At 66.6% G+C, this 55,757-nt stretch carries 51 protein-coding genes and 1 tRNA gene (1 of these 52 running past the window's edge); 26 read left to right on the forward strand and 26 right to left on the reverse strand.

Features of this window, described 5'->3' with window-relative positions; all coding sequences use genetic code 11:
* Nucleotides 1-394: 394 nt before the first annotated feature.
* The 5 genes from BS38_RS0105430 (at nt 395) to BS38_RS0105450 (ending at nt 6,069) form a co-directional block, all read left to right on the forward strand.
* Complete coding sequence (locus BS38_RS0105430; protein ID WP_028269873.1) at nt 395-1,963, forward strand: NCS1 family nucleobase:cation symporter-1; 1,569 nt, start codon at nt 395-397, stop codon at nt 1,961-1,963.
* Nucleotides 1,964-2,024: 61 nt separating this feature from the next.
* Nucleotides 2,025-2,768: an aspartate/glutamate racemase family protein gene (locus BS38_RS0105435; protein WP_028269874.1), complete on the forward strand. Its 744-nt coding sequence runs from the start codon at nt 2,025-2,027 to the stop codon at nt 2,766-2,768.
* Between the two features lie 42 nt (nt 2,769-2,810).
* Nucleotides 2,811-3,590: an SDR family oxidoreductase gene (locus BS38_RS0105440; protein ID WP_028269875.1), complete on the forward strand. Its 780-nt coding sequence runs from the start codon at nt 2,811-2,813 to the stop codon at nt 3,588-3,590.
* A 219-nt stretch (nt 3,591-3,809) separates the two neighbouring features.
* Nucleotides 3,810-5,318, forward strand: a complete 1,509-nt coding sequence (locus tag BS38_RS0105445) for a cation:dicarboxylate symporter family transporter (RefSeq protein ID WP_028269876.1) — start codon at nt 3,810-3,812, stop codon at nt 5,316-5,318.
* 100 nt (nt 5,319-5,418) lie between these two features.
* Nucleotides 5,419-6,069, forward strand: a complete 651-nt coding sequence (locus BS38_RS0105450) for a Pr6Pr family membrane protein (RefSeq protein ID WP_028269877.1) — start codon at nt 5,419-5,421, stop codon at nt 6,067-6,069.
* Nucleotides 6,070-6,084: 15 nt separating this feature from the next.
* On the opposite strand, the gene BS38_RS0105455 is transcribed toward BS38_RS0105450, so the two are convergent.
* From BS38_RS0105455 to BS38_RS0105465, 3 genes are all read right to left on the reverse strand, one after another.
* A complete protein-coding gene (locus tag BS38_RS0105455) occupies nt 6,085-6,456 on the reverse strand; it encodes a sterol carrier family protein (protein ID WP_028269878.1) in 372 nt (123 codons plus the stop codon).
* Between the two features lies 1 nt (nt 6,457).
* A complete protein-coding gene (locus BS38_RS0105460; protein WP_028269879.1) occupies nt 6,458-7,474 on the reverse strand; it encodes an asparaginase in 1,017 nt (338 codons plus the stop codon).
* A 90-nt stretch (nt 7,475-7,564) separates the two neighbouring features.
* Nucleotides 7,565-9,142, reverse strand: a complete 1,578-nt coding sequence (locus BS38_RS0105465; RefSeq protein ID WP_028269880.1) for a molybdopterin-dependent oxidoreductase — start codon at nt 9,140-9,142, stop codon at nt 7,565-7,567.
* 91 nt (nt 9,143-9,233) lie between these two features.
* Between BS38_RS0105465 and purD the strand changes: the two genes are divergently transcribed.
* Together purD and BS38_RS0105475 are read left to right on the forward strand one after the other, a co-directional pair.
* A complete protein-coding gene (gene purD, locus BS38_RS0105470) occupies nt 9,234-10,550 on the forward strand; it encodes a phosphoribosylamine--glycine ligase (protein ID WP_028269881.1) in 1,317 nt (438 codons plus the stop codon).
* Nucleotide 10,551: 1 nt separating this feature from the next.
* Nucleotides 10,552-11,505, forward strand: coding sequence for a phosphoribosylaminoimidazolesuccinocarboxamide synthase (locus tag BS38_RS0105475; protein ID WP_028269882.1), 954 nt, complete (start codon nt 10,552-10,554; stop codon nt 11,503-11,505).
* On the opposite strand, the gene BS38_RS0105480 is transcribed toward BS38_RS0105475, so the two are convergent.
* On the reverse strand, nt 11,502-12,776 hold the full coding sequence (locus tag BS38_RS0105480; RefSeq protein ID WP_028269883.1) for a helix-turn-helix domain-containing protein: 1,275 nt from the start codon (nt 12,774-12,776) through the stop codon (nt 11,502-11,504). The genes BS38_RS0105475 and BS38_RS0105480 overlap by 4 nt on opposite strands.
* A gap of 131 nt (nt 12,777-12,907) precedes the next feature.
* Between BS38_RS0105480 and BS38_RS0105485 the strand changes: the two genes are divergently transcribed.
* Complete coding sequence (locus tag BS38_RS0105485; protein ID WP_028269884.1) at nt 12,908-13,138, forward strand: hypothetical protein; 231 nt, start codon at nt 12,908-12,910, stop codon at nt 13,136-13,138.
* A 99-nt stretch (nt 13,139-13,237) separates the two neighbouring features.
* Nucleotides 13,238-13,582: a hypothetical protein gene (locus tag BS38_RS0105490; protein ID WP_156037072.1), complete on the forward strand. Its 345-nt coding sequence runs from the start codon at nt 13,238-13,240 to the stop codon at nt 13,580-13,582.
* Nucleotides 13,583-13,679: 97 nt separating this feature from the next.
* Here the strand turns inward: BS38_RS0105490 and BS38_RS0105495 are convergent.
* The 5 genes from BS38_RS0105495 to BS38_RS0105515 form a co-directional block, all read right to left on the reverse strand.
* Nucleotides 13,680-13,756, reverse strand: a tRNA-Pro gene (locus tag BS38_RS0105495).
* Between the two features lie 82 nt (nt 13,757-13,838).
* Nucleotides 13,839-15,671, reverse strand: coding sequence for an ABC transporter ATP-binding protein (locus tag BS38_RS0105500; protein WP_028269886.1), 1,833 nt, complete (start codon nt 15,669-15,671; stop codon nt 13,839-13,841).
* Nucleotides 15,668-17,485, reverse strand: a complete 1,818-nt coding sequence (locus BS38_RS0105505) for an ABC transporter ATP-binding protein (RefSeq protein WP_028269887.1) — start codon at nt 17,483-17,485, stop codon at nt 15,668-15,670. The genes BS38_RS0105500 and BS38_RS0105505 overlap by 4 nt, the downstream gene beginning before the upstream one ends.
* Nucleotides 17,486-17,645: 160 nt before the next feature.
* The gene (locus tag BS38_RS0105510) at nt 17,646-18,590 is read right to left on the reverse strand and encodes a metallophosphoesterase (protein WP_028269888.1); all 945 of its coding nucleotides are present in this window, start codon (nt 18,588-18,590) and stop codon (nt 17,646-17,648) included.
* Between the two features lie 7 nt (nt 18,591-18,597).
* Entirely contained in the window at nt 18,598-20,889 is a 2,292-nt protein-coding gene (locus tag BS38_RS0105515) for a transglycosylase domain-containing protein (protein ID WP_028269889.1), read from the reverse strand.
* 37 nt (nt 20,890-20,926) lie between these two features.
* Between BS38_RS0105515 and BS38_RS27040 the strand changes: the two genes are divergently transcribed.
* The 3 genes from BS38_RS27040 to BS38_RS0105530 are packed head-to-tail and all read left to right on the forward strand — an operon-like array spanning nt 20,927 to nt 22,581.
* Nucleotides 20,927-21,082, forward strand: coding sequence for a DUF4177 domain-containing protein (locus BS38_RS27040; RefSeq protein ID WP_011693223.1), 156 nt, complete (start codon nt 20,927-20,929; stop codon nt 21,080-21,082).
* 2 nt (nt 21,083-21,084) lie between these two features.
* Nucleotides 21,085-21,654, forward strand: a complete 570-nt coding sequence (locus BS38_RS0105525) for a RidA family protein (RefSeq protein ID WP_028269890.1) — start codon at nt 21,085-21,087, stop codon at nt 21,652-21,654.
* 15 nt (nt 21,655-21,669) lie between these two features.
* Complete coding sequence (locus BS38_RS0105530) at nt 21,670-22,581, forward strand: NUDIX hydrolase (RefSeq protein ID WP_028269891.1); 912 nt, start codon at nt 21,670-21,672, stop codon at nt 22,579-22,581.
* Nucleotides 22,582-22,752: 171 nt separating this feature from the next.
* On the opposite strand, the gene BS38_RS0105535 is transcribed toward BS38_RS0105530, so the two are convergent.
* Nucleotides 22,753-23,430: a Crp/Fnr family transcriptional regulator gene (locus tag BS38_RS0105535; RefSeq protein WP_011693220.1), complete on the reverse strand. Its 678-nt coding sequence runs from the start codon at nt 23,428-23,430 to the stop codon at nt 22,753-22,755.
* Nucleotides 23,431-23,703: 273 nt separating this feature from the next.
* Here BS38_RS0105535 and BS38_RS0105540 point away from each other — a divergent pair, with 273 nt between their 5' ends.
* A complete protein-coding gene (locus tag BS38_RS0105540) occupies nt 23,704-24,888 on the forward strand; it encodes a MarP family serine protease (RefSeq protein WP_028269892.1) in 1,185 nt (394 codons plus the stop codon).
* 35 nt (nt 24,889-24,923) lie between these two features.
* Here the strand turns inward: BS38_RS0105540 and BS38_RS0105545 are convergent, their stop codons facing one another.
* From BS38_RS0105545 to BS38_RS0105560, 4 genes are read right to left on the reverse strand one after another with little or no spacing between them, the layout of a single operon-like run.
* Nucleotides 24,924-25,958, reverse strand: coding sequence for a DUF2332 domain-containing protein (locus BS38_RS0105545; RefSeq protein ID WP_028269893.1), 1,035 nt, complete (start codon nt 25,956-25,958; stop codon nt 24,924-24,926).
* A gap of 2 nt (nt 25,959-25,960) precedes the next feature.
* Complete coding sequence (gene aroQ / locus BS38_RS0105550; protein ID WP_028269894.1) at nt 25,961-26,437, reverse strand: type II 3-dehydroquinate dehydratase; 477 nt, start codon at nt 26,435-26,437, stop codon at nt 25,961-25,963.
* Nucleotides 26,438-26,478: 41 nt separating this feature from the next.
* On the reverse strand, nt 26,479-26,880 hold the full coding sequence (locus tag BS38_RS0105555) for an SRPBCC family protein (protein WP_028269895.1): 402 nt from the start codon (nt 26,878-26,880) through the stop codon (nt 26,479-26,481).
* Between the two features lie 5 nt (nt 26,881-26,885).
* Complete coding sequence (locus BS38_RS0105560) at nt 26,886-28,187, reverse strand: NAD(P)/FAD-dependent oxidoreductase (RefSeq protein ID WP_043437819.1); 1,302 nt, start codon at nt 28,185-28,187, stop codon at nt 26,886-26,888.
* Between the two features lie 169 nt (nt 28,188-28,356).
* On the opposite strand from BS38_RS0105560, the gene BS38_RS0105565 reads away from it, so the two are divergent.
* The gene (locus BS38_RS0105565) at nt 28,357-29,286 is read left to right on the forward strand and encodes a hypothetical protein (RefSeq protein ID WP_028269897.1); all 930 of its coding nucleotides are present in this window, start codon (nt 28,357-28,359) and stop codon (nt 29,284-29,286) included.
* A 124-nt stretch (nt 29,287-29,410) separates the two neighbouring features.
* Here BS38_RS0105565 and BS38_RS0105570 read toward each other — a convergent pair whose 3' ends face one another.
* From BS38_RS0105570 to BS38_RS0105585, 4 genes are all read right to left on the reverse strand, one after another.
* Nucleotides 29,411-31,630 carry an alpha-galactosidase gene (locus BS38_RS0105570; RefSeq protein WP_028269898.1) on the reverse strand — a complete coding sequence of 740 codons (2,220 nt, stop codon included), beginning with the start codon at nt 31,628-31,630 and terminating at the stop codon, nt 29,411-29,413.
* Between the two features lie 161 nt (nt 31,631-31,791).
* Nucleotides 31,792-33,132 (reverse strand): ABC transporter substrate-binding protein, encoded by a 1,341-nt coding sequence (locus BS38_RS0105575; RefSeq protein ID WP_028269899.1) that lies wholly within the window; start codon nt 33,130-33,132, stop codon nt 31,792-31,794.
* A gap of 63 nt (nt 33,133-33,195) precedes the next feature.
* Nucleotides 33,196-34,125: a carbohydrate ABC transporter permease gene (locus tag BS38_RS0105580; RefSeq protein ID WP_028269900.1), complete on the reverse strand. Its 930-nt coding sequence runs from the start codon at nt 34,123-34,125 to the stop codon at nt 33,196-33,198.
* Nucleotides 34,126-34,137: 12 nt separating this feature from the next.
* Nucleotides 34,138-35,094 (reverse strand): carbohydrate ABC transporter permease, encoded by a 957-nt coding sequence (locus BS38_RS0105585; protein ID WP_028269901.1) that lies wholly within the window; start codon nt 35,092-35,094, stop codon nt 34,138-34,140.
* Between the two features lie 216 nt (nt 35,095-35,310).
* Here BS38_RS0105585 and BS38_RS0105590 point away from each other — a divergent pair, with 216 nt between their 5' ends.
* Both BS38_RS0105590 and BS38_RS0105595 read left to right on the forward strand, forming a co-directional pair.
* Nucleotides 35,311-36,513: a Gfo/Idh/MocA family protein gene (locus BS38_RS0105590; RefSeq protein WP_028269902.1), complete on the forward strand. Its 1,203-nt coding sequence runs from the start codon at nt 35,311-35,313 to the stop codon at nt 36,511-36,513.
* A 14-nt stretch (nt 36,514-36,527) separates the two neighbouring features.
* Entirely contained in the window at nt 36,528-37,547 is a 1,020-nt protein-coding gene (locus tag BS38_RS0105595) for a LacI family DNA-binding transcriptional regulator (RefSeq protein ID WP_028269903.1), read from the forward strand.
* Nucleotides 37,548-37,565: 18 nt separating this feature from the next.
* On the opposite strand, the gene BS38_RS0105600 is transcribed toward BS38_RS0105595, so the two are convergent.
* The 5 genes from BS38_RS0105600 to acs all read right to left on the reverse strand — a co-directional run bounded on the left by BS38_RS0105600 (nt 37,566) and on the right by acs (nt 43,982).
* Nucleotides 37,566-38,357 carry a DeoR/GlpR family DNA-binding transcription regulator gene (locus BS38_RS0105600; protein ID WP_028269904.1) on the reverse strand — a complete coding sequence of 264 codons (792 nt, stop codon included), beginning with the start codon at nt 38,355-38,357 and terminating at the stop codon, nt 37,566-37,568.
* 58 nt (nt 38,358-38,415) lie between these two features.
* Entirely contained in the window at nt 38,416-39,339 is a 924-nt protein-coding gene (locus BS38_RS0105605) for a carbohydrate ABC transporter permease (protein WP_028269905.1), read from the reverse strand.
* Complete coding sequence (locus BS38_RS0105610; protein WP_028269906.1) at nt 39,336-40,313, reverse strand: carbohydrate ABC transporter permease; 978 nt, start codon at nt 40,311-40,313, stop codon at nt 39,336-39,338. Before BS38_RS0105610 ends, BS38_RS0105605 begins: the two co-directional genes overlap by 4 nt.
* A gap of 15 nt (nt 40,314-40,328) precedes the next feature.
* On the reverse strand, nt 40,329-41,639 hold the full coding sequence (locus tag BS38_RS0105615) for an ABC transporter substrate-binding protein (RefSeq protein WP_051628756.1): 1,311 nt from the start codon (nt 41,637-41,639) through the stop codon (nt 40,329-40,331).
* Between the two features lie 222 nt (nt 41,640-41,861).
* Nucleotides 41,862-43,982: an acetate--CoA ligase gene (gene acs, locus BS38_RS0105620; RefSeq protein ID WP_028269908.1), complete on the reverse strand. Its 2,121-nt coding sequence runs from the start codon at nt 43,980-43,982 to the stop codon at nt 41,862-41,864.
* A 491-nt stretch (nt 43,983-44,473) separates the two neighbouring features.
* Between acs and BS38_RS0105625 the strand changes: the two genes are divergently transcribed.
* Genes BS38_RS0105625 through BS38_RS0105635 form a run of 3 tightly spaced genes read left to right on the forward strand, consistent with a single transcriptional unit; the run spans nt 44,474 to nt 47,535 of the window.
* The gene (locus BS38_RS0105625; RefSeq protein ID WP_028269909.1) at nt 44,474-46,018 is read left to right on the forward strand and encodes an MFS transporter; all 1,545 of its coding nucleotides are present in this window, start codon (nt 44,474-44,476) and stop codon (nt 46,016-46,018) included.
* Between the two features lie 9 nt (nt 46,019-46,027).
* Nucleotides 46,028-46,861, forward strand: a complete 834-nt coding sequence (gene nth / locus BS38_RS0105630; protein WP_051628748.1) for an endonuclease III — start codon at nt 46,028-46,030, stop codon at nt 46,859-46,861.
* On the forward strand, nt 46,858-47,535 hold the full coding sequence (locus tag BS38_RS0105635) for an NUDIX hydrolase (RefSeq protein WP_028269911.1): 678 nt from the start codon (nt 46,858-46,860) through the stop codon (nt 47,533-47,535). The genes nth and BS38_RS0105635 overlap by 4 nt, the downstream gene beginning before the upstream one ends.
* Before the next feature lie 75 nt (nt 47,536-47,610).
* On the opposite strand, the gene BS38_RS0105640 is transcribed toward BS38_RS0105635, so the two are convergent.
* Together BS38_RS0105640 and BS38_RS0105645 are read right to left on the reverse strand one after the other, a co-directional pair.
* A complete protein-coding gene (locus BS38_RS0105640) occupies nt 47,611-47,811 on the reverse strand; it encodes a YegP family protein (RefSeq protein ID WP_028269912.1) in 201 nt (66 codons plus the stop codon).
* A gap of 160 nt (nt 47,812-47,971) precedes the next feature.
* Entirely contained in the window at nt 47,972-49,678 is a 1,707-nt protein-coding gene (locus BS38_RS0105645; protein WP_028269913.1) for a bifunctional 3'-5' exonuclease/DNA polymerase, read from the reverse strand.
* Between the two features lie 520 nt (nt 49,679-50,198).
* On the opposite strand from BS38_RS0105645, the gene ssd reads away from it, so the two are divergent.
* From ssd to BS38_RS0105680, 7 genes are all read left to right on the forward strand, one after another.
* Complete coding sequence (ssd, locus tag BS38_RS24480) at nt 50,199-51,218, forward strand: septum site-determining protein Ssd (RefSeq protein ID WP_043437821.1); 1,020 nt, start codon at nt 50,199-50,201, stop codon at nt 51,216-51,218.
* Entirely contained in the window at nt 51,215-52,495 is a 1,281-nt protein-coding gene (locus tag BS38_RS24485; RefSeq protein WP_051628749.1) for a TadA family conjugal transfer-associated ATPase, read from the forward strand. Before ssd ends, BS38_RS24485 begins: the two co-directional genes overlap by 4 nt.
* On the forward strand, nt 52,495-53,271 hold the full coding sequence (locus BS38_RS0105660) for a hypothetical protein (RefSeq protein ID WP_081818823.1): 777 nt from the start codon (nt 52,495-52,497) through the stop codon (nt 53,269-53,271). The genes BS38_RS24485 and BS38_RS0105660 overlap by 1 nt, the downstream gene beginning before the upstream one ends.
* Nucleotides 53,268-53,885 (forward strand): type II secretion system F family protein, encoded by a 618-nt coding sequence (locus BS38_RS0105665; protein ID WP_028269915.1) that lies wholly within the window; start codon nt 53,268-53,270, stop codon nt 53,883-53,885. Before BS38_RS0105660 ends, BS38_RS0105665 begins: the two co-directional genes overlap by 4 nt.
* Nucleotides 53,886-54,050: 165 nt before the next feature.
* Nucleotides 54,051-54,344, forward strand: coding sequence for a DUF4244 domain-containing protein (locus BS38_RS0105670; RefSeq protein WP_028269916.1), 294 nt, complete (start codon nt 54,051-54,053; stop codon nt 54,342-54,344).
* 29 nt (nt 54,345-54,373) lie between these two features.
* Entirely contained in the window at nt 54,374-54,823 is a 450-nt protein-coding gene (locus BS38_RS24490; protein WP_081818824.1) for a TadE family type IV pilus minor pilin, read from the forward strand.
* Complete coding sequence (locus BS38_RS0105680; RefSeq protein ID WP_231511101.1) at nt 54,820-55,245, forward strand: Rv3654c family TadE-like protein; 426 nt, start codon at nt 54,820-54,822, stop codon at nt 55,243-55,245. Before BS38_RS24490 ends, BS38_RS0105680 begins: the two co-directional genes overlap by 4 nt.
* 90 nt (nt 55,246-55,335) lie before the next feature.
* Here BS38_RS0105680 and BS38_RS0105685 read toward each other — a convergent pair whose 3' ends face one another.
* Nucleotides 55,336-55,757 carry the end of a DEAD/DEAH box helicase gene (locus BS38_RS0105685; protein WP_028269918.1) on the reverse strand. The gene runs 1,993 nt beyond the window's last position, so only the last 422 of its 2,415 coding nucleotides appear in the window; its start codon lies beyond the right edge, outside the window; the stop codon is at nt 55,336-55,338.

Genomic DNA, 55,757 nt, shown 5'->3' on the forward strand with positions numbered 1-55,757 from the left:
ACTCAATCCATTCGGCGGTCTCTTCCGGATCACGATCAGGCAGCTGGTTAGTCAACCCGCTGAGGATATGGGAGGTATCTTCTCCTGCAGCCACGGCAGCCTCTTTTCATCTTTGAATGTCTGGGCTCTGAGTTTTCATATTGTGAGAAAACATTCTTGCCATTCGAGATTATGCAGGAGCGGGCAGGCGGTCAAGGTGGAGAGGCCGCGCGGCGTACCCGGATGGCCCGAAGGATGCTTGCGGACCGATTGTGACAGTGTGGCCTCCTTGACCGCGGCGTGACGCAGGTCATAAAGTTATTCCACTCCACAAAACCAATTTTCCATAATGTGGAACGAAGCTTCGGGGGCGCAGACTTCCGCCTCCAACCCATCCCTAGAACTGGAGATCCAGATGCAGACGACCCCATCAGTCGGCGTCGAAACGGCTCCTGTCCCGACAGAGTCGTCGGGACAGCCGGTCCATCACGCACAGGGCATCGAGGCCCTGTGCGAATCAGCAAGCGCCACATCCGGGCGCACCATCAGCCCCACCCTCTACAACACCGACCTTGCCCCGACGAAGCGGCAGGGCCGGCGCTGGACGAGCTACAGCATCTTCACCCTCTGGGCCAACGACGTGCACAGCCTCGGCAACTATGGCTTCGCCATCGGGCTGTTCGCGCTCGGGCTCGGCGGCTGGCAGATCCTCCTCGCCCTTGGTATCGGCGCGGTCCTGCTGTTTGCGCTGCTCAGCTTTTCCGGCTTCATGGGCGTCAAGACCGGCGTCCCGTTCCCCGTCATGAGCCGGATCAGCTTCGGCATCCGGGGCGCCCAGATCGCCAGCCTTCTGCGCGGAGCCGTGGCCGTGGCCTGGTTCGGCATCCAGACGTACCTTGCGTCAGTAGTGCTTCGCGTCATGCTTGTGGCCATGGTCCCTTCGCTCCACGAACTGGACACCAACTCCATCCTCGGCCTCTCGACGCTCGGCTGGGCCGCGTTTGCTTTCCTCTGGATCGTCCAGCTGGTCATCGTCAGCTTCGGCATGGAAATGATCCGGAAGTACGAGGCCTTCGCCGGCCCCATCATCCTGGTGACCATGGCCGCCCTCGCCATCTGGATCTTCGTGGAGGCCGGCGGCTCCATCGCCTGGGCTTCGGATAACGCCCTCGAAGGCGCGGACATGTGGCGCACCATTTTCGCCGGTGGCGCCCTCTGGGTGGCCATCTACGGAACCTTTGTGCTGAACTTCTGCGACTTCACCCGCTCGGCCGTTTCCAAGAAGGCTGTGGTGCGCGGCAACTTCTGGGGAATCCCCATCAACATGCTCCTCTTCGGCGCCATCGTGGTGGTCATGGCAGGCGGCCAGTTCAAAATCAACGGCACGGTGATCCAGAGCCCGTCGGACATTGTCCAGACCATCCCCAACACCCTGTTCCTGGTCCTGGCCTGCCTCGCGCTCCTCATCCTGACCATCGCCGTGAATCTGATGGCCAACTTCGTGGCTCCCGTCTACGCCCTGACCAACCTGTTCCCGAAGCACCTGAACTTCCGCAAAGCGGCCTGGGTCAGCGGCTCCATCGGGCTCATCATCCTGCCGTGGAACCTGTACAACAATCCGCTCGTGATCGTGTACTTCCTGGGCGGCCTCGGAGCACTGCTCGGCCCGCTGTTCGGCGTTGTGATGGCCGACTACTGGCTGCTGCGCCGCGGCCGGGTCAACGTCCCCGAGCTCTATACGGATGACCCCGCCGGAGCCTATTACTACAAGAAGGGCGTCAACCCCCGGGCAATCATTGCCCTGGTCCCGGCCGCCGCCGTCGCGCTCCTGATCGCGTTCGTTCCCGCGCTGGAGGGCGCGGCGCCGTTCGCCTGGTTCTTTGCCGCCGGCATCGCTGCAGTGGTGTACTACTTCATCGCGGACCGCTCGCAGCAACTGGAAGACGTCGACGGCGAGTCCATCGCCGTGGCGAGCACGCACTGACACCGCGGCGCGGAAAAGTTCGGCACGGAAAAGTTCAGCACGGAAAACGGAAGAGACAGACATGCGCATTCTTGTCGCAAACGTAAACACAACGCAGTCCATGACCGACTCCATTGCCGCCCAGGCGCGGTCCGTCGCGGCGCCCGGGACGGAGATCGTCGGGATCACGCCGCGGTTCGGCGCGGACTCCTGTGAGGGAAACTTCGAAAGCTACCTCGCCGCGATCGCCGTCATGGACGCCGTGGTCAATTACCCGGAGCCGTTCGACGCCGTCATCCAGGCCGGCTACGGCGAGCACGGGCGGGAGGGGCTGCAGGAGCTCCTGGACGTCCCCGTGGTCGACATCACCGAGGCTGCAGCCTCCACGGCGATGTTCCTGGGGCACAAGTATTCAGTGGTCACCACCCTTGACCGGGCGGTTCCGCTGATCGAGGACCGGCTGAAGCTGGCCGGCCTCGATGCCCGGTGCGCCTCCGTGCGGGCCAGTGGCATGGCTGTCCTCGAGCTGGAGGAGGAGCCGGAGCGGGCCGTGGAAGCGATCATCGAACAGGCCCTGGTTGCCGTCCGCGATGACAAGGCCGAGGTCATTGTCCTGGGCTGCGGCGGCATGGCCGGGCTGGACGAGGAGATCCGCCGGCGTGCCGGGGTTCCGGTGGTGGACGGCGTGGCGGCGGCCGTCACTATCGCGGAGTCCCTGGTGCGGCTGGGGTTGTCCACGTCCAAAGTCCGGACCTACGCCACCCCGCGGCCCAAGACGGTCATAGGCTGGCCCGTAACGGCAGCGGAAGTGCCTGCTGCGCGGTAGGCCGGGCCTCGGAAGCCCGGCCCTCAAACCAAGGAGCGATGAATGACTGCAACCCACAGGCCCGTTCCACCCCACCGGCCGGGGCCGGTTGCCGTCGTGACCGGAGCAGGTTCCGGGATCGGCCGGGCGGTGGCGCGGCTCATGCTGGCCGAGGGGTACCGCGTGGTGCTGGCCGGCCGCCGCGAGGCTCCGCTGCTGGAGTCCGCGGCCGGCCACCGCCAGTCCCTGACGGTGCCGTGCGACGTGACAGTGCCCGACGACGTCGAGCGCCTTTTCGCTGCGGCCCTCCAGAAGTGGGGGAGGGTGGACGTCCTGTTCAACAACGCAGGTGTGTTCGGCCCGGCCGCGTCAGTGGACGAGATCAGCGTGGCCGACTGGGACGCGGTGGTGGCGGTGAACCTCACCGGTTCGATGCTGTGCGCTGCCGCTGCGGTGCGGGCGATGAAAGCCCAGGAGCCGCAGGGCGGCCGGATCATCAACAACGGCTCCATTTCCGCGCATTCGCCGCGGCCCCGGACCGTGGCCTATGCGGTGACCAAGCACGCCATGACAGGCCTGACCAAGAGCATCGAGCTGGACGGCCGGGAATTCGGCATCACGTGCGGCCAGATCGACATCGGCAACACGGCCACGGACATCATGGGCACCATCGGCGTGGACTCCGGCGCCCTCCAGGCTGACGGCAGCCGCAGGGTGGAGCCCACGTTCCCGGTGCAGGACGCCGCACGTGCGGTGCTCCTGATGGCCGGCATGCCGCCGTCGGCCAGTGTTGGCTCGGTGGTGATTACAGCCGCCGGCATGCCGTTCATCGGCCGCGGCTGACAGCCGGGGACTCCGCTACTTTCCGCCACGGCTTCGGACATCCGCACCCCATGATCCAGGGTGCGGGTGTCCGAAGCCGTGGCTTTTTCGTGCCCGCAAAGTGCCAACTAATTCCGTATTGTGAAAACTCAATTTCCCCTTGCGGAATAATGTGAGCGGGGTTACTTTGGAAACAGACCCCGATTTCCGGGGCTGTTCCCGATTGATAGGTACAGATCAATGAAGATCCCAGATTCCGCGGCGCTGAAGGCGAGTTCGGCGCCGTCGAAGAAGAAGCCCCTGTATAGGTCGCTCTTCTTCCAAATTCTGATCGCCGTCGTGGCAGGTGTTCTTATCGGACATTTCTGGCCGGACCTCGGCTCGCAGCTGAGGCCTCTCGGTGATGGATTTATCCAGCTCATCAAGATGATCATCGCGCCGCTGATCTTCCTGGTGATCGTCACCGGCATTTCGGCCGTAGGCGACGTCAAGGCGGTCGGAAGGGTCGGAGTCAAAGCCCTTCTTTACTTCACCGCGGCCACGCTGTTCGCGCTGGTCTTCGGCCTGATCGTAGGCAACATCGTCCAGCCCGGTGCCGGGCTGAACATCGATCCGAGCACACTGTCCCAGGAGGCCCTGGACGCCAAGACCGGCCATGCCGTCCCGAAGGACGCTGCAGCCTTCATCCTGGACGTCATTCCCACCAGCGTCATCGGCGCCTTCGCGAACAACAGCCTCCTGCAGGTCCTGTTCTTCTCGGTGTTCTTCGGCGCGGCCATCGTCGTCATCGGACGCGAACGCTGCATGCCGGTCATCAGCCTCATGGAGACCGTCCTGGAACTCATCTTCAAGATCATGTCCTGGATCATGAAGGTGGCCCCGATCGGTGCCTTCGGTGCCATGGCGTTCATCATCGGCCAGTACGGACTCGACACCCTCAGCACCTACGCCTTGCTCATTGCCGCCTGCTACGGCGCGGCCATCGTCTTCATTGGCCTGCTGTTCCTCGTGGCATGGGGCTTTGCCCGCGTCCCGCTCTGGCACTTCCTGAAGTACACCCGCGAGGAGTTCCTGCTGGCGCTCGGCACCGCCTCCACCGAGGCTGTGATGCCGCGCATCATGACCAAGCTGACCAACGCCGGCTGCTCTCGCGCCACCACCGGGCTGGTGGTTCCCACCGGCTATTCGTTCAACCTCGACGGCGCCGCCATCTACCTGTCGATCTCCCTGCTCTTCCTGGCGCAGGCCTTCGGCCACCACCTGGACCTGGGCCAGCAGCTGGCCGCGCTGGGCGTCCTGCTTCTGACCTCCAAGGGCATGGCCGGAGTGCCCGGTTCCTCGTTCCTCGCGCTGTCCGCCACCGCTGCCGCCCTCGGGATCTTCCCGGTTGCCGGCGTGGCACTGCTCCTGGGTGCGGACCGCCTGATGGATTCCATGCGTGTCGTAGTCAACCTGCTGGGCAACTGCGTGGCCACGTTCGTGGTCTCCAAATGGGAGGGCCAGTTCGACCGCAGCGTTATGGTCCGTGCCTTCCGGGGCGAAATCACCAACCATGACTCCGCCATCATGCTCGGCGTCGAGGACGACTTCGAGGACCAGGAGCTTGCCCGGATCAGCGGCGGCGAAGCACCGTCCCCCAAATTCCGCGGCGGTCCCGATCCCAAGGACATCCCCGGATTCCAAATGACACGGCCCGGCGGCCACGCAGCTCCGCCGGAGCGCAGTTCGGCCGCGATTAACCACGAATAGCGGCACCTGAAAAAAGGACAGCAGCCCCGCCCCGGAACCCACCGGGGCGGGGCTGCGCGTTTTTCCCCGGCCGCCCGCGGGCCTGGCCTAGGATCAACCCATGACGGCAAACAGGGGACTTGCACTTTTCCGGTACTTCTTCGCGGCGCTGTGCCTGGCGGCACTCGTGGGACAGTTCACGTACAACGTCCAGAACATCGCCGACTACCGGCCGCTGAACTTCTTCAGCTTCTTCACGGTCGAGTCCAACATCATCGCAACGGCAACGTTCGCCATTGCCGGCTGGTACGCCTGGCAGGGACGGACCGCCCGCTGGCTGCAACTCCTGCGCGGCGCCGCCACCATGTACATGACCATCACCGGGATTACCTACAGCCTGCTGCTGAGCAACATCGAGGTGGACACCGCGGTTCCGTGGATCAACGTGGTGCTGCACTACACCATGCCCACCGTGATCGTCATCGATTGGCTCGTGGACCTGCCGCGGAAACGGATCTCCCTGAAGGAGTCCTTGATCTGGCTTGCCTTCCCGCTGGCGTACCTGGTGTACAGCCTCCTCCGCGGCCCTTTCGCGGACTGGTACCCCTACCCGTTCCTGGATCCGCGGATTGAGGGCTACGGCCACGTGGCATTCATGTCCGTGCTGATCGCGGTGCTGGCGTTTGTGCTGGCCGTGGTGATTGCGCTGTCCACGAAGCTTCAGGACACCGTCCCGCACCCGGCCGCCGAACTACCGGCCGAGGTCCGCTGAACGTCTTCCCGGAGGCTAGAGCGGGAGCAGTTCCGACAAGTCCGCCCGGAGCCCCGACGCGGACACTTTGCCCGAAGCTACTGCGTCTGCCCAGCTCAACCGGCCGGTGACCATTTCCAGCCAGGTGGCGGCGTCGCACTCGATGACGTTCGGGGGAGTGCCGCGTGTGTGCCGCGGGCCTTCCACGCACTGGGTGACGCCGAACGGCGGAACACGGACCTCCACGGAATTGCCGGGCGCTCTGGCGGTGACCTCTTCGAGCGTGTAGCGCACCGCCGTCGCGGTCACCGCACGCGGAACGCCCGACGCCGGGACGCCGGCTGCCAGCCAGGCGGCCAGGGCGGCGCGGCCTTCGTCGATATCAATGCGTCGTCGTGAAACGGCCATGTCAGTCCAACAGGGCCGAGACGGCGTGGCCCAGCCGGATCTTGCCTACGGGCCGGCCGCCGCCGAGCACGGGTTCCACCACTTTTTCCAGGACGCTGGAGACGCCCGGGATGTCCACGGCGCCGGAGGCTGCCAGCAGCGTGAGCCCCACCAGGGTGGTGGCGCGCAGGTTTCCGTCCAGGACCTTGATGGCCACGGAGACGCCTGTGGTGGTGGCCATGGCCAGTACGCCTTCGGCGCCGATCTTGGCGATGATCTCCAGTTCGTCCATCACGATGGTGTTGGGCTCGCCCTTGCCCTGTACTGCCCACGGGTAGTCGAGCATGGAGGTGGCAATGGTGGCGGCGCGGGCATTGGAGTTTTTGTCCCCGGGAGCCTTGGCCAGCCGGGAGTAGGCCCGGGCCAGTCCGGTCAGCGAGATGGCTGCCACCGGAGCGCCGCAGCCGTCGATGCCCAGGTGGGCGATCCGCTCCTCGGAATACTCTTCGATCGCGGAGCGGACGCGCTGCTGCAGCGGATGGTTGGGCTCAAGGTAGCTGTGGGTGTCCCAGCCGTTCTCCGTGCAGGCCCACAGGAACGCCGCATGTTTTCCCGAGCAGTTGAACGCGAGCTTGGACCGGCCCTGCTCGGACCGGATCAGCCAGTGGCGGGCGTTCTCGTCCTGCGGCCAGGCGGTGGGGCACTGCAGCTGGTCTTCCTTGACGCCGGCGGCCTTGAGCATCCCCTCCACCACATCCATGTGGTCCAGCGACCCGGTGTGGCTGGCGCAGGCCAGGGCCACCTGGGCGCCGCGCAGGGGGACGCCGGCCTGCATGGCCGCGAGGGCCTGGAGCGGCTTCAGCGCCGAGCGGGCATAGATGGGGGTGGTGATGTCGCCGAGCTGCGTGACGACCGTTCCGTCGGCGGCAAGAACCACGGCTGAGCCGATGTGCCGCGATTCAACGAAACCGCTCCGTTCCACGACTGCCAGTTCGACGGCGGACTCCACTGTGAATGTGGCATGCGGATTTTCTGGCATGGCTAAAGTCTATGGTGCCGGTGCTGGAAACCCGGGAAATCCGGGCGGCGGCCCGGCTGTTGCCCGGGCCGCCAACGGGGCCACGGCCGGCTATTGCACCGTCACCATGACCGACTGCCAGCCGGACGCGCCGTCGGGCACGGGATCGGCGCGCTTGTCCGTCTGGACCTCGCCGGTGCCGTCGGTGGCGCGGGCCTTGATGTAGTGCGGTCCCGGGGTGGCATCCCACTCAAAGGACCACTGGCGCCACGTCACCACGGACGCTTCCGTGGACAGCACGGCCTCGGTCCAGGGCCCGTCGTCGATCTGGACTTCCACCTTGGTGATGCCACGGGTCTGCGCCCAGGCGGTGCCGCCGATTGCCACCTTGCCGGCCGCCACCTGGGCGAAGGACTTGGGCACCTCCACCCGGGCCATGGTCTTAATGGGGCCGCGCTCGGACCAGCCCCGGTCAGTCCAGTACGCCTTGCTGTCCGCGAAGCGGGTGACTTCGAGGTCCACCACCCACTTGGTGGCGGAAACGAAGCCGTAAAGGCCGGGGACCACCATGCGCACGGGATAGCCGTGTTCGAGCGGCAGAGGCTCGCCGTTCATGCCGATCGCCAGCATGGCGTCCCGGTCGTCCTGCAGCACTTCGAGCGGCGTCGAGGCGCTGAAGCCGTCCTCGGAGGTGGACAGAACCATGTCGGCGCCCTCCGTGGGGCGGGCCATTTTGAGGACCTCGCGGAGGGGGAAGCCCAGCCATTTGGCGTTGCCGGCGAGGTTTCCGCCGACGGGATTGGACACACAGGTGAGCGTCACGTGCGATTCGATCAGCTCGGCCTCGAGCAGGTCCTGGAAGGTGAGCGTGACTTCCTGCTCCACCAGGCCGTGCACCCGGAGCTCCCAGTCCTGGGCGTTGATCTCCGGCACGCTCAGGGCGGTGTCGATCCGGTAGAACTCGTTGTTGGGTGTGACCCACGGGGTGACACCCGGGGCGGCTGACTGCACTCCGGCCGGGACGGCGGGGGCTGCCTTGGCCGGCGACGGGAGCTGCAGGGATTCACGGGCCTGGGCGATGTTGCTGCGTGCCGCGCTGAGCAGCCGGCCGCCGGTGGCCGCGATGGCGGCCGCCGCGGCAGTGATCCCGGATGCGGCGAAGAAGGCGCGGCGCGTTGTGGCCGGGCGTTCGGTGCCCTTGGCTGCCACATCCGCGGCCTCGCCGGGCCACTGGCGCATCCGCCACAGCCGCGTCATCAGGAGGCGCAGCACCACCAGGCCGGCGGCGGTGCCGATCAGCGAGGGGATGGCGTCCAGCGGCTCCACGCTCGCGCGGGTGACCACACTGGCGACGATGACGGCGCCCATCAGCAGGACACCGGCTACGCCCAGCGCCCACTTCCGGTAGGCCACCACGCCCAGCACGCAGGCCAGCAGGAAAATGGTCAGCCCCATGCCGGCGAACAGTGCCGCCTTGTCGTTGGTGCCGAACGTGGCGATGGCAAAGTCCTTCAGCCACGGCGGCGTGAAGTCAATGAAAGTGGAGCCGAGGGCAATGATCGGCGTTGCCCGCGCCGTGAAGAACGCACCGATCAGTTCCGCAACGGAAAGTACGACGGCGGCCGCGGCCACGCCTGCCAGCGCAGCCAGCGCGGTGGGGCCCTTGAGCCAGTTCGTGAGCTTCTTCATGCCGGAGGTTCGTAGCGGCCGGCGTTAAGGATTGACCGGGGCGGGTCACGGCTTAGGAGCGGACCGGGTGCACAAAGTACCCTTGGAGACTGTGAAGGTACTCGTCATTGGCCCCGGTGGCCGCGAACACGCCATTGTCCGCTCCCTGCTTGCAGACCCCAACGTTTCGGAAGTCCACGCGGCTCCCGGCAACGCGGGCATCGGCAAACTTGTCCCCACGCATGCCATCGACGCCAACGACCCGGACGCTGTTGCCGCCCTGGCCACCAAGCTGACGGTGGACCTCGTGGTGGTCGGTCCCGAGGCGCCCCTGGCCGCCGGCGTTTCCGACGCCGTCCGCGCAGCAGGGATCCCGGTCTTCGGACCCAGCAAGGCGGCCGCCCAGCTGGAGGCATCCAAGGCCTTCGCCAAGCAGGTCATGGCCGAGGCCGGAGTGCCCACCGCCATGGCGCGGGTTGCGAGCACCGCTGAGGAAGCCGCGGACGCCCTGGACACCTTCGGCGCCCCCTACGTGGTCAAGGACGACGGCCTGGCCGCCGGCAAGGGCGTGGTGGTCACCAACAACCGGGACGAAGCCCTGGCCCACGCCCAGACCTGCTTCGACGCGGGCGGTTCCGTGGTGATTGAAGAATTCCTGGACGGCCCCGAAGTTTCCGTGTTCGTGCTGTGCGACGGCCGCAACACCGTGGCACTCTCCCCGGCGCAGGACTTCAAGCGCATCTTCGACAACGACGAAGGCCCGAACACCGGCGGCATGGGCGCCTACACCCCGCTGGAGTGGGCCCCGGAAGGCCTGGTCCAGGAAGTCATCGACCGCGTGGCCCAGCCCACGGTCAACGAGATGGCCCACCGCGGCACCCCGTTCGTCGGCGTGCTGTTCGTGGGCCTTGCGCTGACCTCGCGCGGCACCCGCGTCATCGAGTTCAACGTCCGCTTCGGCGATCCCGAAACGCAGGCCGTCCTGGCCCGGCTGAAGACCCCGCTCGGTTCGCTGCTGCTGGCAGCGGCCAAGGGCGAACTGGACAAGGCGGAAGAGCTGCGCTGGTCCAAGGACACCGCCGTCGCCGTCGTCGTCGCCTCCGAGAACTACCCGGACACCCCGCGGACCGGGGACCGCATCCGCGGACTTAAGAAGGCGGACGAGCTGGAAGGCGTGCACGTCATCCACGCGGGCACCAAGCTGGACGAGGAAGGCAAGGTGGTCTCCGCCGGCGGCCGCGTCCTTGCCGTGGTGGCGCTGGGAACCGACCTCGTGGAGGCCCGCGAACGGGCGTACGACGGCGTGGAGCTGATCCAGCTTGAAGGCGCACAATTCCGCACCGACATCGGGCGCAAGGCGGCGCGCGGCGAAATCAAGGTGGTATCCACTGCCACCGGAACGCTGCCCGTGACGAAGGCGAAGGCCTAGCATGACTGAGAATTCCCCCCTCGAGGCGGCCCCCAAAGCCGGCCTGGACACCGAAACACTGGACCTCCCGGGCTGGCGGCATGTCTACTCCGGGAAGGTCCGGGACCTCTACGTTCCCGCTGACGATTCCCTCGTGGCGCAGTTCGGCCAGGAATGCGTCCTAGTGGTGGCCAGCGACCGCATCAGCGCCTACGACCACGTGCTCTCGAGCGAAATCCCGGACAAGGGCCGGATCCTCACCCAGCTGAGCCTGTGGTGGTTCGACCAGCTGGACGTGGAACACCACGTCCTGGCCTCCACCGTGGAGGACGGCGTCCCGGCAGCAGTCGAGGGCCGCGCCATGATCTGCAAGAAGCTGGACATGTTCCCGGTGGAATGCATCGCCCGCGGCTACCTCACCGGTTCCGGGCTGCTGGAATACCGGCAGTCCCGCACCGTCTGCAGCATTCCGCTGCCGGAGGGCCTGGTGGACGGTTCCCGCCTTGACGAAGCCATCTTCACGCCTTCAGCCAAGGCAGAGGTGGGGGAGCACGACGAAAACATCACGTATGACGCCGTGGTGGGCCTCGTGGGCGAGGATGTCGCCGCGCGCCTCCGTGAACTGACCCTGGAGATCTACACCAAAGCCGAGGAAATCGCCCGGAAGCGCGGCATCATCCTTGCCGACACGAAGGTGGAGTTCGGCTTCGACGTGGCCACGGGCGTCATCACCCTGGGCGATGAGGTCCTCACCCCGGACTCTTCACGGTTCTGGGACGCGGCCACCTATGAGCCGGGCAAAGCCCAGCCGTCCTATGACAAGCAGTATGTCCGTGACTGGCTGACGTCCGCCGAGTCCGGCTGGGACCGGGCTTCGGACGTCCCGCCGCCTGCACTGCCGGCGGACGTGGTGAGCCGTACGCGCGGCCGCTACGTTGAAGCGTACGAAAAGCTCACCGGACGGACGTTCGCCTAGCTGGCTTCTGCCGCGGCCTTGGCCGCGGCAGCGCGCCGCTGGGCGAGTTTGATTTCAAGCACGGCGTCCATGGCCTGCTGGACACGGTCTGAAGCGCCGGCGGCACTGAATTCCTGCTGGGCTTCCTCGAGCAGCACCAGGGCTTCATCCGATTCCCCGGCGGCCTTGAGTGACTTCCCCAGCAGCAGTGACACTTCGCCGGCGGTGTGACGGGCCAGGGCCTTCCGCTCGGCGTGGATCTCGCGCAGCTTCTCCACGGCGGCCGGGATGTCACCCGTGAGGTACAGCCAGCGCGCGCGGATGAACGCCACTTCGAGCTGGTCCGTCTTGTTGCCGCCCACGATCGACAACGCCAGTTCGGCGCGCTCGATCGCGGAGAGGGTTTCCGGTTCCACAATGCCGGAGGAGAGCCGGACGGCCGCGGAGGCCTTGTTGAAACGGGCCCACAGTTCGATGTCGTTGGCCGGGGAGAGCAGCTTGGCGGCCCGCTCGTGGTACTTGATGCCCTCGGGGTAGTCGTGCCGCATAAACGCCACGTTGCCGATCACCCACGCCACCTCGCCTGCGAGCTGGGAAATGGATTGGTCGTCCATCTGGTCGTTCATGGCCTGGCAGTAGGTCCAGGCTTCGTCCAGCCGGCCGCTCTCGGCCAGGGCGCCGATCAGCGCGCGCAAGGCGCCGATGATCAGCGTGGAGCCCTTGGGCAGCTGCGAGCACAGTTCCACGGCCTTCTGGGCATGCTCGACGGCGGTGGCCAGCTGTCCCTGCCCGTGGCACACTGCGGCCAGCATCTGCCGGGCACGCACTCCGAGTCCGGCGGACTCGGTGGCCATGGGGTGTTCCAGGAGGTGCTGCATGATGTTCTGGCACTCCTGCAGCTGGCCCTGTTTCATCAGGCATTCCGCCTGCATGTAGGTCATGTTCCACCATGCGCTGGTGTTCTTGCCTTCGAGGGCGATCTGGGCGGCAGTGGCGGCGTGGGCCGCTGCGAGCGGGTAGTCCCGGAGGTCCCAGGCCTGCCGGGCGTAGAGCCCGGCCAGGACATACTCGGCGTCGCTGACCGAGATGGGCTGGCTCCAGGCTTCCAACGCTTTGGGGGCCAGCTCCAGCCGGCGGGCTAACTCTTCTATAACATCGGCGGTTGGTTCACGCCGGCCTGTTTCCAAGAGGGAGATGTAGCTGGGAGAATAGAGGTCCTTTCCCAGTTCTGCTTGCGTCAACCCACGTTCGAGTCGTTCGGCGCGGAGCTTCTCCCCGAATCCGTTCCCCACGGGTTTCCTCCTTATTCCGGACAGTCTTTATACCAAATGCTTGACAGTCTCTGTGGAAAACATTTTACAATGTATGTCAACAAGGGCAGTGCTGACTTTGTAACGAATCCGACTCGTATTGAGGAAACCTAATGTTGAAGAAGATTGCAGCCGCCGCCGCACTGGCTGGCGCACTGGCATTTTCAGCCGCAGCCCCCGCAGTGTTGTCTGCAGGTCCTACCGGCAATTGGGCGGATCAGCTGGGAAGCACCATCGCTATCGGTAACTGGCCCGATCCCATGCAGTTTGCCCAGGCCATCGGTAACTGGCCGGACCCCATGTCTTTCCCGGCATACATCGGTAACTGGCCGGACCCGATGTAGGCGGTTGATGTACTTCCCGCAAGGGAACACAAGCTCCGGGACATGCGCGAACCATGTCCCGGAGCTATTTTTTTGGCCAAACGATGCGGGGGGAGTGTCATGACGCACAGGGGATCGAATGACTTGAAGCGGGCCTATGCCGCGTGGACCGTCGCCGGGAGCTCGCTGATCGTGGCCGCCGTGGCGGGGTCGGCGATAATCACCGTGGTGGGCGGAACGGCCGACGCCGGAACCCTGGTGTGGGGGATGGCGGGCATCGCGTTGCTGCTGGAGGCGCTGGTGCTCTTTGCCTATGGACTCCGGCTTAGGCACCGGTACGTGAACCAGGTCCAGACCTATGAAACCCGGGGAGATTACCGGGAGGACGACGGCTCCAACCAGCCACGGGTTCCCCTGCTGGGCGACGGCCAGGCCAGCCAGCGTTCCACGTTCGAGGGCCTCTAGGGCCACGGGCGGCAGCGCCGCAAGCAGCACCGCTGGAGCAATGCGGCCGCAGGTGCAACGCAAAGAGGGCCTTCCGAATGGAAGACCCTCTTGCTTTTGGTCGGGATGACAGGATTTGAACCTGCGACCTCGTCGTCCCGAACGACGCGCGCTACCAAGCTGCGCCACATCCCGATCCGTTGCTTCAAAAGCAACTTCACAAGAGTATCCGATTCCGGCCGCCATGTGAAATCGGCGCCCGGAAGCCCCGCGGGAGCTACACCAGCGAGTCCTTCCACGCCCCGTGCAGCTCCGCGAACCGCCCGCCGCCGCCGATCAGTTCCTCCGGCGTACCGTCCTCCACGACGCGTCCGTCGTGGACCACCAGGACGCGGTCGGCGGTCTCCACTGTGGAGAGCCGGTGGGCGATGATCAGGGCCGTGCGGCCGGCGTCGTGCCCTGCCACGCCCGCCAGCAGGCCGGCGAGCCCGCTCTGCACCAGACGCTCCGACGGGATGTCCAGGGAGGAGGTGGCTTCGTCGAGGATGAGTACCGCCGGGCGGGCCAGGAACGCCCGGGCGAAACTGATGAGCTGGCGCTGGCCGGCTGAGACGCGCCCGCCGCGCTTGTTGACGTCGGTGTCGAACCCCTGGGGCAGTTCCATGATGAAGTCGTGCGCGCCAACGGCCCGGGCAGCCTCTTCGATCTCCTCGCGGGAGGCTTCGGGGCGGCCCAGTGCAATGTTGTCCGCCACGGAGCCGCTGAACAGGAAGGCCTCCTGCGTCACCATCACCACGTTCCGCCGCAAGTCCGGCGTGGTGAGGTTCCTCAGGTCCACCCCGTCCAGTGTCACGTACCCCTCGGTCACGTCGTAGAAGCGGGCGATCAGTTTCGCCAGCGTGGACTTGCCGGCGCCGGTCTGGCCCACCAGGGCCACGATCTGCCCGGCCGGAATGTGCAGGTCCAGCCGGGGGATGATCACGGGGCCGTCGCCGTACCGGAACTCCACGCCGTTGAAGTCGATGGTGCCGCGGGCGTCGGTGAGCGCTACGGGGTTCTTCGGCGGCCGCACGGTGGGAACCTCCTCCAGCAGGCCGGAGACCTTCTCCAGGGCCGCCTGAGCGCTCTGGAAGGAGTTGTAGAACATGGCCATCTGGTCCACCGGCTGGAAGAACCGTTTGGTGGACAGGATCAAGGCCAGCAGCACGCCCACGGCGAGGTCCCCGCCCAGCACACGGAAGCCTCCGAACAGCAGCACCACGGCGACGCAGACGTTGCCGATCAGCACCAGCCCCGGCTGGAAGACGCCGTTGAGGTTGATCGAGCGTACGGTCACCTTGCGGTAGTCCTCGGACAGTTCGCCGTAGCGCTCAGCGTTCTCGCGCTCCTTGCGGAAGGCCTTCACGGCCCGGATGCCCGTCATCGTTTCCACGAAGTGCACGATCAGCCGGGCGGACACTACCCGGGATTCGCGGAACGCGATCTGGGAGTGCTTCTGGTACCAGCGGGCCAGGAAGTACATGGGCACGCCTGCGGCCAGCACGATGAGGCCGCTGCGCCAATCCAGGGCGAACACCGTGATGGCGGTGAACACCATAAAGAGCATCCCCGAGGCCAGCGAGCTGACGCCGGAGTCCAGGAGTTCACGCAGTGCCTCAAGGTCGGAGGTCTGGCGGGCGATGATGCGCCCGGACGTGTACTTCTCGTGGAACTCGAGGCTGAGCCGCTGCGTATGCCGGAACACCCGGACCCGCAGGTCCAGCAGCATCGCCTGGCTCAGCTTCGCCGTCGAGGTCACGTACAGCGCCGTGAGGCCGGCCGTCGCAACCGCAGCGGCAAGATATGCGACGCCGGTGAGCACCAGCGGCATGTTGTCCCCGGCCTGGAGTGCCGGCATGGCATGGTCGATCCCGAAGGCGATGAGCGCCGGTCCGGCCACCCGGGCGGCCTGGGAGAGTACCACCATGGTGATGGTGAGCCAGAACCTCAGCCGGACGGGACGGATCAAGGACCCCAGCAAGGCGAGCGACCGCCGTCGTACGGCCTTGCTCTCGCTTTTGCTCAGGTGGGCGTTGTCCTCGTTGGCGGTGCCGAAGGTAGCGGTGGTCATCGGGAGATCTCCTCGGACTCGTCCGTTAATTCTGAGAGTTCGGACAGTTCGGAATCCAGGTCCCGCGGTTCCGTTTCGAGGCTGGCGATCACGTAGCGGTAGTGCTCGTTGTGCGCCAGCAGTTCGGCGTGGGTCCCGACGGCGGCGATCCGGCCGTCCTCGAGCAGCGCCACCCGGTCCGCCAGTGCGACGGTGGAGGGCCGGTGGGCGACGATCAGGGTGGTGGTGTCGGCGAGCACCTCGCGCAGCCGGGCTTCGACTAGTTCTTCGGTGTTGACGTCCAGGGCGGACAGGGGATCGTCCAGGACCAGCACCTTGGGCTTCGCGGCGATGGCACGGGCCAGGGCGATGCGCTGCCGCTGCCCGCCGGACAGGCTGAGGCCCTCCTCGCCGATGAGCGTGTCCAGGCCCTCCGGTAGGGAGTAGGCGAAGTGGGCCTGTGCAACGTCCAGGGCTTCCTCCAGCGTTTCCTGACTCCGCTCCTTGGCCCCGAGCAGCACATTGTCCCGGACGGAATTGGAGAACAGGGTGGTGTCTTCGAAGGCCACGCCCACCACGGTGCGCAGTTGTTCCACGGAGAACTCGCGCAGGTCCACGCCGTCGATGGTGATGGAGCCGGCCGTGACGTCGTAGAGGCGGGGGACCAGCTGCAGCAGCGCGCTCTTGCCGCTGCCGGTGATGCCCACCAGGGCCATGGTCTCGCCGGGGCGGATGTCCAGGCTGACGTCCTTGAGGATCGGCTTGTCCGGGGCGTCTTCGAAGGCGAACGTCGCCGCGTTGAAGCTGAGCGCGCCCTTGAGCTGCCCGGGTTCGCGGGGATGCTCCGGGCTGGTGATGGTGTTGGCGGCGTCCATGACCTCGAAATGCCGGTCGATGGCCGTCTTGGCCGTCAGCGCCATGGCCAAGAGCATGCCGCTGAATTCCACGGGCGCGGCCACCACGGCCGCAGTGGCGAAGAACGCCACCAGCGAACCGATGCTGAGCCGGCCGTCCGCGGCCAGCATGATGCCCACCACCAGGCCGGCGCCGAGGGCGAGCTCGGGGAGGAGGGTGACCACCATGCTGAAGGTGGCCTGGTGTTTCGCCTTGGCGATTTCGGTCTGCCGGAGTTCCTCGGCCTGTTCGTTGAAGTTCTCCAGGGCTTCGCGGCTGCGGCCGAACGCTTTGAGCACACGGATGCCGTGCACCGACTCCTCAACCGTCGTGGCGAGGTCGCCGGCCTGGTCCTGGCTGCGGCGGGCCACCTTGCTGAAGCGGGTCCTGAAACGGAAACCGTAGATCATGATGGGCACCGCCGCGGCCAGGAAAATCAGTGCCAGTTGCCAGCTCATGGCAAACATCACGACGACGCCGATCACCACCGTCAGGGTGGTCACCACCAGCATGATGGCGCCGAACGCCATCCAGCGGCGCAGGAAGTTCAAGTCCGTCATGGCCCGGGAGAGCAGCTGCCCGGAACCCCAGCGGTCGTGGAAGGAGACCGTCAGGTCCTGCAGGTGCCCGTAGAGCGACACCCTCATCCGGGTTTCCACGGTGGTTGCCGGGTTGATGACGAACTGACGGCGGAGGGCAACCAGCCCGGCTTCGGCGATGCCCAGGCCCAGGATGATCAGGGAGGCCACCCAGACAGCGTCCGTTGCGCCGCCCGGCCGGAGCGAGTCATTGATGAGGACCCGCAGGACCTGGGGGATGGCCAGCGCCACGATACTGGCGAGGAGTGCGCACAAAAGTCCCATCACAAGCCGGGGGATGATCGGCTTCACATGGGGATAGAGTCGGCTGATTGACGTGAAGAATGGAGTCTGCTTGGCCATGCCCGCTTCTTAAAGCTCAACTGCGAATGTAGTTTCCTTTAGCAACTACCCTATGCCATCGAGTGACACGGTTCACAGGATTCGGCACCGCGCGGGAATCTTCCCCAGTCATTGCGGTCCGCAATACTGCAGGCGGAGGTTGAGCCCCTCGAAACCGGGCTCAGCGTTCCGTCAGTGTCAGCAGCACGGCCTCGGGCCGGCAGGCGATGCGGACCGGTGCGAAGCGCGAGGTGCCGATCCCGCCGGAGACGTTGACCGGCGTCGTGCTGCCGTTGCTTTCCCAGTTGTTGAGTCCCTTGGCACGCCAGGTGGGGAGGTCGCAGTTGGCCACCAGTGCGCCGTACCCCGGCAGGCAGATCTGGCCGCCGTGCGTGTGGCCGGCCAGCAGGAGGTCCGCGCCGTCATCGGTGAAGTGGTCCAGCACGCGCTGGTAAGGGGCGTGGATGACGGCCACGCGGAGGTGCGGGGTCCTGTCCTGGCCTTTGGTTCCGCGGGGCCAGCCGGCGTATCTCTCCAGGCCCAGGTGCGGATCGTCGACGCCGGAGAAATCAAAGCGCAGGCCGTTCAGCACCAGGGACTGGTGGCGGTTGGTCAGGTCCACCCAGCCGGACATGCCGAAGTAGGAGCGCAGCCGGGGCCAGTCGAGTTCCACGGGCTTCTTCTGGGCTTTAGAAGGACCCAGGAAGTAGGAGGCGGGATTCTTGATCGTGGGCGCGAAGTAGTCGTTGGACCCGGGCACAAAGACGCCGGGGAATTCCAGGAGGGGGGCCAGCGCCTTCAGGAGGGGGTCGATCGCCTTGGCGTGGCTGAGGTTGTCGCCCGTGTTCACCACCAGGTCCGGTTCCAGCTCCGCGAGCGACGACAGCCACTGGGCCTTCCGGTTCTGGCCCGGGACGAAGTGGATGTCACTCAGGTGGAGGATCCGGAAAGGACCGAAACCGGCCGGCAGGATGGGCAGGGTCTCTTCGCGCAGGACGAACTGGTTCTTTTCCCATAGCCCGTAGCCTGTCGCGGCCATGCCGGCTGCCGCGCCGGCCGCTGCGGTTACGGCAAAGCCGCGCCCGATGCTCCGGGCGCGGCCTGCCAGCGTTGTTTTATCCCCCATCGGTGCGCTACCCGTTGCCCTTGCCGTTGTCCTTGCTGGGCTCCGGCGACGGAGCCGGAGAGGCGGGTGCCGTTGCGGGGGCGGTGCTCTGCGTCGTCGGGGTGGTGGTCCGCGTGGGCGCCCCGTTGACCATGTTGGACGGAGGTGCCGTGAACGGGTTGGTGCCGTAGGCGGGCGCAACCTGTGACATGAAGTTGGAGAACATCGGTCCGGCGATCATGTAGCCGTCGATGCCCGTGTAGAACTTGCCGTTGACGGTCACGTTCTGGCCCGCGCGCTGCTGGGTTCCGAGCGCGTCACCGAACCACGCCGCGGTGGCCAGGCCGGTGGTGTGGCCCACCACCCAAGTGGACCCGTTGTTGTTGGAGGTACCGGTCTTGGCTGCGATGGGGAAGTTGGTCCTCGTGGAAATCCGGGGCTGGATCAGCGAGCCTGATCCGCGGTTGAGGACTTCCTGCAGGGCGTAGTTCACGCCGCGTGCCACTTCCGGTTTAAGCGCGTCACGGCAGTTCGTGGCCTGGGCCGGAAGCTGGGCGCCGGTCTGGTCCGTCACGGATGTGATGGCAATCGGGGCGCAGTACTTGCCGTCATTCGCGAACGTGGCGAAGGCGCTGGCCATGGCAAGCGGCGACGTCTGCCTGGAACCCAGCAGGTTGCCAATCGTCGTCATGGTGATCGGCGGCGTCGGGTTGGTGATCTTTCCCGTGTCGTCCCGCTGGGGGAGGCCTTCGTGGAGGCCCACGGCGTCCACTATCTTCTGGATTCCGCACAGGTCCACCTTGGCGGCGGTGGCAAAGGTCATGGTGTTGATCGAGTTCGCCAGGCCGTCCAGGACCGTCATTGAACGGTAGTAGCCTTCCTCGGCGTTCTGCAGGTCCCTGGAATCGCCGTTCGTGCTGTCATACCAGCCAACGGTCGGCGTCTGGCAGGTGTTCTTCCACGGGAAGCTTTGCGGATAGCGACGAACCGCGCCATTCAGGATGGAGTTCATCGAATTGCCCTCGTTGAGCCATTCAGCGAACGTAAACGGCTTCATGGTTGAACCCGGCTGTGCACCGCCGAGGCCGTTGAGGTCGTTGCCGTTGGCGTCGTACTGGTCAACGCTGAAGTTGAGCTGGCTGTCGAACTTGCCATCGCCGGCGAACCACACCGTATTTTGCGCCATGTTGGTGATCTTGCCGGTGTTCGGCTGGACGGAAACCACCGCAGCACCCCACTTGTCCGGGTTGGCGCCGGCGGACGCATCCACCTGGGCCTGGGCCGCGTTCTGCGCCTTGGGGTCAAGGGTGGTGGTGATGGTCAGGCCGCCGCGGAAGATCTTCCGCTCACGTTCAGTGGCATCGGCGCCGTAGGCCGGATCGTTGAGCAGCAGGTGCAGGACGTAATCACAGAAATACGGTGCGGTGGACGCATACGCACAACCCTGGCGGGCAGGGGTGACCTTGGTTTCCACCGGCGTGGCCACCGCGGCCTCATAGTCAGGCTGGGTGATCTTTTTCTGGGTGTACATGGCCTTGAGCACCTGGTCGCGGCGGCTCTTCGCGTTGTCAGGGTTGTTGATGGGGTCAAAGAACGACGGGCTGTTGACGAGGCCCGCCAGCAGCGCGGCCTGCGGGAGCGTGAGGTCCTTCGCCGTGGTGCTGAAGAAGAACTTGGACGCGGCTTCAATGCCGTAGGCGTCCCGGTTGAAGAACACGATGTTGAGGTAGCCCTCGAGGATCTGCTCCTTGGTAAACTTCTTCTCCAGGGCGATGGCCAGCTTCATCTCGCGGAGCTTGTCGCCCACGCCCTTGTTCACGCCGTTGAGCTTGATGTCCTCGGTGTTGCCTTCGGCCTCGAGTGAGGCGTTGATGACATTGTTCACGTACTGCTGCGTGATGGTGGACGCGCCCTGCTTGTTGCCGCGGGCGGTGCTGACCAGTGCACGCATGATGCCGGTGGTGTCCACGCCGCCGTGCTCATAGAAGCGGCTGTCCTCGATGGCGATCACTGCGTCCTTGATGAATGGCGACATCTGGTCCAGTGCAACGCGCGTCCGGTTTTCGGCGTAGAGGTTGGCGATCAGGCTTCCGTCGGAAGCGAGGATTTTGGTGGACTGGCTGGGCGGGTCCACCTGCAGCTCCGCCGGGAGGGTGTCGAAGAACTCGATGGAACCGCTGGCTGTGCTGCCGGAAACAGCGGCCGCCGGGACCAGCAGGCCCGCTACCAGGACACCACAAATAGCGCTCACGCCAAGGAAAGCAAGGATCTTTCCGAGGGTGGTGGCCGTGTCGAATAAAGGGTTCTTACCAGTCGCCATGTTTTCCACTTTACCGGCAAGGACTAGTCTTTAGCTCATGACCAAATGGGAGTACGCCACGATTCCGCTCATTATTCACGCCACGAAGCAGATTCTGGACCAGTGGGGCGAGGACGGCTGGGAGCTCGTCCAGGTCGTCACCGGTCCTGACGGCAACGGCCTCGTTGCCTACCTTAAGAGGGAGAAGCAGTAGTTATGACAAGCCCCGCAGGCACGGCGCCGGAATCCCCGGCCCGCGCGGAAAATTCGGCCTCCGGCGCGGAAAACGGAGCACCGGTATCGGCCGTGGAACAGCGGCTGGCAGAGCTGGGACTGACCCTTCCGGAAGTCGCGGCCCCGGTGGCCGCCTACGTCCCGGCAGTCATCTCCGGCAACCACGTTTACACCTCCGGCCAGCTGCCCTTTATTAACGGCAAACTCGAAGCTACCGGCAAGGTGTCCACGGGCACCGAAGGCTTCGCCGACGAACCGACGGTCTCTCCCGAAGACGCCAAGCGGTTCGCTGCAGTCTGTGCAGTCAACGCCCTCGCGGCGGTGAAAAGCGTGATCGGTGACCTGGACCGTATTACCAGGATCGTGAAGGTGGTGGGCTTCGTCTCCTCGGATCCGTCCTTCACGGGCCAGCCGGGTGTCATCAACGGCGCGTCGGAACTCCTGGGCAAGGTCCTCGGCGATGCGGGCCAGCACGCCCGGTCCGCCGTCGGCGTGTCGGTCCTGCCGCTGGACTCGCCGGTCGAAGTCGAACTGATCGCCGAATTTAGCTAAGGCCGGTCACTTCCCTTGCCCCAGTTAGCCCGTCGCCTGTTTGTGCTGCCTCCCGATCTTGAGGGGGCAGCACAAAGCTGGCTCGAACACGGCGAGCGGACACCACGTGCCGCCCGCCTCGCTTCCTCCGTCGTCCTGCTCCGCGACGCCCCCACAGGGCTGGAAACCTGGCTGGGCTACCGCCCAGGGTCCTCGCCGCTCGGAGTCCTCGCCTTTCCCGGCGGTTCCCTTGAGGCGACCGACGACGACGCCGTCAGCTGGCTGGGCCCCTCACCGCAGCATTGGGCGGAACAAATGGGAACGGACGACGTCGGGCTGGCGCGCCGCCACGTGGTGGGCGCCATCCGAGAACTCTTCGAAGAAACCGGTGTGCTCCTGGCCGGCCCGGACCTGTCCACCACAGTGGAGGCCACCTCCACGCCGGAATGGATGCGGGCCCGGATTGCCGTTGCCGAGCAGGAAAAATCCTTCATCGACGTCCTGGCCAAGCGCGGGCTTTCAATCCGTACCGACCTGCTGAAACCGCTGGTCAACTGGCTCAGCCCCGACTTCGCCCACCGCCGTTTCAACACCCGGTACTTTGCCGCCACCGTACCCGTGAACCAGCAGCCCACGCTGCTGGAAAGCAAAGGTGTCTGGGGCCGCTGGGTCTGCGCCAGCAAAGTCATTGCGGAGCGTGACACCACCGCCCTGGGCGATGAAGTGGGCCAGGAAAACACCGTGGGCCTGACCCTCGGCCAGCTGCTGGTGCCAGGCTCAGAGATCATGCTCGAGAAGATGGCGGCCGCCAACGGGTGCATCGCCTACCTGAGCTACAAGCGCAAGGCGCACGTCTACCAGCCGAAGCTCGTCGAAGAAGGCGGCAAGCTGATGCTCGAAGTCGAGGCCGCCAAGACGGTCGCCGGCGAGCCGCAGCGGGAGCGGTAGGCCGACCGCTCTGACATCCTCTGCGTGCTCGCTCGTTCCCGACCCGCAAATAGACTGACGACACAGAAAATGCCTGGCGACACCGTTATTCGGGGGTCGCCAGGCATTTTGCGCGTCATTTCCCGCTAGGGGAGCGACGCGCACTTTCCTTGATTGAATGCCGCAGAATGACTAGCGGGAGCGCTGGCGGAGGCGCTGCATGTCCAGGATCACCACGGCACGGGCTTCCAGCCGGAGCCAGCCGCGCTGGACGAACTCGGCCAGGGCCTTGTTCACGGTTTCGCGGGAGGCGCCCACCAGCTGGGCCAGCTCTTCCTGGGTGAGCTCGTGAGCCACCAGGACGCCGTCGGTTGCCGGGCGGCCGAAGCGGTCGGCCAGGTCCAGCAGCGCCTTGGCCACGCGGCCCGGAACGTCGGAGAAAACAAGGTCCGACAGGGAGTCGTTGGTGCGGCGCAGGCGGCGGGCCAGTGCCTGCAGCAGCTGGGCCGAGACCTCCGGGCGGGTGCGCAGCAGGGCGTTGAGGCTTTCGTTCTTCAGGCCGGCGAGGCGGGTCTCCGAGACGGCGGTTGCCGTGGCCGTGCGGGGGCTCGGATCGAAGAGGGCCATTTCGCCGAAGAGCTCACCCGGGCCGAGGATCGCCAGCAGCGACTCGCGGCCGTCCGGGGACGTGCGGCCCAGCTTTACCTTGCCGGAGACGATGAAGTAGAGCTGATCACCCTGGTCGCCTTCGCGGAACACCGAGGCTCCGCGTGACAGGTCCACCTCGGTGAGCTCGTCCGTGAGCAGACGGAATGCTTCGTCGTCGAGCGTGGCGAAAAGGGGTGCGCGGCGCAATACCTCGATGTCCATGAATTCTCCTGAGTAAAATGTGTCGGCTGGGGCGCTTCAGCCATTGTTTCAGAATTTTGAAGGTTCTGTGACGTACTTGGCACGTGAAACGCCTGAAATGGGCCTTCCGAGGCCGGTCCGGGGCCTCTGGAGTGCGTTTACAGAGCAGATTTCGACGGCGGGCCCGGGCTTTCCGGGGCGCCTCGCGGTTGCCCCGGGGCGGCTGTCAGTCACGGCAAACTGTCAGGGTTCGCCACTAGAATTGGGGCTTACCTGTTTTTGTGAGGAGCCCGTGTGTTCGGCTTGACCATCCTGGACCTGGCCTTGATCCTGACGCTGCTGTCCTACCTGATCTATGGCCTTCGCAATGGCTTCCTGGTGACCCTCGGCGGCATCGCCGGGTTCATCGTCGGTGCCGTGGCGGCGTTTGTGTCCGTGCCCATCGTCAGCAACCTCGTGGAAGACAGCGGCTGGAGGCTCACCGCGATCGTCGCCGCCGCCGTCGTGCTCATAGTCCTGGGGCATGCGCTCGGGACCATGATCGGCCGCAAAATCCGCAGTGCCGTGCGGATCCAGCCGCTACGGGCCATGGACCGGGTGGTGGGCGGAGCAGTCAACGTGGTGGTGGCAGCGCTCGTGATGTCCATGCTCTCCTTCAGCATCAGCGCCCTGGGCGTGCCGTTCGTTTCCCAGCAGCTGGCGGAATCCAAGGTCATTCGCTTCATCGACGGACTCACGCCCGTGCCGGTGAAAACAGCCGTGGCGCAGCTGCGCTCCACCGTGATCGGGGACGGCATACCCACCCTCATCGAAGGGCTCGGGCAGGGCCAGCAGGTGGCCATTCCCAACGCGAGCACGGACACCCCGGCCCTGAACCGGGCAGCGGAGTCGGTCCTGAAAATCGCGGGCACCGCCTACCAATGCGGCCAGAACCAGACCGGCAGCGGCTTTGTGGTGTCGCCGGGGCGGGTTGTGACCAACGCCCATGTGGTGGCGGGCGTGTCGCAGCCTGTGGTGGAGATCCCGGGCGGAGGGGCCATGCCCGGCAGGGTGGTGTATTTCGACAGCCAGCATGACCTCGCCGTCCTTGCCGTGGACGGACTTCCGTCGTCTCCGCTCCAGCTGAGCGCGGACCTGCCGGCAGGCAGCCCGGCCGCGTTCGCAGGCTACCCGCACGGCGGTCCTTTCCAGTCCAAACCGGCAACGGTGCAGGACATCGCCACCGTCCTGGTCCCTGACATCTATGGCGGCAACCCCGCTCCCGAAGACGTGTACCGGCTTGCCGGCGATGTCCAGCCAGGCAACTCCGGCGGGCCGCTCCTCACCACCGAAGGCATGGTTGCCGGTGTGATCTTCGCCAAGGCCACGTCCGATGCCGAGCTCGGCTTTGCCATCACGATGGATGACCTGGGGCCGGTGGCCGCCCAGGCGCCGGGCCTGAGCAGCCCTGTTTCCTCCGGGCAGTGCATCCAGAAGTAAGCGGTGCGGGGACCAGATGTAAGCAGGCGGGGACCCTAGAGCCACTCCAGGGTTTGGCCGTGCGGCCCGGCGATGGCCACGGGCACGCCGTCCTGGAGGAGGAGGAACCGTCCGCGGAGCCTTGAGTCATCCATTTCCGGCACCACCACGGAGCCGTCCGCCTGGGCAAGCACGGTGTGGCCCTCGTTGGACAGCCAGTGGCAGCCGCGCTCTGCTGCGAGGGTGCCGATGGTGGCGCGGAAGGCTTCCCGCTGGGAGGCATTTAGGTAGGCCATCACCGCGCTGTGGAATACCACCAGGGTGGCGTCCGGCGGCGCTTGGTCCGCTAGCGAAACCAGCTGCTCGTTCAGGTCGCCGGCCACCAGCAGCGGCGGATCCTGCTGCGCTATCGCGATGGCCCGGCGCAGCCGATCACGGCGGAAGTCCTGCTCCGGCCAGATCAGCGCTTCCAGCCAGGCGACGTCGTCGGGGTTGTTGATGTCCAACGGGTTCAGGTCGATCCCGGCCCGCCACACGACCTTCGGGAGCTCGGCGGGAAGCGGGACGGCACCTTGCACTGCGCAGCGCAGAACGGGCGCTTCCTCAGCCGCGGGGCGCGCCCCGTCCGGTTGCGGCACCAGCCGCGTGACTGAGCCGCCGTCGTCGTACTCGTAGGCGTACTTGTCCGGAAACAGCGCAAGCCCGGCGGAGGCACCCACCTCGATCAGTGCCAGCGGACGGCCCGTCGAGCCTGCGATGGCGGCGAGGGACGGCAGCAGCGTGGTGCACCGGCCCGCCTCGTTGGTCTGCGTGGCGCGGGAGAGCACGACCCGCGAGACCTCGTCCCAGCGTGCCAGGAGGAACTCCCGGAACTCGCGGTACGGGGTGATCCCGGCGCCGAGGAACCGGGCTGCCGCCAGGATCAGGAGGGGCTGCCGCTTGTTGTGCGGCCACTGTTCGATGCGGCTGATCAGTTCAGCATCGCCGGCGATTCCCAGCGACCATTCTGCGTAGCACGGGGAGGAAGCCGGCGCATCAAAGGTGCCGAAGTTCCGGTACCAGTCCGCGGTGCCCGCGTTCCCCGCACCCATGATCAGGCCTTGCCGGCGTTCAGTTCTGCGAGGTATTCGACGGCGAACCGGTAGCCCATCACGCCGGCACCGGCGATCACGGCCTTGCTGATGTCCGAAAGATACGAGTGGTGCCGGAACTCTTCGCGGGCATGGACGTTGGTGATGTGGACTTCCACTGCGGGCAGCTGTACCGCGGAGATGGCGTCGCGGATGGCCACGGAGGTATGCGTGTAGGCGCCGGCGTTGAGCACGATGCCGATGGCCTTGCCGCGGGCCGCGTGAATGGCGTCAACCAGCGCGCCCTCGTGGTTGGACTGGAAGCATTCCACCTCCAGGCCGTAGGCTGCGGCGGCCTCCTTGGCGAGCTGTTCGACGTCGGCCAGCGTTGCCGTGCCGTACTTCTCCGGTTCCCGGGTGCCCAGCAGGTTCAGGTTGGGTCCGTTGAGGACAAGGATGGTGCCGCGGCCGGCTTCGGTGGCGGGGGAGGCTTCAGTCATGAGAGCAAATCTATCGCTTCGGATGCAGCGTGCGCTGTTCTTTACGGCGGGCTGACGGGACGGGCCGTGATCCTGGCGATGCGGCGCAGTGCCGCTGAGCAGACAGGGAGATAGGCGGGCGCCCACCAAGGAACCGTGAACGTGACCCGGCAGCCGTCGCCTTCCGGGACCACCAGGTGCCCGGTGGCGCGGATTCCGGCCACCGACCAGGACCAGAAGCGGTCCGCCCGGAATTCCGTCACCGTGAAGGGCAGGCTGACACCGGCCACCGTCTTCACCCGGCCGGTGCTGCCGGCCGTGAAGCCGGGCGAGTCCAGCTCTGCACCCGTCACGGAAGGACCCCATTCGGGCCACCGGCCGACGTCGGTGAGCAGCTCCCACACCTCCGCGGCGGGCGCCGCGATGTGCCGGGACACGATGTGCCGGGACACTGAATAGCGCATCCGCGCTACCCGAAGTCCGGGCGCAGGACAGCCTGCGCCGCGAGGTGGCCGCTTTCCAGGGCACCCTGGATGGAGGCCGTGGCGCGGTGGTCGCCGCAGGCGAAGAGTCCGGGGGAGATCTCAGCCGGCTGCGGGGACCCCAAGGGCGGAGGCTGGACGGGCAGGGCATTCGGAACCTCGTGCCGGGCCACCAGCTCCCATCCCGCGGCATCCGCCCCGTAGATTTCGGCGGCATGCCGGCGGACCGCATCATCGCCGGGCACCGGCCGGCCGGGGCCGAACAGCGCCGACGTCTGCACAAGGTGCCTGCCGGCGGGGGCGTACCCCGGGGCTGCGTTGGACACGACGGCCGTATTGACCAGGGGCCCGCCGGGCCGCTCCCGCGCGTCGACGCACAGCAGGTTCAGCCGGGTCGGCGGCTCGCTGGCCGCGAACCAGTGCGTCAGCACGCCCTTCATGGCGGGAACGCCGCTTCCCGTTGCGCCTCCGCCGTCGATTCCCAGCGCCAGGGATTCGGCGCTGGCCGGGTCCATGGCCACCACCACCTGCTCAGCCCGGAGCTCGGCGCCGGCGGCACGGACCAGCATGGAGCCGCCTTCGCGCCGGATGGAATCCACCGCGGTCCCGGTGCGGACAGGCGTGGCGAGCGCGGCCGCCAGCTGCCGCGGCAGGGCCTGCATGCCCAGTCGCGGCAGCCCCGGCACTCCGAACGCGAAGGTGCGCAGCAGGAGCCGGGCGAAGTCATTGGAGGTGCTCCCGTCGTCTTCGAGGAGCACCCCGGCGAAGAACCGTTCAACCACCCGCCGGAGCCCGCCCGCCAGACGAGCGTCGTCCATGGCCTGCCGCAGCGTCACGTCCCGGACGGGCACGGCGGTACGACGTCCGCCGTCGTCGTACTGTCCCCAGGACCGGACGATGGCGGGAGCCGCCCAGCGAAGGAGGGCAGCCACCTCGCGCGGCTTCGCCAGGCCGCTGCCGAAGGTCCCGGCGATCAGCTGCGGTTCGCGCAGGGGATGGGCCAGCACGGCCAATCCATCGTCACGTCGCACTCCCAGCCCGGCACCGAAGGGCTGCATGTCCAGGGCACCGACGTCCACCCAGCGGCGGACGGCAGGGTACGCGGGATTCAGGACCTGGAACCCGCGGTCCACCAGGAATCCGTCCCGGTGCTCCGTGCGGATCCGGCCGCCCACGTCGTCGGCCGCTTCCCACACGCGCACCTCACGCCCGGCTGCTTGCAGCTCCCGGGCGCACTGGAGCCCTGCAAGCCCCGCGCCGACCACCAAAACCTCGCACGAATCGGTCATGGTCCATCTTGGCACGCATGCCATTTCCGAACCTCTGGCCACGCTTTGTGCCGGTGCCTAGACTTGAAGGACCATCGTGCGGAGCTCCCGTACCGGTCAGCTCGCGCGAAAAGCCCGATCTGGAGAGAGCGTCATCATGCGCTGCAAAAATGTGGATTCAGGAAATGCGATGCGCCGTGCCGCCGTGGGACTGGTGGCCCTCGCAGCACTCATAATTCCGGCACCCGTTGCGTCTGCCGGTCCGCCGTCGACGAAGGGCGATGACAAGGTCATTGAGCTTCCCGGCGCTTCGTCCGCCGAAGGCATAGCCGAGGGAGTGGGCACCACCTTTTTCGCCGGGGACCTCATGAAGGGGGACATCTTCCGGGGCGACATCCGCCGCGGAACCGCCCGGCTGTTCATCGATGTGCCGGACGGCCGGATGGCGGTCGGCATGAAAGTGGACGTGGAGAACGGCCTGCTCTTCGTTGCCGGCGGCTTCACCGGACAGGCCTACGTGTATGACACGGACACACGGAAGACCGTGGCCACGTACCAGCTGACGGCGGATCCGGCTTTCATCAACGACGTCGCCGTCACGGATGACGGCGCCTGGTTCACCAACTCCGTGAAGGGCGAGCTGTACTTTGTCCCGGTGGATCGCCACGGCAAACCGGGTGACGAGGTCAGGAAGCTCACGCTGAAAGGACCTGCTGCTGAGACTCCTGCCGACTTCAACCTGAACGGCATTGCGGCCGTCCGGGGCGGCCGGACCCTGATCCTGGCGCATTCAGCGAACGAAGCCCTGTACACGGTGGAGCCGGGATCGGGTGAATACGCCGACACCGCAAAGATCACCGGGGACAAGCTGCCCTACGTGGACGGGATTGTGGTGAAGGGGAACACCCTCTGGGCCGTGCAAAACATGATCAACCAGGTGAGCCGCGTCCGGCTGGACTCCCGGCTGGATTCCTTCGAGGTCAAGGACGTCATCACCAGTCCTGACTTCCAGGTCCCGACGACGGGGGCCCTGTTCGGCGATACCCTCGCCCTGGTTAACGCGAAGTTCGGCGTTCAGGGGGCCAGCACGTACGAGGTGGTCCTGGTCGACGCCCGCTAGGGACTTTCGACGCCCGCTAAGCGGTAGTGGAAAGCAGGGAGCCTGCCGGCCGGGTTGCTACCCGGCCGGCAGGCTCTTTGGGTGGCGCTGAAGCTGCGCGGCGCTGAAGCTACAGGCAGTGAACCTACATGGCAGTCAGGCGCAGCAGCACTGCGTGTTCCGGGTTGAGGACGGGCATGGGCAGCCCCACCTCGGCCAGGAACCGGCCGCTGGCATCCGCCCCGGCGGCCAGCCAGGCGGGCGGCTGCGCCTGGGTGTAGTTGTGCGCGTAGTCCGCGTCGCCGGGTGTCGGGAAGATGGCCTCAACGCGGTAGCTGCGGTCCTGGTCCAGTCCCGGAATGGTGATGCGTCCCGGACGCTCCGCGAACGAGGTCCGGGTGCTGACCAGCGCGAACAGAGCTGCCGTGTCTCCGGTCGCCGGGGTGCCCTGGGAAACGACGCCGTGCAGCATGAATGAATCGTCGGCAACATCCGCCCGGACCATCCGGCCCGAGTGGATCAGGCCGCGGTGCTCCTTGTACAGGCCGATGAACCGCTTGAGTTCTTCGCGCTCCGCGCCGTGGACCTGGCGGACATCCCATTCCATGCCGAAGTGCCCGAAGAATGCCGTGATGGCGCGGAATGAAACGTCGTGCGTGCGGGCCGTCGTGTGGGACGTGGTGGGGCCGATGTGACCGCCCACCAGCTCCGGCGGTACCACCAGCCCGGTCCAGCGCTGGATGGTCTGTCGTTCCAGGGCGTCGTTGCAGTCCGAAGCCCAGATCCGGTCGGTCGTTTCCAGGATCCCGAGGTCCACACGGGCGCCGCCGGAGGAGCAGCTCTCAATCTCCAGGCCCGGGTGGGCCTTCTTCAGTTCGCCAAAGAGGCGGTAGGCGGCCAGCGTCTGCTGGTGCACGGAGGAGCGCCCGGCGTGGCCGTGTTCGGTGAGGTCCCGGTTCTGGTCCCACTTCAGGTAGCTGATGTTGTTTTCGCGGAGCAGGGCGTCGATGCGGTCAAAGACGTACTGCCAGGCCTCGGGGTTGACCAGGTCGATGACGTGCTGGTGGCGCCAGGTCAGCGGCAGCCGGCCGCCGTCCTTGTAGGACCGGACAGCGGGTCCAACGATCCATTCCGGGTGGGCGCGCGCCACGTCGGAGTCCAGGTTGATCATTTCGGGCTCCACCCAGAGGCCGAATTCCATCCCGCGGGAGGTGACGGCATCTATCAGCGGCGTGAGGCCGTCAGGCCACAGGCCCTCGTCCACGTACCAGTCGCCCAGGCCCGCCTGGTCATGCCTGCGGCCGCGGAACCAGCCGTCGTCGAGCACGAAGCGTTCCACGCCCAGGTCAGCCGCCGAATCCGCCAGTTCGACCAGTGTGGTGAGATCGTGGTCGAAGTAGACGGCTTCCCAGACGTTGAGCACCACGGGCCGGGCCTTGCCGGTGCCTGCATTACCCGCTGAAATGGCTGACGCCGAGGGCAGCACGTGGTGCGGACGGTTCCTGAACCAGCTGTAGAAGGCCTCGCTGATGCCATCCAGGCCGCGGTCCGAGTACGCCGCGAACAGTGCGGGGGTGGTGTAGCTGCCGTTCGGCTCGAGGATCACTTCGGCCGGGCCCAGCAGCTCGGAGCCGCCGATCATGGTCCTGCCGTCGCCGATGGTGTCCGCGAACTGTTCGTGGTTTCCGCTCCAGGCAAGGTGGGTGGCCCAGACCCTGCCATGGCGGTTGCCGAAGTTCGCCGTGCCGGCGGCCAGCAGCAGCGAGGAGTCGTGGCCGGTGCGCCCGTGGCGCCCGGTCCGCACCCAGGTGCCCTGCTGGATGGCCCGGCGCTGCGGGTGCCGTTCACGGCACCAGCGCCCGGTCAGGTCAAGAAGTTCGACGGCGTCAGGAGCCACCGGCAGCACGGTGGCCAGTTCGTCGAGCTGAAAGGGTGAAGTGCCCGTGTTGGTGACGGTGTGGCGCATTTCCAGCAGGCCGCCGTCGTGCAGTTCCAGCGTGGATTCGACGGTGATGCCGGCGTCCGGATCTGACTGGACAATCACAGCTGAATTCCCGACGGCGGACGTTCCGCCGGCTTTGACGTCCGCGACGCGGAGGCGGACGGAGAAGTCGTAGCCGGGCACGCCGTCGGCGATCCGATGCCCGCGGAGGGCAGGGCGTCCGCGCCAGCTCGACGACGCCTGCGGCAGCAGCCCGGCCGGGACGGCTGCGTCGGAGGCGGAGGGCGGGATCGGTTCGCCGAGGATGGCCAGATCGGGCAGTGTCGCGCCCAGATCTGCGCCCCAGTGAATGACCTCGGCCTCCCCGCTGTCGAAGCTGATCACCAGGCTGGTGCCGGCGGAGCGGAGGTGCAGGGGATCCATGGGGTTTCTCTTTCGTTGTGGCGGGCGTCCGGTGACGCTGGCGGCGGGATAAATATGTACGTGCGGGGTGGGGTGCCCCGGGTGCCGCCGCTTCGCGAGGATGAAACGGCGGCACCCGGGGCCGTGGCTGCGACCACTTACGCAGCCACTACAGGTGCGGTCTACTTGAAGAGATCGTTCACCTGGTTGTTGGCTTCGGTCAAGGAGCTGGCGGGCTTCTTGCCGGAGAGCACGGCATCCATTGCCGGCTTCATGATGCCGTCAACTTTGGCCGCTTTGTCCGCGATGGGGAAGAGGAAGGTGGTCCCTTCCTTGACGTGCGTGGTGAAGGCCGAGACGTCGGTGCCCTTGGCCTTGAACGCTTCGGCTGCCTTTTCGGAGGAGCTGGTGATGGCGGGGAAGACGACAGCCTTGGAAGCCACAACGTCCTGGCAGGCGGTAGAGCCGAGGTATTCAACCCACTTCACGGATGCCGCCGGGTTCTTGGTGCCTGCCCAGACGGAGTCGGCGAGGCCGTTGAACATGCTGGCACGCTTGCCGTCGGGACCCTTGGGGGTGGGGGCGAACGCGGTCTCCACGCCCTTGTAGGTCTTGTACTGGCCGATCAGCCAGTCACCCGTGGTGTTGATGGCGGCCTTGCCGGCACCGAAGTTGTCCGCCAGGCTGGCGCCGACGGTGGTTTCCAGCTTGGGCATGTAGCCCTTCTCGATCAGGCCGGCCCACCATGCGATGGTTTCCTGGAATTTGGGGTCATCGTAGTTGAACTTGGTGCCCCACGGGTTCTTGTCCGTGGCGGTCCAACCCGTGGTGGCGCTGAGGAAGCTCCATTCGGTCTGGCCCTGGCCGGAGCCGCTGCCTGCCAGGCCCAGGCCGTAGACAGCCACGTTGTTCTTGTCGAAGCCGGCTTCGTCGCCGCGCTTGCCGCTCTTGTCCGTGGTGAGGTGCGCGATGGCCTTCTCGTAGCTGCCGCCGTCCTTCGGGTTCCAGTCCAGGTTGGCCATCTGCTCGGCGGTGAGGCCGGCGGAGTCCGTCATGGCCTTGTTGTAGAACAGGCCTACGGTGTCCCAGTCCTTGGGCAGGCCGTAGCGCTTTCCGTCCTGGCCGACCCAGAGTTCCGGCAGGCCCTTGGTGTAGCTGTCCAGTTTGACGCCGTCCTTGGCGACGGCGTCGTCCAGGGAGAGCAGCTGCTTTTTCGCGGCGTACTCGGGGTACTTGGAGAGGTGGTTCGTGAAGACGTCCGGGGCGGTGCCGGCGACGAAGCCGTTGGTCAGGGTGGTCCAGTAGTCGTCCCAGCCGCGCTGGGTGATCTTGACCTTGATGTCCGGGTTGGCCTTGGTGAAATCGTCAGCGCACTGCTGGTAGGCCGGGAGCTGGTTGGCGTCCCACAGCCAGTAGTTGATCTCGCCCTTGGCCTCGCTGGAGGCGGGGCTGCCTCCGCCACAGGCGGAGAGGGACAGGGCGATTGCCGCGGCGGCAGCTGCGACGCCGATGGTTTTCTTCATGATGGACCTTTCGAGGGTGTTTCTGGAGACGAACGTGTTTCTGGGGAAAGTGAACTGAAGGTGTTACTTGATTCCGGAGAAGCCGATGGAGTTGACCACCTTCTTGCCGAAGGCAATGAACAGCAGGAGCACCGGGAGCGCGGCCACGAGCGTTGCGGCCATCAGGCCGGTCCAGTCGGGGGCTCCTTGCGGTGACTGGGACTTGAAGACGCCCAGGCCCACCGTGAGCACCCGGACGTTTTCGTCCTGGCCCACCAGGAGCGGCCAGAAGTATTCGTTCCACTGGCCGATGAAAGTGAGGAGGGCCAGTGTGGCCAGCGGCGCCGCTGCGTTGGGCAGGACGATCTGGAAGAAGATCCGTAGGTGCTTGGCGCCGTCGAGCATGGCGGCCTCTTCCACTTCCCGGGACATGCTGAGGAAGAACTGGCGCAGGAAGAAGATGGCGAACGGGGTCATGAACAGGAAGGGCAGCGTCATGCCGGCAAAGGTGTTGAGCAGGCCCAGGTTCTTGATCATCAGGAAGTTGGGCAGCGCGGTGAAGATTGGCGGGACCATCATGGTGGCCAGGAACAGCCCGAACACGGCGTTCCGTCCGGGCCAGCGGAGCCGGGAGAACGCGTAGGCTGCCATGGCGCTGAAGAAGACCTGCCCTGCCGTGGTGACGCTGGCGAAGATGACCGAGTTCCGCAGGTAGAGCCAGAAGTTGATCGCGGCTCCCGAGCCTCCCTCGGCGATGGCCTCCTCGGGGCTCTGCATTCCGAGGACCCGCTTGAAGGCTCCGAGGTTGAAGTCCGCGGGAAGGAGGTTGCCTGCGTTGGAGGCCAGTGAGGCATTCGTGGACAGTGCCGTGCGGAGCATCCACAGGAAGGGTGCCACGGTGACGGCGACTGCAACGGCCACCAGGGCCCAGGCTCCGACGCGCCGCCAGTTGACGGGCTTCTTCTTGACGGGAATGTTGCTGACGGACTTGCGGGTGAGTGTGGAGGTGCTCATGGCTGGGGTTCCTTAGTCCAGATCCGATTCGTTGCCCTTGAGGAACTTCATTTGCACGAAGGCCACCAGGGCAAGAATGAGGAAGAGAATGACGGACAGGGCCGATGCGTAGCCGAAGTCCGATTCGCCAAAGGCCTTTTGGTAGATGTACATCTGGATGACGCGGGAGGCGTTGATGGGGCCGCCGCCGGTGGTCACTGCCACGGTGTCGAAAACCTGGAATGAGCCGATGACGGTGACGACGAGCACTAGCACCATCACGGGGCGCAGGAGCGGCATGGTGATGCTCCAGAAGGTCCGGGTGGGGGACGCACCGTCCAGCGATGCAACCTCGTAGACGTGGTTGGGGATCGACTGCAGCCCGGCGAAGAGCAAGAGGGCCGTGTAGCCCATGTGCCGCCAGACGTTGACGGCGGCAATGGTGGGGATTGCCCATTGCTCGCTGCCGAAGAAGGCGATGCGCGGCAGGCCCATCCAGTTGATGATTTCGTTGACGATGCCGATTTGGTAGTCGAGCATCCAGAACCACAACAGGGCGACGATGACGTTGGCCACCAGGAAGGGAAGCAGCAACGCGCCGCGGATGAACGTGGACTTTGCCACTCGGTGCATCAGGAGGGCCAGTCCGAGGGCGATTACGGTCTGGAAGCCGATGTTCAGGCCCACGTACTGGACGGTGACCCCCATGGCGTTCCAGAACAGTTCATCGCCAAGCATGGCGGTGTAGTTCTTGACGCCGATCCAGGTGGGGTCGCCCAGGATGCTGTACTCGGTGAAGCTGAGGTAGACGCCCCGGATGGTGGGCACCAGATAGAAGAGAACAAAGCCGATCATTGCCGGGAAGATGAAGAACAATGCCATCTTCAAGTCGCCGAGCCGGCGAAGCCGGCCCTTCCGGGCGGTCTTCCCGGCCGTGGGGAGTCCGGGCCGGGCTGCCGGGTCCTGTTGCTGCTTGGTAAGGGTGGTCATCATCGACCCTTTCCTGACTGTGATGTGGGTAACAACTGGTGATGAATCTACACGAGTAGATATGAGGTGGCAAGTATTTTTTCCTGCAAACAAAGAAAGTTACGCCTAACGCTTCCAAATCCGTTGACTCGAGTAGATTCGGGTGGAAGACTTTGGCGCAGGCCCATACGGGGCCTTCATGCCCGCAATCGCGGGCCAGCCAAGGGAAGGTAAACAATGGCGTTTTCAATCGGAGTCGTCGGTGTCGGGCAGTTCGGCGGCCATTTCGCCCATCTCTTCAAGCTCCACCCGGGAGTCAGCGAGGTTTACGTCGTCGACGAACGGCCGGAACGCGCCGCCGCGGCGCAGGAGCGCTGGGGGCTTGACGGCACCAAGGCGAGTTTCGAGGAACTGCTGGCGTCCGACGTCGACGCCGTCGCCATCTTCACGCAGCGCTGGACCCACGGCCCGCTGGTGGAGCAGGCGCTCCGTGCCGGCAAGCACGTCTACTCCGCTGTGCCCATGGCTGTTTCGGAAGAACAGATCGAGCGCATCATCGAGGCCGTGAAGGAAACCGGCCTGGTGTACGCCATGGGGGAGACCAGCTACTACAACCCCGCCACCGTCTACGCCCGCAACCAGCACGCCGCCGGCAAGTTCGGCAGGATTTTCTACAGCGAAGGCGACTACGTCCACGACATGGACCTGGGTTTCTACGACGCCTACCAGTACAGCGGCGGAGACGCCTGGAAGTCGACGGCGAGCTACCCGCCCATGCTGTACCCCACCCACGCCATCGGCGGCGTCCTGGGCGCGCTGCCGTCCCACGCGGTGAGCGTCAGCTGCATCGGCGTCAAGGACGACCGCGACGACGGCGTCTTCGACAAGGACGTCAGCATGTTCGGCAACGACTTCTCCAATGCCACCGCACTCTTTGAACTGAACGACGGCGGCGCGATGCGGACCAACGAGATGCGCCGTGTGGGCTACCCGTCGCACATCCGTGAATCCCGGTTCCGCTTCTTCGGCACCGAAGCCAGCTTCGAGCAGCTGGCCAAGGTCACGGTGTGGCAGGACAAGGAAAACGTCCACGACATCTCCGAACAGGTGGAAACCCGGCCCAGCATCCCGCTGGACGACCCGTCGCTGGCCGACGTCGCGCCGGAACTGCGCGACGCCTTCATCTCCGGCCTTGCCCCCGTGCATGACCGCAGCCGCCTGCCGGAGGAATTCCGCGGCGCCCCGAACGGGCACGAGGGAAGCCACCAGTTCCTGGTGGACGACTTCGTGACCGCGGTCAATGAAGGAACGCTGCCGCCCGTCAATGCCTGGGTGGCCGCGAGGTTCACTCTTCCCGGAATCGTGGCGCATGCCTCGGCCCAGCAGAACGGAGAACGCCTGCCCATCCGCGATTTTGGCGACGCTCCGCGGGACGCATAGCTAGCATGTACTCCATGACCATTCCCGCAACGCACCCGACCCGAGGTCCGGTAACCCGCAAGGATGTTGCCCGCTATGCGGGTGTGAGCACGGCGGTGGTCAGTTACGTTGTCAACGGCGGCCCTAAACGGGTGGCGCCTGCCACGGAGGCGAAGGTCCAGGACGCGATCCGCGTCCTGGGCTACCGCCCCAACGCCGCTGCACGTGCCCTCAAACTCGGGTCCAGCGAGACCATCGGCCTGATCATTCCGGACAACAGCAACCCGTTCTTCTCGTTGCTGGCGCACGCCGTGGAAGACGCAGCCGGCGAACTCGGCTACGCGTTGTTCCTGACCAACTCCGACGGCGACCTCGCCAAGGAACGCCGGCACATCCGGAACCTGGCCGCGCGCCAGGTGGACGGAGTGGTGCTTGCGAGCGTCCTTTCCGAACCGGACCTGGCGGACCTGGAATCGGCGGAGATTTCATCGGTCCTGCTCAGCCACAGTGAGAGGCCCGCCGGCGTCACCAGCGTCGGCGTGGACCTCGCCGCCGGTGCACGCACTGCCGTGGAACACCTGATCGGCCACGGCCACACCAACATCGGCCTGGCCATGGGTACCACCACGGCCAATGAGGCCGATGACCGCGAACAGGGCTGGCTGCAGGCGCTCGAGGCTGCCGGACTGCCCGAGGGCCCCATCGCGCGCAGCGCCTTCACCCGGGACGGGGGCTACGCCGCGGGCAAACGCCTGCTGGCATCAGGGCACCGCCCCACGGCGATTTTTGCGAGCTCTGACATGCAGGCAGTGGGCATCCTCCGTGCCCTGCACGAAGCGGGACTCACCGTTCCGGGCGACATTGCCCTGGCCGCCTTCGACGGCTCGGTGGAGGCCGAATATTCGTGGCCTCCGCTGACCACCGTGGAACAGCCGGTCCGTGCGATGGCGGACGCCGCAGTGCGCGCGCTGGTCGGCGCCGGCCGCGGCGAGCCGCCCCGCCACCACGTCTTTCCCACGAAGCTGCTGGTCAGGCAATCCTGCGGCTGCCCGTAGAGCTTTCCGGCAACACCGCTAGCCGGCGTCCACGATCCGCAGCCGGCTGACGCTTTCCTGCAGGAACCGGCGCGCGTCCGCACTGAGGCCGGAGTCGCTGATGACCTCGTCCGCCTCCTCGAACCCCGAGATGGTGCTCATGCCCTGGGTGCCCCACTTGGTGTGGTCGGCCACCACCACCACCTTGCGCGAGGCCGCCACGAACGCACGGTCGGTCTCGGCCTCGAGCAGGTTGGGCGTGGTGAAGCCGGCATCGGGATCCATGCCGTGGACGCCCAGGAACAGCAGGTCCAGGTGCAGCTGCTTCAGCGCCGCCGTCGCAATCGGTCCAACCAGCGCGTCCGACGGCGTGCGTTCGCCGCCGATCAGGATCACCGTGGACCCGTACCGTCCGGCACCGGAGGATGAGCCGTGATGGAACACGTCGGCAATGCGGATGGAGTTGGTCACAACAGTGATCCGCGGTCCGTTGACCAGCTCCTTGGCCAGGGCCCACGTGGTGGTTCCGGCACCCAGTCCCACCGCCATCCCTTCATGGACAAGGGACGCCGCTTCCAGGGCAATGGCCCGTTTCTCGGCCGTGAGTTGCGTGGATTTCTGTTCGAAGCCCGGTTCGTGCGTGCTGGCATCGCCGGGAAGCTTGGCGCCGCCGTGGATCCGCTCCACCCGGCCGCCTTCCTCGAGCAGCTCGATGTCCCGCCGAACGGTCATGAGCGACACACCAAGCTGCTGGGCCAGGTCCGAGACGCGGACCACCCTCTCGCGCTGGACTGCGTCCACGATTGCCTGGTGGCGTGCTGCGGGGAGCATGGAATTCCTTTCGGGCTGCGGGCGGGGGAGTGCTGCCCCCGTCAGGTTCCATCATGGTCTACCCCTTGGAGGAACCAAGAGTCAGCCCCGCAACAAACTGCCGCTGCAGGAGCAAATAGATCACCAGCGTGGGGATGACCGTGATCACGGCGCCGGCGGCCAGCAGGTTGTAGTTATTCAGGAACTGGCCCTGGAGGTTGTTGATGGCCGTGGTGATCGGGAGCCGGTTGCCACTCTGGATGAACAGGAGCGGCCAGAAATAGTCGTTGTAGATGAAGATGACCTGCAGGGTGCCGAGGGCAGCAAACGCCGGCCGGCAGAGCGGGAGGATGATCTCCCGGTACTGCCGCCAGATTCCGGCACCGTCCACCAGCGCGGCTTCGGTCAGGTCGGCGGAGAGGGCCTTCATGTAGTTGGAGAGTACGAACGTGCAGAATCCCATCTGGAAAGCGGTGTTGACGGCGATGACGATGATGTACGTGTTCAGCATGTTGCCGGAATCGCTGAAGGAGTACGGCACCTCGAAGTGCTTGGCCATCTCGAACAACGGCGCCGCCAGGACCTGCGGCGGCAGCAGGTTGCCGGCGGTGAACATGATGAGCAGCGTGATGTTGAACTTCCAGTTCACCCGGCTCACGGCAAACGCCATCAGGGACGCCAGGAACAGGGTCACCAGCACGGCCGGAACCGTGATGATGACGGAGTTCCAGAAGTAGGTGGCGAATCCGCCCTGCGTCCAGGCCTGGATGAAGTTGTCGAAATTGAATGCGCCGGCAAGGCTGAAGTAGCCGTGCTCGTTGGTGGACGCCACCGGCCGGAGGGCAGTGAAGACGGACCAGCCCAGCGGGATCAGCCACATGACGGCCATGACCGTCAGGAAGATGTGGGTCCCGTAGTGGCGTTTCGGCCGGCTTCCGGACCTGGGTGCGGGGGCGGTAGCTTTCCTGCCGGCGTGTGCTGTGCTTGTTGCGGGGGAGCTCATGCTTTGTTCTCCTTGCCGAACGTGCGGCTGAGGTAGAAGACGATGGGGACAAGGGAAATAACCAGCAGCACCACCGCAAGGGCAGAGCCGACGCCGATCACCTGGCCTTCGCCCACAAGGTTCTGGATCACCAGGGCGCTGAGCATTTCCAGGCCGTTGGTGCCGCGGTTGATGACGTACACAACGTCAAAGGCCCGCAGCGACTCAATGATGGTGATGACCACGATCACGATGTTGATGGGACGCATGGCCGGAAAGACCACCCGGAAAAACGTCTGGTAGCCGTTGGCGCCGTCGATTGCGGCGGCCTCCTTGAGGCTGGGATCCACGCCCTTGAGCCCGGCCAGGTACAGGAGCATGACATAACCGGCGTGCCGCCAGGTGGCTGCGATCATGGCGGCCCAGATGTTGACCGAGGAATCTCCGAACCAGTCCACGGCCTGGGGCGTCCCGGCCGTGCCCAGCAGGAAATTCAGCAGCCCGTTGTCCCGCTGGTAGAAGAGCTGCCAGATGATGCCGATCAGGGCCAGCGACAACATCACCGGGGCGAAGAAGATGCTCTGGTAGATCTTGCTGCCGCGGATGTTCTGGTCCAGCAGCACCGCAAGCAGCAAACCGAGCGGTGTTGCGATGAGTGCCAGGAACAGGAGCCACAGCATGTTGTGCTGCACCGCCGGCCAGAACGGCGGGTAGTCCTGGGAAATGAATTGGTAGTTGTCCAGGCCGGCGGGGCGGATGTCGCCCAGATCCAGTCCGTTCCACCGGGTGAAGCTCAGGCCCACCGACATCAGCATGGGCAGCCACACCAGGGTCAGTTCGATCAGGGTGGGGATGCCCACCATCAGGGACAGGACAAGCTTGTCCCGCCCGGACAGGCGGCGGACCCGCCCGCCCTTGGCCCTGCCGGTTCTCCCGGGAGCGCCTTCAGGCTCCCGGGATTCCGGCGGAATCAGTTCTCGTGCGGTGCTGCTCATGGAAGTCTTCCCTCGCTATTGTGCCGCGTACAGCGTCTTGGCCTGGGCTTCGAGGTTTTTGACGTCCATCTTGCCGTCCTTGATGAAGCTCTGCAGCGCGGGGATCATCACGTTGTTGGCCATCGCGGGAAGGGCATCCCGGTCGAAGAACTGGCTGATGTATTTGGCGTTTGCGATGGTGTCCGCACACGCCTTGTTGAGGGGCGTGAACTTGGACGTGTCCGTGCCCTTGGCCGTGGCGATGTTCGATGAATCCACCGCGGCGTACGCGTCCTGTGCCTCGGCAGACCCAAGGAAAGCCATGAAGTCCCGGGCCGCCTTGTTTTCGCCGCCCTTCTTGGACAGCAGGAGGCCGTCGATGGGGGCTTCGACGGCGTCGCGGCCTTCCATGGCGATCTCCGGGAACGCGAAGAACCCGATGTCCGCCAGGACCGCGGGATCGGTGAACTGCTGGGTCACGAAGGAACCGAGAAGGTACATGCCGGTCTTCTTGGCTTCAAGTGCCTTTGCGGCGTCCTGCCACGTCTGGCCCAGGGCCGCCGGGTCCTGGAACGGAAGGAGTTCGGCCCACGTGTCGAAAACGGCGCTGACCTTCTGCTGGTCCCAGGATTCCTTGTGCGCGCACAGGTCCACGTGGAACTGGTAGCCGTTGAGCCGCATGTTGATGTAGTCGAAGGTGCCCATGGCGGGCCAGCCGTCCTTGTCGGCGAAGCCGATGGGAATGATGCCGTCAGCCTTCATCTTGGTGGCCAGGGCCTTGAGCGCGTCGAAAGTCTCCGGAACCTCGTAGCCCTTCTCCGCCCAGAGGCTCTTCCGGTAGAAGAAACCCCACGGGTAGTTGTAGTTGGGGACGAAGTACATCTTGCCGTCGGGGCCGGTGGACGCCTTCTTCAGCGCGTCGGAGTAATTGGCGCCGATGCTCTCCCAGACGTCGTCGATGGGTGCCAGGAGTCCCTTGCCCGCGTAGTACTGCATGCGGTAGCCGGCAAACCATGTGAAGGTGTCGTCCGGGGAGCCCTGCAGGTAGGAGTTGATCTTGTTCTGGAAATCGTTGTGCGGCACCACGTTGGTGGTGACCTTCTTGCCGGACTTGGCGGTGAAGGCATCCGTGACGGCCTGGTAGGCGCGCTTGGGAACATCATCCGAGGACCCGGAACCGAACGTCAGGCCGGGCGAGTCGGAACCTGTGGCCGACGGTCCGCTTCCGCCGGTACAAGCCGCGAGGAACGGAATCCCCGCCAGGCCGGCTGCGCCGACGCCGACGGTCTTGAGGATGGTCCGCCGGCTCGGAAAAGCGGTTGCCGACGCATCAAACTGTGCTGCCATGTTCTCTCCCTTGAAAAATAGCTGCATGTGAGAGACCTCACATGCTCATGACTATAACGTCTCAAAAGGGAACAGGAAAGAACGGGAAAGAACATTTTGACGGCAATCGCTATTTGAATCGTCACAAAGCACCGCGGCCCCGTTTTCCCCGCCGTGGCGGGGGAAAACGGGGCCGGCTGGTTTCCCGGGAGGCGTCCGGGACTGTTAGTTTCTGAGCGGCCGCTACTTCCGGAGCGACTGGGCGATCTGCGCCATGACGGTGTTGTCGGCCAGTGTGGTGGCGTCGCCGGGGTCGCGGCCTTCCGCGACGTCCTTGAGGAGCCGGCGCATGATTTTCCCGGACCGGGTCTTCGGTAGTTCGGGCACCACCAGGATGGTTTTGGGTTTGGCGATCGGACCGATTTCCTTGCCCACGTGGTTGCGGAGTTCCTGGACGATCGCGTCGCCGGAGTCCACCGCATCCTCACGGAGGATCACGAACGCGACCACGGCCTGTCCGGTGGTTTCGTCGGCGGCGCCCACGACGGCGGCCTCGGCGACGGCCGGGTGGCTGACCAGGGCCGATTCGATTTCCGCGGTGGAGAGCCGGTGGCCGGAGATGTTCATGACGTCATCCACCCGGCCCAGGAGCCAGACGTCGCCGTCGTCGTCCTTCTTGGCCCCGTCGCCGGCGAAATACATGGTCTCGAACCGTGACCAGTAGGTCTCCTTGAACCGTTCCGGGTCGCCCCAGATGCCGCGGAGCATGGCCGGCCACGGTTCGCGGATCACCAGGAACCCGCCGTGCCCGTTCGGCACGGATTCGCCGAGTTCATCCACCACGTCGACGGCGATGCCGGGCAGGGGGACCTGGGCGGAGCCGGGCTTGGTGGCTGTGACGCCGGGCAGCGGGGCGATCATCTGGGCGCCCGTTTCGGTCTGCCACCAGGTGTCCACGATTGGTGCGGGGTTCTCCTTCTTCTCGCCGTTCTTGCCGGCGTTGGCGCCGATGACGTCGCGGTACCACATCCAGGCTTCGGGGTTGATGGGTTCGCCCACGGAGCCCAGGACGCGGATCGAGGAGAGGTCGAACTTGGCCGGGATCTCCTTGCCCCACTTCATGAAGGTGCGGATCGCGGTGGGGGCGGTGTAGAGGATGCTCACCTTGTACTTTTCGATGATCTCCCACCAGCGGCCCTGGTGCGGGGAATCCGGTGTGCCTTCGTACATGACCTGGGTGGCGCCGTTGATCAGCGGGGCGTAGGCGACGTAGGAGTGGCCGGTGATCCACCCGACGTCGGCGGTGCACCAGTACACGTCCGTTTCCGGGTGCAGGTCGAAGACGGCCTTGTGGGTGTAGGCGCCCTGGGTGAGGTACCCGCCGGTGGTGTGCAGGATGCCCTTGGGCTTGCCCGTGGTGCCGGAGGTGTAGAGGATGAACAGCGGGTGTTCAGAGTCGTGGCCCACGGCCGTGTGTTCCGGGGAAGCGGCGTCAACGGTGTCAGCCCACCAGTGGTCCCGGCCCTCGTGCCAGTCGACGTCCTGCCCGTTGCGCTTGACGACGACGACGTTCTCGACGGTGTGGCCGCTGCCGTCTCCTTCGTGGGACAACGCATCGTCCACCGCATGCTTCAGGGAGCTGGGCTTGCCGCGGCGGTAGGTGCCGTCGGCGGTGACGACGAGTTTGGCCCCGGCGTCGTCGATCCGGGAGCGCAGGGCCTCGGCGGAGAAGCCGCCGAACACCACCGAGTGGACGGCGCCGATCCGGGCGCAGGCCAGCAGCGTGATGACGGCCTCGGGAATCATGGGCAGGTACACGGCCACGCGGTCGCCCTTGGCAACCCCGAGGGACTCGAAGGCGTTCGCGGCCTTCTTGACCTCTTCGGTGAGCTGCGCGTACGTGTACGAGCGGGAATCGCCGGGCTCGCCTTCAAAGTAGATGGCCACCCGGTCCCCGAGCCCATTCTCCACGTGGCGGTCCAGGGCGTTGTAGGCGGCGTTGATCTCGCCGCCGACGAACCATTTCGCGAAGGGCGGGTTGGACCAGTCCAGGGTCTCGGTGAAGTCCTTGCTCCAGGTGAGCAGTTCGCGGGCCTGCTTCGCCCAGAAAGCCGGGCGGCCGGCGTCGGCCTCTGCATAGTCCGCGGCGGTGACCACGGCGCTGGCCGCGAACTCCGGTGACGGAGCGAACTTCCGGTTCTCCTGGGAGAGGTTTTCGAAGGCGTCGCCGTTCCCGCCCTGGGCTCCGTTGGCTGACGGGCTTGCGGCTGATGCGGAGACTGCAACGGCTCCGCCGGTGGACAGGTTGGCCGGCACGTCGGTGTGTGCAGCGGTGGCCGTGGAGCTGGGAGTGTCCTGGGACATGGTGAACCTCATCATTCATCGATCTTTGCTGCGCGGGACGGGCCGCCACCGGGCCGCAGCCGTGCCGCATGCGCGGCATCGGGCATCGGCTGGTCACGGCTGTACCGCAAAGAGCTGTTCCGAAATAAACACTAACGCCTGCCCCGCGCCAGACGTGCGCCCCGTCACATAGTGAACCGTGAGCGGTGTTTATTAAGCGCCGAATGGTTCCCGGAGGTCCGGGGCTGAGACCTCCCGTGCCGGAACCGGAGCCTCCGCCGGCCTTGCCGGACGCCCCGCATCCACCCGGCAAACAGGCGGGTGTGCTAGGGAAATCCACGGGTGTTTTGCCGGGCCCGCCTCCGGCCCGTCAGCTAGTGATCAGCCAACCACTTGGCTAGGCTGAGATGGAGTTGTGACATCCGATGGAGGCGACAGGACCGCTTGCGGTCCCGTTCCTGCCTGCCGTTAGGAGGCGCTGTCCAGGGCGCCGCCGTGCTAAGGAGAACAGTATGAACCAGCAAAGCCATGGACAGCATAAGGCCGTCCATACGCATCCCGGTCAGACGGCCGGCCAGGCCACCGGCCCGGCTTCTTCCGGCAAGCCGGCAGGCACTGACGGGCAAAAGTCCGCGGGAAGCAGGCTGACGGCCAAGAAGAACGAAACGGTGCTCGGCCCGTTCACCGTGCGGGACCTCACCGTCTTCACGTCAACGCTGATTCTGTTCGTCGCATCGCTGATCCCGATGTTCGATTCCCGCTACAACCTGTGGAACCTGGGAAGCCTCTTCTTCCTGGGCCTGGGCATCATCCTGCCGCTGATCGTGACGGCCCTTTTCGTGGCACGCAGGCTGAGCCCCGAGTCCAAAGTGCGGGTGGGGTCGCTGTCCATTGACCAGTTCGCGTCCGTGGTGGCGTCGTTCACCCTCGGGTTCTTCTTCCTGTCCGCGGCCGAAGCCTTCATTCCGGTCATGCTGGTGGGCCTGATCGGATCCGTCGGGCTGTTTGCTGCCACCGTTCTGGCACGCTTCATTCCCGTCCTCGCCGGTGACTTCCTGGACCGCGCGGAGGTCCCCGCACACGTCGTGGCCCGCGAGTCTGCCGCGCCGTTCCGCAAGCCCAGCGCCCCGAAGGAGCCCAAGGCCGCCAAGGACCCGGGTTCCAGCACTCTGGCCGGCTGGTCGAAGCGACTGACCGCGGGTGCCGCGGGTGCCGCAGGCGGCGCTGCCGCCGGAAAAGCAACGGCCGCCGGTGCGGCGAACACCGGTGCGGCGAACGCCGACCGGCCGTACGCCGGAGCTGGCGCCAGTGAAGCCCCGCGCGCAGCAACCTCATACGGAGAGACGCAGCACGCAGCAGCGCAGCAGGGGACGGCGCAGGCCGCCGCACCGCACGCAGACTCCGTGCCGGCTGCTGCCGCCGCTGCCACGCCCGGCAACGCGGCCGGCAACAACGCTGCTGCCGCTACGGCAGCAGCAGCAGTAGGTGCCGCCGCCGCCAGCCGCGGTACTGACGCTTCGCCCGCAACGCAGGCCGCCGACGTCGTACCTTCCGCTGCGGAACGGACGCAGGCCGCCGGCGTCGTGCCTTCGGCTGCGGAGCGGACGCAGGCCGCGGCAGTTCCCGCGGCCGCGGGCCGGGACTCAGCCGAAGCTCCCGCCACGGGTGCTTCGCCGGCAGCGTCGACTCCCGCGGCCTCCGAGCACGCAGCGTCGGCTCCCGCGGCCACCGATCACGCAGCGTCGGCGCCGGCAGCTTCGGCGCCGGCTGCGACGATGCTGAACCCGCAGGTGAAGTCGCAGGAGCCCATCGGCGCCACCGTGGACCCCTACAGCCGCCCGGAAGAACACGACGAGCAGCCGGTCCACGAGGCGTTCTGGTTCGCCGTCGCCCAGCCCCGCACTGCAGTCGACGAGCGGACGGGCATGCCTGCGTTCGTGATCGAACCCGGCGGGTGGGTTCTGGCCCTGGAAGACCGCGGGCACGAATTCCTGGTGCAGCATACCGACGGCCGCGTCGGCGTGCTGCGGGACCTCAGCAACATCGAGCGCGGCTAGCCGGCCCTGATGGCCACCGTTTCCGGGACGCCGAATCCGGGCAGCATCACCCCCAGGGCGGCGGGCGAGTCCCTGCTGGCGCTCAAGCGGCGCGCCCGCAGGATCAACCGGGCGCTCGCGGAGCTCTACCCGTATGCGCACGCCGAGCTGGATTTCCGCAGCCCCTTCGAGCTGCTGGTGGCCACGGTCCTGTCGGCACAGACAACCGACGTCGTGGTCAACCAGATCACGCCGCTCCTGTTCGACCGGTATCCGGACGCCCGGAGCATGGCCGAGGCGGACCCTGCCGAGCTTGAGGTGATCCTCAAGCCAACCGGTTTCTTCCGCGCCAAAGCGCGGAACGTCATGGCACTCTGCAACCGGCTGGTGGACGAGTACGACGGCGAGGTGCCGCCCCGGCTGCAGGATCTGGTGACGCTGCCCGGAGTCGGACGGAAAACCGCCAACGTGGTGCTGGGCAACGCTTTCGGCGTTCCCGGAATCACCGTGGACACGCACTTTGGGCGGTTGGCCCGCCGGTTCGGCTGGACCGACTCGGATGATCCCGTTCGTGTCGAAGCGGACGTGGCCGAGCTCTTCGAGCCGAGGGACTGGACCATGCTCTCGCATCGCGTGGTCTTTCACGGGCGGCGCGTCTGCCATGCCCGCAAGCCGGCCTGCGGTGCGTGCGCGGTGGCCACCTGGTGCCCCAGCTACGGAGCCGGGGAGACGGATCCGGTGAAAGCAGCCAAGCTGCTCAAGTACGAGCTGGCCCCGGGGCAGGAAGCCCTCCTGGCCCAGCTCCTGGCGGAGACCCACCGGGCTGCCGAAATCCGGATGGAATCACAAAAGCGGGGGAAATGACTGCCCGCCAGGACCTCGTCGGCCTCATTGAGGCCATCACCGCCGGGAACGGCCCGGAGCGCAATCCTTATTGGCGGGATCTGACCGTGGACGATTCCGTCGCCCGGAAGGCCGCCGTGTTGATGCTCTTCGGCGCCCTGGACAACGTCCCCGCCGTTTCCTCGAAGCACCTGGCGCCGGCCGATCTCGATGTCCTGCTGCTGGAACGTGCCCACACCCTGGACGACCACCCCGGCCAGGTGGCGTTTCCAGGCGGCGGAATCGACCCGGGCGAGACGCCCATTCAGGCTGCCCTCCGTGAAGCGGAGGAGGAGACCGGCCTCGATTCAGCCGGTGTGGAGGTTCTCGGCGCCATGCCGCAGCTGGCCTTGCCGCGCGGGAACTTCCTGGTGACGCCGGTGCTCGCCTGGTGGCACTCGCCGTCTCCGGTCCGCGTGGTGGACTACGGCGAATCGGCCCAGGTGTTCCGTGTCCCGGTCCGCGACCTGCTGGACCCGGACAACAGGGTGATGGCCACCGTCAGCCGGGGCGGCCAGTCGTTCCTCAGCCCAGCCTTCGTGGTGAACAAAGTTGTGGTCTGGGGTTTCACCGGGATGATCCTGAATGAGCTTTTTGATCAGCTGGGCTGGGCCGTCCCGTGGGACCGGAACCGGCTGCACCAGATCGACATTTAACTTCCGGCGGGTCCCTGACCCATCGGTCAGGCCGACCGGGGCCGTACGCGGGCGGCCCGCCCCGTCTGCCCGGGGCTATCCGGTGGCCAGTTCCCGCCGGGCCCGGTTGACCACAAGTCCTGTGGCTGCGCTCTCGCGGACGGCATCAATGCCGGCCACCACGCCTTTGAGTGTCTTGAACCGCGGCGATACCGCCACTACCGTGCCGTCGTCGGCCTTGAGCCTGAAGTAGAAAGCTTCTTCTTCAGCGTTGATGATTTCGAATGTGCCAGCCATTGTGCGGTGCCTCCCCAAATATCCATGCGTCATTGCATCGGCCGGTTCTTTTCGGTGCTGCACTGCCACTGCTGCGAACCGGCTAATTGAGCTTAACCGGGAGGTGAGACAGTTCACAAAGCTACCCGCGGGTACGTTACAGGCCGCGTCTTTCAGCGAACTATTTGGCTTTGTCGTAGGAGTCGACTACGGCAACACTCACCGGAAATTCCACCGGAATCCGGCCGAACAGCAGTTCCTTGGCCGCCGCGGCCGCCTCCTCGATGGCTCCGATGCAGGCGTCCACCGAATCGTCAGGGCAGTGGACCATCACTTCGTCATGCAGGAAGAACACCAGTTCACCGGCAGTGCCGCCGGCCGACCGCATTGCGCGGAGCCGCCGTCGTAATTCCGCCAGCCAGCAGGCTGCCCAGTCAGCGGCCGAGCCCTGGACCACGAAGTTGCGGGTGAACCGGCCGCGGGAGCGGGCAACCGCATCTGCCCGGCGCTGTTCCTCCGCCGTGGTGGACTGCTGGCTCTGCAGCCAGCGTTCCGACGGCGGCGGGCTGCTGCGGCCCAGCCGCGAGGTGACGGTTCCGCCTGCTTCGCCATCCCGGGCGGCCTGTTCCACGAAGCCGACGGCGCGCGGATAGGTGCGCGCCAGCTGGGGCATCAGCCGCCCGGATTCACCCGTTGTGGCACCGTAGATGGCACCGAGCAGGGCCACCTTCGCCTTGGCACGGTCACCGCCGAAACCCTGGGCAGCAATGCCGGCATAGAGGTCCTTGTCCCGGGCTGCCTCGGCCATCTTGGAGTCCTGGGCCAGGGCCACCAGGACCCGCGGCTCCAGCTGGGAAGCGTCGGCCACGATGAGTTTGTGGCCGGGATCGGCATGCACCGCGCCGCGGATCTGGCGCGGAATCTGCAGTGCACCGCCGCCGCGGGATGCCCACCGCCCGGAGACGACGCCTCCCACCACATACTCGGGCTGGAAGCGGCCGTTGTTCACCCAGGCGTCCAGCCAGGCCCAGCCGTTGGCCGCATGCAGCCGGGACAGTTTCTTGTAGGCAAGGAGTGGCTCGATGGCCGGATGGCTGGATTCCTTCAGCTCCCATTGCCGGGTGGTCTTGACCTCGATGCCGTTCCGGTGCAGGGCACGCATGAGGTCCTGCGGCGAATCCGGGTTCAGGCTTGGCGAATTCAGGAGCCTGCGGAGTTCCGTGTTCAACGCCTCGAGCTTGGCGGGCCGGTGGCCCAGCGGCGGCCGCGGGCCCAGGTAGTCCGCCAGGATTTGTTCGTGCAGTTCCTCCCGCCAGGGCACGCCGGTGTGCTGCATTTCCGCGGCGATCATGGCGCCGGCGGATTCTGCGGCGAGGAGCAGGTGGAGGCGCTGCCTTCGGTTCGCCTCCGTGCTCGCCTGGCCGAGCGCTTCCTGCTGGGCGGCGAACTCCATGCGCAGCTCTTCCAGCGAGTGCCTGGGCTGACGGCCGAGTCCGGAGTCTTCAAAGAGTGCCCCCTGGTGTGCCGGCTGGGGCGGTGGCTGGAGGGCGCGGGGCGGCTGCTGCGAGTCGTCGTCCTGCGTGAGCTTTTCGGCGTTGCGGGCGTAGTCCGTGTGGGCGGTGAACTCCGAATGGGCCAGGATGGCGCCACAGAGCGTCAGGTCATGGCAGCGCTCCAGCTCAACCCCTGCCGCCAGCAGCGCCGGGTACCATTCCTGCGTCCGGTGCCAGATCCAGCGCGGGCGCCGCTTTTCGAGTTGACGTACGACGCCGGCCAGTTCGCCTGCGCTGATCAGGCGCGGTTCGGGGTTGCCGGGGGCGGGGGAGCCGTCCGGTGTGAGCTCCTGGAGGGCTGCGCCGTCAGCGTGGGCGGACAGCAGCAGATACATAGCCTCAATTCTGCCTTGTGGAGCGGGATGGTCTGCGCCGCCGTCTGGTCGATGGCGGAAAGCCTGCCTCCGGGTGCGGGTCCGGCGGGCTCACTGTCCCTCCACAGGTGCCCGGGGCAGGGCGTTGTCCACATGGCTTGCGGCGGGGCTGTCCGGCAGCGCGGCCGCTCGGCACAGTGGCAGGATGAGCAGGCAGCATCTTCAGGAACCCACACCGGAGTTCACGCCGGAATTCACCGGTCCCGGCCCCGTGACGGCCTCCGGCCCCGCTTCCCAGGAGCCACCTGGCCGGCATACGGGGAGCCGGCAACCGAGCAGTCGGCAAGAGCGGGGACGGCAGCCGAGCAGCCGGCAAGAGCGGGGGCGGCAGCCTGGCGGAGGCAGCCCGGCGGATCCGCTCGGCCTGGCCGGTCCGGCAGCCCGCGGTGCAACCGCGGCAGGTGCCCCGGGCAGGGGCGCGTCGGCGGGGGAGCGCGCTCCGGGCGCATGGCTTCCCGCGGAGTCCGCCGAAACACTTCTGGTGACCGGCTTCGACTTCCTGCGCGGTGAGGTTGAGCGGGTCGTTGCCGCTGCCGGCGGCCAGCTTCGCGTCGCCGCCGATGCCACCGAAGCGGCCCCGTTCTGGGACACCGCGTCCGTGGTCCTGGTGGGCAGTGACATCCGCGAACTGCCGCCCCGCCGCCGCGCACCGGCCGTGCTCGTCGGGCTCAGCGGCGAAGGTGACAGCCTCTGGCACCTCGCCGCGGTCCTGGGAGCCGAACGGGTGGCCGTGCTGCCGGACGCCGCCGCGTGGCTTGCCGAATACCTGAGCCGATCGCGGTCGCCGGAAGCCGGCGGACTGGTCCTGGGCGTGACCGGCGGGTGCGGCGGAGCCGGTGCCACCACGGCTGCGATCTGGATCGCCCAGGCCGCGGCGGAGTGGGGAGCCCGGGTCCTGTTGATCGACGGCGATCCGTGGGGCGGCGGCCTGGAGATTGCCCTGGCCGCGGAGGAAACACCGGGCCTTCGATGGACCGATCTTACGGAGGCGAGCGGGAGCATCGATCCTGAACAGTTGTCCGACGCTCTGCCGGTGGCGGGCGGTTTTTCCTTTCTGTCCTGGCCGGGCAGCCGCGAACGCCAGCCCGGCGTGGAAGCCGCCACCGTGGGCGGCGTTCTTGACGCTGCGCGGCGGGGCTACGAACTGGTCCTGGTGGATATCGGACGCGGAACGGAACCGTTGCGGACGTTTGCCTGGGACTGCGACCGTATTTTGGTTGTGGCACCCGCGCAGCTGAAAGCCGCCGTTTCATCCGCCAGGCTGCTGCAGGAGCTTCCGCCGGTGGACACGGCCCTGGTGATCCGGGGCAAAGCCGGGGCCGTCCTGGACGGGCCGCTGATCGCCGAATCCGTGGGCCTGCCCCTGCAGGGACTTGTCCCGGAAGTGAAGGGCACGGCCAACGCCACGGAGCTCGGCCGCCTGCTGGAGATGGGCCGTCGGCGCACCGTGCGCCGGTTCGCAGCGTCGGTCTTGGATCTGCTGGGCGGCGGGCTGCCATGACCACGCCGTCGCAGCCGCCGGGGCTGCCCCGCTTTCCCGGTCCGGCCGGAAACTTAAGGCGGCGGCAGAGCAGCGCCCTGGACGCCGGGTTGCTCGAATCGGTGAGGGAATCCGTGATGGCCGATTCCGGCCCGGTGACACCGTCCCGGGTGGCCGTGGCGGTTCAGGCCACGGGCAGGCTCCTGGGTACGGCCGGATCGTTGGCTGCCGTCGAGCGGATCAGTGCCGAGCTCAACGGTTTGGGCCCGCTGCAGGTGCTGACGAGGGACCCGTCGGTGACCGACATTTTCGTCAACGCCCCGGACTCCGTCTGGCTGGACCGCGGGAACGGGCTGGAACAGGCGCCGGTGTCCTTTTCCTCCGAAAGTCAGGTCCGTTCCCTGGCGTCCCGCCTCGTGGCGGCCGGCGGCCGGCGGCTTGACGACGGGTCCCCGTGCGTGGACGTCAGGCTGGAGGCCGGATACCGCATCCACGCAGTTTTGCCGCCCATTTCGACGGCGGGAACACTCTTAAGCATCAGAATCCGCCGCCATGAGGTGTTCACGCTGGACGAGCTGCGGGACGGCGGCATGTTCGGTGCCCTTGTCCAGGACGTGCTGGAGCATATGGTTTCCCGGCGCCTGAGCTTCCTGATCAGCGGTGCCACGGGATCAGGAAAAACCACCCTGCTCTCCACGCTGCTGGGGCTGAGTCATCCCGGCGAACGGCTGGTCCTGATCGAAGACGCCTCCGAACTTAACCCCGTCCATCCCCACGTCGTTTCGCTTGAATCCAGGCACGGAAACCTCGAAGGCGGCGGTGCAGTGGATCTTGCCGAACTGGTCCGGCAGGCCCTCCGGATGCGGCCCGACCGCCTGGTGGTTGGCGAATGCCGCGGGGCGGAGGTTCGCGAACTGCTGACCGCCATGAACACCGGACACACCGGCGGCGGCGGAACCATCCATGCCAACACAGCGGCAGCCGTTCCTGCCCGGCTTACCGCGCTGGGTGCCCTCGCCGGGATGGGCCAGGACGCCATGCGGCTCCAGGTTGCAAGTGCCCTGGACGTCGTGGTGCACGTTGAACGCTTCCGAGGCCTCCGCCAGGTGGCAAGCATCGGTGTCATTGAAGACGGCGCCCACGGCCTGGAGGTCTCAGCGGCTGTTTCCGTGCGCGGTGGAACCGTCACCTTGGGCCCTTCGTGGCCGGGGCTGGCCCGGCGGCTGGGTATTGACGAATCCCTGACCGGCGGCCGCGATGCGGTGCCGACGGTGCCAGAGTCCGGGGCAGACGGATGATGAGTCTGCTGATCGCCCTGCTGGCACTGGCCGCGTGGCTGGTGGCCCGGCCTCGCGGCGGCCGCTCAGGAAGGATCCGTGCGGCACTGGGCGCCGGGCGCCCCGAGTCGCGCGGCACGCCAAAGGCCCGGCGCTCCATCCGGCCCGGAACGTCCCGCCACCACCCTCACCATGTGCCCATGACCGTTGTGGTCCAACAACTGGCAGCGCTGCTCAAAGGCGGCAGGACGCCCTCGCGGCTGTGGGACGAACTCTGGCTGGTCTATGCCGTCGACGAGCGTCCCGGGGCCGGACAGGACGACGTGCAGGGACTCTCTCCTGCGTCCTTGTCGATGGTGTCCGTGGCAAGGGCGGCCGCAATGCGGGGTTCCCCCGTGGCCGACGCCATCCGTTCGGCGTCGGCAGCGGCCTTCCCCGGAAGCCCAAGCCGCGAACGTCGAATCTGGGGTGAGCTCGCCGCATGCTTCGACATTGCCGCAGCGAGCGGCTGCCCGCTGGCGGACGTCCTGACCCGCTTGGCGGCGCAGCTTGAAGTGGAGGACGACGCCGAAGCTGCCCGCCAGACCGCCCTGGCCGGGCCGAAAGCCACCGTCACCCTCTTGACCTGGCTTCCCCTGCTGGGCCTAGGGCTGGGTGTCGCCCTGGGCGTGGATCCGCTGTCCATCCTGCTCGGCACACCGTTGGGGATGGCTGCGCTCGCTGCCGGCGTGGCACTGACAGTGGCCGGCCGGCTCTGGTCTGCCAGGCTTGTCCGCTCGGCCATTGGAACATCATGACGGCGGCCTTGCTTCCGGCCGTGGCTGTGGCCCTGATGCTGGCCGCCGCCGCGGCACTGGCTTTGACCGGGCACGGCAGCGCACACCGGAGGCTTCTCCGGCAGCACCAAGGGCATCCCGCCGTCGGAACCAACGGCGAGGGCGGAGGCACAGCCCGGGCCCCTTGGCCGGCCGGCGAGGGCCTGCGCGACACAGCAATGATGCTGGAGCTGATCGGAGCAATGCTGGACGCCGGGTCGGGGATCGGGCGAGCCTTGGAGCTCGTCGCGGCCTCAGCGTCACCTGAATATCACCGGTCGCTGCGGCCCGTGGTGTCGGCGCTGGCCATTGGCGCCGACTGGGAGACCGCGTGGCGCAGTTCCGAGGTCCGGGCCCCCGAGCTGCTGGACCTGCGGCAGGCCCTGGGCTTTGCCGCCCTGACAGGGGCGCCGTCGTCGGCCATTCTCTACGCTCAGGCCGCAAGGCTGCGGCGGGAGCGCTTCAGGGCTGCGGAAAAGCGTGCGGCCGCGCTCGGCGTGCGGCTGGTGGTCCCGCTCGGCCTCTGTTCGCTGCCCGCCTTTATCTGCCTCGGCGTGGTTCCGGTGTTGCTCGCGATGCTGCCCTCCGGAAGCTGACCGCTGCAGCCGGGTCCGGGGCGGCACGGCGCCCGAGTGTTCCTCCACAGCCGCGAGATTCCGGGCTTTTCCACTTAGCCGAACATGTCCCTTATCTCCTTTGGGCCTAGCCGGGAGAGTCAAGCCAGCCGGCACATTAGCCGGAAACCAATGAAAGGAAATCCCATGTCAGTCACTTCCAACCACCGTCCGTACCCCCAGCCCGAGCCTTCCGAACCCGCCAGCCGCGCCGACGCGAAGGTGCACGAGATCTACCCCGGTGCGAGGGACGCGGCGCCCGTAACGGCCCGCGCACGGGTCCGGCTCATGGGATCCGAGGCGGGAATGGCCACCGCGGAATACGCCATCGCCACACTGGCTGCCGTTGGTTTTGCCGGAATCCTGGTGTTCATCCTCCGAAGCGATGAAGTGCGGGGCTTCCTGCTGAACCTGATCCGGACGGCCCTGGCGTTGCCATGATGCCGGGCCTGCGCCGGCATGCGCCAGGGATGACGGCGTTCCGGGGTCCGGGGAAGGACCGCGGGGCGGTCACCGCCGAATTTGCGGTGGCCCTGCCGGCCGTCCTCCTTCTCCTTGCCCTGCTCCTCGCGGGATCGGCGGCCGGGATTACCCAGCTTCGGCTGGAGGAGGCCGCCAGGGCCGGGGCGAGGGCCCTGGCGCGGGGGGAGGACGCCGGAGCGGTCGAGGGAATCGTACGGCAGCTCGCGGGAGCCTCGGCGTCATCATCAGTTGCAGCGGACGGCGAGTGGCTCAGTGTCACGGTGTCCGGCAGAGTCTCCGGCCCCGTCGGGTCGATCGTCCCGTGGACGCTGTCTGCCCGGGCCTTGGCACGGGGCGAAGCGGCCCAGTCCGCACGCCTGCGTCCTCAGGAGGCGTTGCCTGCACGGTCGCCGACCGCACAGGGGCGGCGTCAAGGCCTGGAAGCTGCAGCCTCGTGAGCGCGCGGGCAAGACCGCGCCGGGGGAACGTAGAAGCCGGGCGTCCGGACCCGCCGGCTGCGGAAAATGGCCATCCGGGCCAGGTCCATGAGCGCGGATCAGGGACGGTTCTTGCTGCCGGGCTCGGGATGGTGGTGATGGTGGCCATGGCGCTGATGCTGCTCCTGGCCCAGTCAGCCGTGATGGCGTCCAGGGCCGCAGCAGCCGCCGACCTGGCAGCGCTGGCCGCCGCGGACGCACTGCGCGGGATCAGCCAGGGGGTGCCATGCACCGTTGCGGCCGACGTTGCGGGCCGGCAGGGTGCGAAAATCACCAGCTGCACGGAAGGGGGACGCGACACGGTGGAGGTGCGTACTGAGCTCCTGAACCGGAGCATATTCGGCGCTGCCGCCGGGCACGCCCGGGCGGGCCCGCCACCATAGGCCGGCCACCACGGACCGCGGCCATCGTCCGGCCACCACGGGACCGCGGCTCTGGGCCGGACACCACAGGACCGCCGCCATGGGCCGGCCTCAGGATCGGGCGGCGCGCTCTTCGGCCCCGGCAGTATGCGGAAGGGGAGCTCCCGGCTGCCCGGCGGGCTGCTCGGTGGCGTCCTTCAGCAGGACATCGATCAAGGTGATCGCCGCGGCCTTGTCCAGCGGGTTGTTCTTGTTGCCGCATTTGGGCGACTGCACACAGGACGGGCAGCCGGCGTCGCACTCGCAGGCAGCGATGGCGTCACGGGTCGCGGAAAGCCACACCTTGGCCTTGTCGAAGCCGCGTTCGGCAAAGCCTGCGCCGCCGGGGTGCCCGTCGTACACAAAGATGGTGGGCACTCCGGTGTCGGCGTGAATGGCAGTGGACACCCCGCCGATGTCCCAGCGGTCGCTGGACGCGACGAGCGGGAGCAGCCCGATGGCTGCGTGTTCGGCGGCGTGCAGGGCGCCGGGGA

It is taken from the genome of Arthrobacter sp. UNC362MFTsu5.1, assembly GCF_000685965.1.
Lineage (GTDB): Bacteria > Actinomycetota > Actinomycetes > Actinomycetales > Micrococcaceae > Arthrobacter.

Bases quoted from the DNA above. Each gene is read 5' to 3' on its own strand.
- BS38_RS0105430 (WP_028269873.1), top strand. From the start codon at position 395: ATGCAGACGACCCCATCAGTCGGCGTCGAAACGGCTCCTGTCCCGACA.
- BS38_RS0105435 (WP_028269874.1), top strand. From the start codon at position 2,025: ATGCGCATTCTTGTCGCAAACGTAAACACAACGCAGTCCATGACCGAC.
- BS38_RS0105440 (WP_028269875.1), top strand. From the start codon at position 2,811: ATGACTGCAACCCACAGGCCCGTTCCACCCCACCGGCCGGGGCCGGTT.
- BS38_RS0105445 (WP_028269876.1), top strand. From the start codon at position 3,810: ATGAAGATCCCAGATTCCGCGGCGCTGAAGGCGAGTTCGGCGCCGTCG.
- BS38_RS0105450 (WP_028269877.1), top strand. From the start codon at position 5,419: ATGACGGCAAACAGGGGACTTGCACTTTTCCGGTACTTCTTCGCGGCG.
- BS38_RS0105455 (WP_028269878.1), bottom strand. From the start codon at position 6,456: ATGGCCGTTTCACGACGACGCATTGATATCGACGAAGGCCGCGCCGCC.
- BS38_RS0105460 (WP_028269879.1), bottom strand. From the start codon at position 7,474: ATGCCAGAAAATCCGCATGCCACATTCACAGTGGAGTCCGCCGTCGAA.
- BS38_RS0105465 (WP_028269880.1), bottom strand. From the start codon at position 9,142: ATGAAGAAGCTCACGAACTGGCTCAAGGGCCCCACCGCGCTGGCTGCG.
- BS38_RS0105475 (WP_028269882.1), top strand. From the start codon at position 10,552: ATGACTGAGAATTCCCCCCTCGAGGCGGCCCCCAAAGCCGGCCTGGAC.
- BS38_RS0105485 (WP_028269884.1), top strand. From the start codon at position 12,908: ATGTTGAAGAAGATTGCAGCCGCCGCCGCACTGGCTGGCGCACTGGCA.
- BS38_RS0105490 (WP_156037072.1), top strand. From the start codon at position 13,238: ATGACGCACAGGGGATCGAATGACTTGAAGCGGGCCTATGCCGCGTGG.
- BS38_RS0105500 (WP_028269886.1), bottom strand. From the start codon at position 15,671: ATGACCACCGCTACCTTCGGCACCGCCAACGAGGACAACGCCCACCTG.
- BS38_RS0105505 (WP_028269887.1), bottom strand. From the start codon at position 17,485: ATGGCCAAGCAGACTCCATTCTTCACGTCAATCAGCCGACTCTATCCC.
- BS38_RS0105510 (WP_028269888.1), bottom strand. From the start codon at position 18,590: ATGGGGGATAAAACAACGCTGGCAGGCCGCGCCCGGAGCATCGGGCGC.
- BS38_RS0105515 (WP_028269889.1), bottom strand. From the start codon at position 20,889: ATGGCGACTGGTAAGAACCCTTTATTCGACACGGCCACCACCCTCGGA.
- BS38_RS27040 (WP_011693223.1), top strand. From the start codon at position 20,927: ATGACCAAATGGGAGTACGCCACGATTCCGCTCATTATTCACGCCACG.
- BS38_RS0105525 (WP_028269890.1), top strand. From the start codon at position 21,085: ATGACAAGCCCCGCAGGCACGGCGCCGGAATCCCCGGCCCGCGCGGAA.
- BS38_RS0105535 (WP_011693220.1), bottom strand. From the start codon at position 23,430: ATGGACATCGAGGTATTGCGCCGCGCACCCCTTTTCGCCACGCTCGAC.
- BS38_RS0105545 (WP_028269893.1), bottom strand. From the start codon at position 25,958: ATGGGTGCGGGGAACGCGGGCACCGCGGACTGGTACCGGAACTTCGGC.
- aroQ (WP_028269894.1), bottom strand. From the start codon at position 26,437: ATGACTGAAGCCTCCCCCGCCACCGAAGCCGGCCGCGGCACCATCCTT.
- BS38_RS0105555 (WP_028269895.1), bottom strand. From the start codon at position 26,880: ATGCGCTATTCAGTGTCCCGGCACATCGTGTCCCGGCACATCGCGGCG.
- BS38_RS0105560 (WP_043437819.1), bottom strand. From the start codon at position 28,187: ATGACCGATTCGTGCGAGGTTTTGGTGGTCGGCGCGGGGCTTGCAGGG.
- BS38_RS0105565 (WP_028269897.1), top strand. From the start codon at position 28,357: ATGCGCCGTGCCGCCGTGGGACTGGTGGCCCTCGCAGCACTCATAATT.
- BS38_RS0105570 (WP_028269898.1), bottom strand. From the start codon at position 31,630: ATGGATCCCCTGCACCTCCGCTCCGCCGGCACCAGCCTGGTGATCAGC.
- BS38_RS0105575 (WP_028269899.1), bottom strand. From the start codon at position 33,132: ATGAAGAAAACCATCGGCGTCGCAGCTGCCGCCGCGGCAATCGCCCTG.
- BS38_RS0105580 (WP_028269900.1), bottom strand. From the start codon at position 34,125: ATGAGCACCTCCACACTCACCCGCAAGTCCGTCAGCAACATTCCCGTC.
- BS38_RS0105585 (WP_028269901.1), bottom strand. From the start codon at position 35,094: ATGACCACCCTTACCAAGCAGCAACAGGACCCGGCAGCCCGGCCCGGA.
- BS38_RS0105590 (WP_028269902.1), top strand. From the start codon at position 35,311: ATGGCGTTTTCAATCGGAGTCGTCGGTGTCGGGCAGTTCGGCGGCCAT.
- BS38_RS0105595 (WP_028269903.1), top strand. From the start codon at position 36,528: ATGACCATTCCCGCAACGCACCCGACCCGAGGTCCGGTAACCCGCAAG.
- BS38_RS0105600 (WP_028269904.1), bottom strand. From the start codon at position 38,357: ATGCTCCCCGCAGCACGCCACCAGGCAATCGTGGACGCAGTCCAGCGC.
- BS38_RS0105605 (WP_028269905.1), bottom strand. From the start codon at position 39,339: ATGAGCTCCCCCGCAACAAGCACAGCACACGCCGGCAGGAAAGCTACC.
- BS38_RS0105610 (WP_028269906.1), bottom strand. From the start codon at position 40,313: ATGAGCAGCACCGCACGAGAACTGATTCCGCCGGAATCCCGGGAGCCT.
- BS38_RS0105615 (WP_051628756.1), bottom strand. From the start codon at position 41,639: ATGGCAGCACAGTTTGATGCGTCGGCAACCGCTTTTCCGAGCCGGCGG.
- acs (WP_028269908.1), bottom strand. From the start codon at position 43,982: ATGTCCCAGGACACTCCCAGCTCCACGGCCACCGCTGCACACACCGAC.
- BS38_RS0105625 (WP_028269909.1), top strand. From the start codon at position 44,474: ATGAACCAGCAAAGCCATGGACAGCATAAGGCCGTCCATACGCATCCC.
- nth (WP_051628748.1), top strand. From the start codon at position 46,028: ATGGCCACCGTTTCCGGGACGCCGAATCCGGGCAGCATCACCCCCAGG.
- BS38_RS0105635 (WP_028269911.1), top strand. From the start codon at position 46,858: ATGACTGCCCGCCAGGACCTCGTCGGCCTCATTGAGGCCATCACCGCC.
- BS38_RS0105640 (WP_028269912.1), bottom strand. From the start codon at position 47,811: ATGGCTGGCACATTCGAAATCATCAACGCTGAAGAAGAAGCTTTCTAC.
- BS38_RS0105645 (WP_028269913.1), bottom strand. From the start codon at position 49,678: ATGTATCTGCTGCTGTCCGCCCACGCTGACGGCGCAGCCCTCCAGGAG.
- BS38_RS24485 (WP_051628749.1), top strand. From the start codon at position 51,215: ATGACCACGCCGTCGCAGCCGCCGGGGCTGCCCCGCTTTCCCGGTCCG.
- BS38_RS0105660 (WP_081818823.1), top strand. From the start codon at position 52,495: ATGAGTCTGCTGATCGCCCTGCTGGCACTGGCCGCGTGGCTGGTGGCC.
- BS38_RS0105665 (WP_028269915.1), top strand. From the start codon at position 53,268: ATGACGGCGGCCTTGCTTCCGGCCGTGGCTGTGGCCCTGATGCTGGCC.
- BS38_RS0105670 (WP_028269916.1), top strand. From the start codon at position 54,051: ATGTCAGTCACTTCCAACCACCGTCCGTACCCCCAGCCCGAGCCTTCC.
- BS38_RS24490 (WP_081818824.1), top strand. From the start codon at position 54,374: ATGACGGCGTTCCGGGGTCCGGGGAAGGACCGCGGGGCGGTCACCGCC.